Consider the following 56,175-nt stretch of genomic DNA (forward strand, 5'->3'; position numbering starts at 1 on the left):
CCGCACCTTCCCGCAACGCCGGACGGGCTGAATTCAGCCCGTCCGGCGTTTGAGGACGCGGCCGCAGGCCGCCCCCGCCGCAGGCGGCGAACGGCGGGACAGCCGGACAACCGGGGCACGCCCCCACCCCGAACGCCCCGCAGGGCCACCGCATCCCACATACCGGACCCCCCGACCCACCCACTCCACCGCATAGCGGAATCAAACAACCCCCCTTCGGAGAACGCGAGATCAATTCCTTGTTGCGCCCCTGTCAATGACGCCTGATCAATGGCACGCTCGACTCAACTAGCTCCTGCACCACTCCTGTACCACAGGGCGGTCGTACGGCGTTGCACAGCGCCGTGCACCCGACTGCCCCAACCCCCCTCATAGGAGACAGAGTTGAGCAGCATCACCTCCACCTCCCGTAAGAACACCCTGCGCGCCGCCGCCCTGGTCGCCTCCGCCGCGATGGTCGTCATCGGTGTGCAGAGCGGCTCGGCGAACGCGAAGGACGAGCGGGAGAACGGCGCGCGGGCGCTGGCGCTGTCCGCCCCGCAGCGGGCGGCCGCGCTGCAGAGCGCGCAGACGGAAGCGGGCAGCACGGCCGCCAAGATCGGGCTGGGCGGCAAGGAGAAGCTGGTCGTCCGTGATGTGATCAAGGACGCCGATGGCACGGTGCACACCCGCTACGAGCGCACCTTCGACGGCCTGCCGGTGCTCGGCGGCGACCTCGTCGTGCACGAGACGAAGAGCGGCTCGCGCAGCGTCGACAAGGCGACGGACGCGAACATAGCCGTGCCGACCACGACGCCGTCGGTCGCGCCGTCCACCGCGAAGAAGAGCGCGCTGAGCGCCGCCGCGGAGCAGAAGAACGCCAAGACGGACAGCCAGGCCCCGCGCAAGGTCGTCTGGGCGGCGAGCGGCAAGCCGGTCCTGGCGTACGAGACCGTGGTCACCGGCGTGCAGAAGGACGGTACGCCGAGCAAGCTGCACGTCGTCACGGACGCGGCCACGGGCAAGACACTGTTCCAGCGCGAGGCCATCGAGACCGGCACGGGCACCAGCACCTACGGCGGCACCGTCCCGCTGACCACGACGCAGAGCGGCTCGAACTACCAGCTCGTCGACGGCGCGCGCGGCGGCCACAAGACGTACGACCTCAACCAGGGCACCACGGGCACCGGTTCGCTCTACACCAACGCCACCGACACCTGGGGCGGCGGCCGCCAGACCGCGGGCGTCGACGCGCACTACGGCGCGGCCGTCACCTGGGACTTCTACAAGAACGTCCTCGGCCGCACCGGCATCAAGAACGACGGCAAGGCCGCCTACTCCCGCGTCCACTACGGCGACAACTACGTCAACGCCTTCTGGGACGACGAGTGCTTCTGCATGACGTACGGCGACGGCGAGGGCAACAACCACCCGCTGACCTCGCTCGACGTGGCCGCCCACGAGATGAGCCACGGCGTCACCTCGGCGACGGCCGGGCTGAACTACAGCGGTGAGTCCGGCGGCCTCAACGAGGCGACCTCGGACATCTTCGGCACGGCCGCCGAGTTCTACGCCAACAACAGCAAGGACAAGGGCGACTACCTCATCGGCGCGTCGATCAACATCAACGGCGACGGGACGCCGCTGCGCTACATGGACAAGCCGAGCAAGGACGGCGCATCGAAGGACTACTGGTCGTCCGGCCTCGGCAGGCTCGACGTCCACTACTCGTCCGGCCCCGCCAACCACTTCTTCTACCTGCTGTCCGAGGGCAGCGGCACGAAGACGGTCAACGGCGTGACGTACAACAGCCCGACCTACGACAGCTCCAAGCTCGCCGGTATCGGCCGGGACAAGGCCACCAAGATCTGGTACAAGGCCCTGACCACGTACTTCACCTCCACCACCAACTACAAGGCCGCCCGCACGGGCACCCTCAAGGCCACCGCGGACCTCTACGGCTCCACCAGCGCGGAGTACAAGGCGGTCGCGGCCACCTGGACCGCGATCAACGTGAAGTGATCACCACCGGCTAGCTCCTCCTCCCGCGGCTCGTACCAGGACCGCGTCCCCGTTCACCAGGACGGCGGGGGCGCGGTCCGCCGCGCGCGGGCAGCGGACCCGGACCGGGCCGGACCGGACCGGGCCCCGTTTCGTACGCGTTTACGCACCCGCCCCGCCGCCGTGACACCATCGAGGCGTGATCGACCTCGGCTACTCGCTTTCGCGCCGCTTCCCCGACCCGCCGCAGACGGACTACCGCACCGCCGATGTGCGGACCCTGCGGCACGACCTCTTCTGCGGTGACGTCTACCTCGCCGACGTGAAGACGGACCGCGAGCTGTCCACAGCCTGGGGATGGGTGCCGGTCCTGGACTTCGCCTGGGCGCTGTGCGACGTCCTGGAGCAGGTCGACCGCGATCCCCGGGGCAACCGCGCGTCCGTCCCGCAGTACGCGGAGCTGGACTTCACGGAGTCGACCGACCGGATGCTCTTCGAGCGGCGCTTCGGCTGGGTGGAGGTCGAGGCCGACTGGATGCCGGCCGACGAGCCCCCACTCAACTTCAACTTCCGGGCGCTGCGGCGCGAGGCCCGGGACTTCCTGCACGACCTGATCGCGGACCTGTCGGACATGCACGAGGGCCTCGCCGACAACCCGGCGGTCTGGGACCTCCAGGCCCGCTTCCCGCGCGTCTGACCCGAAGGCCCGCCCCGGCGGGACCCCGCGGGCTCAATCCGTCGGCGGCTCGACCCGCACACCTATCTGCGCGGCGAACGCGGGCGCGAGATCGAGCAGTTGGGACGGGCTGATGACCGCGCCCGACAGCTGGTCGACCCCCCGGGCGATGTCCAGCTCGCCGGCCGCCCGCAGGTCGACGTCCGTCATCCGCACCGCCGAGAAGTCGACGCGCCGCAGCACGCAGTCGCGGAAGACGACCCGCTCCAGGACGGCACCGCCGAAGTCCGCCTCGGAGAGGACGCAGCCCTCGAAGGTGACGTCCTTCAGCCGTGCTTTCCGCAGATTCAAATAGTCGATCTTGCCGCCGCGCACCAGGACCCGCTCCAGCACCGCGCCGTGCATCTGCACACCGCCGAGCCGGGCGTCCCGCAGCTCCACGTCGCGCAGCCGGGCCTCGGCGAGGTCCGTACCGACCCCGCGGACGCAGTCCAGGACGCAGTCCACGAACCGCGCCCTGGCGAGCCGGGTCTCGTCCAGCGCGCACCGGTACAGCCCGCAGTCCATGAAGCGGGCGCCCCGGCCGCTCTCCCCCGCGAAGTCGATCCCGGTGAAGTCCAGCCCGTCGTAATCGCCCTCGGGCTCCAGCCCGGATCCCTCGTACGGCCGCAGCGGAGGGAGCCGCACCTCTGGAAGCCTGACCACCGGGGCGGCCTTCCGCCGCCCCGACCTGCCTTGCGCACCGCCGTTCGTCGCCATGGGCCCACCGTGGCACAGGGCACTGACAACGCGCCTTGACCTCAACCGCGGTCGAGGTCGAACACTCGAGATCGTCAGCGTCAGCTCCATGGAGGAAACACCATGCACGCCATCCGGTTGTACGCCTTCGGCCCCGCCGAGAACCTCACCTACGAGAGGACCGAGGACCCGGAGCCGGGCCCCGGCCAGGTGCGGATCGTGGTCTCCGCCGCCGGGGTGCACCTCGTGGACACGACCCTGCGGCAGGGCGACTCCAAGGGCCCCTACAAGCCCCCGCCGCTGCCCACCATCCCCGGCCGCGAGGTCGCGGGCACCGTCGACATGGTCGGCGAGGGCGTCGACGACGCCTGGCTGGGCCGCCGGGTGGTGGCCCACCTGGGCGCGGTGCCGGGCGGGTACGCGCAGCTCGCCGTCACCGAGGTGGAGAAGCTGCACCCGATCCCGGAGGGGCTGGCCGACGACCACGCCATCGCCATGGTCGGCACCGGCCGCATGGCGCTCGGCATCCTCTCCTTCACCGAGCTGACCGGCGACGACGTCGTCGTGATCCCGGCCGCCGCGGGCGGCGTCGGCGCGCTGCTCGTGCAGCACGCGAAGAACGCGGGCGCCACCGTCGTCGCGCTCGCCGGCGGCTCCGCCAAGGTGGAGCGCGTCCGCGAACTGGGCGCCGACATCGCGGTCGACTACACCGACGAGACATGGCCGACGGCGGCCCGCGCCGCCCTCGGGGCGCGTACGGCCACCGTCGTCTTCGACGGGGTGGGCGGGGACGCGGCGCGCGAGGCGGTCGGGCTGCTCGGGCCCGGCGGCGCGCACCTGGTCTTCGGCTGGTCCTCGGGGTCCCAGGGCCCGCTGGTCGTGGACGCCGACGAACTCGCCGACCGGTCGATCACCTCGCGCAGCGTGCTGGGACAGCCGATGCTGGAGCGGCTCGGGGGGCCGGAGGGGATGCACCGGGCCCAGGCGGAGTCGCTGGCGCAGGCGGCGGCCGGGCGGGTCACCCCGCTGGTCACCCGCTTCCCGCTGGAGCAGGCGGCGGCCGCGCACCGGGCCCTGGAGACGCGGCAGACCGTCGGCAAGGTCGTGCTGATCCCCTAGTCGCGTTGATCCTCTAGTCGTGCTGATCCTCTAGGGCCCGCCCCGGGCCCCGGCCCTGACCGCAACCAAACGGCGGTCAGGGCTTTCCCAATCCGTCCCGCACACCGCTTGAAGACCGAACAAAATCTCCCGCCCCCGACAAGCGCCCGTCGCCCGCCCGGCCTAGTGTGGAACGCGCCCTCGTACCGAAAATTCTTGCCGAAATTCTTGCCGAAATCGGAAAAGAGCCGTTCCGATGAGCTCCACGCACACGGGCCCCGTTCCTCCGATGTCCGCCGACCGGCCCCGGGCCGATCCCCGCCGCTGGTGGGGGCTGGTCGTCATCGCGATCGCGCAGCTCATGGTCGTTCTCGACGCGACCATCGTGAACATCGCCCTGCCGTCCGCCCAGCGGGCCCTCCACATGTCCGACGGCAACCGGCAATGGGTGATCACCGCCTACACGCTGGCCTTCGGCGGGCTGCTGCTGCTCGGCGGCAGAGTCGCCGACCTGGCCGGCCGGAAGCGCGCCTTCATGACCGGGCTCATCGGCTTCGCGGGCGCGTCCGCGCTCGGCGGCGCCGCGCAGACGTCCGGGCTGCTGTTCTCCGCCCGCGCCCTCCAGGGCGCGTTCGGGGCGCTCCTCGCGCCGTCCGCGCTGTCGCTGCTCACCACCACGTTCACGGACCTCAAGGAGCGCAGCAAGGCGTTCGGGATCTACGGCGCCATCGCGGGCGGCGGCGCCGCGATCGGGCTGATCGCGGGCGGCCTGCTGACCGAGTACCTGAACTGGCGCTGGTGCCTGTACGTGAACGTCCCGGTCGCGATCGTCGCCTTCCTCGGCGCGGGGGTCTTCCTCCGTGACGACCGCCGCCGCCGTGGCGACGGCGCGCAGCGCCTCGACATCCCCGGCGTCGTCCTGGGCTGCGGGGGCCTGGTGGCGATCGTCTACGGGTGCAGCGAGGCCGAACCGCGCGGCTGGACGGACCCGCGCGTGCTCGGGCTGCTGTGCGGCGGTGTGGCACTGCTGGCGCTGTTCACCTGGTGGCAGACGCGGGCCAGGAGCCCGCTGCTGCCGCTGCACATCATCCGCGACCGCACCCGCGCGGGCTGCCTCCTGGTGATGGGCCTCGCCGTCGTCGCCATGTTCGGCATGTTCCTGTTCATGACCTACTACCTGCAGGTCGTGCTCGGCTACTCCCCGGTCAAGACCGGTCTCGCGTTCCTGCCGATGACCGCCGCCATCGTCGTCAGCGCGACCCAGATCTCCGCCCGCCTGCTGACGCGCGTGCCGCCGCGGGCGCTGATGGTGCCGGGTGCCGTCGTCGGCGCCGCCGGGCTCTTCCTGCTCGTCTTCCTGCCGGTCGAGCCCGCCTTCGTCTCGCACGTCCTGCCCGCCGAGCTCCTCGTGGGCCTCGGCATGGGTCTGATCATGATGCCCGTCATGGCCACCGCCACCGCGGGTGTGCCGCCACGGGACTCGGGCGTGACCTCATCCACTGTCAACACGGCGCAGCAGGTGGGCGGTTCCATCGGCACCGCGCTCCTCAACACCATCGCCACGTCGGCCAGTACCGCGTACATCGGCTCGCGCGTGCGGGCGGCAGGCGGTGCGCTCACCCCCGCCGCGCGGGACTCCGTCGTCAAGTCGGGCGTCGTCCACGGCTTCAACGTCGCCATCGGCTGGGGCTCGGGCATCATGCTCCTCGCCGCCGTCGTCGGCTGGCTGATGGTCACCACCGGCGCGCCCCGGGCACTTCCCCCGGGGGTGACGGCCGAAGCGGAGGAACGTCACCACATGCGCGCCCGCGAACCGGACGAGAGCCCCAACTAACCGTTTCAGGCCATCCGGTTCAGGCCACGACCAGCAGTTCCCGCGCCGTGTTGTTCAGCCGGCGGGCACACGATTCCGTGCAGACGACGATGTCCTCGATGCGGACCCCGAAGCGGCCCGGGAGGTAGATGCCCGGTTCGATGGAGAAGCACATCCCCGGGCGCAGCGGGAGGTGTTCGCCCTCGACCATGTACGGCGGCTCGTGGGTGGTGACGCCGATGCCGTGGCCCGTGCGGTGGATGAAGTACTCGCCGAAGCCCGCGTTCCGGATGACCTGGCGGGCCACGCGGTCGATCTCCTGGCAGGGCACTCCGGGGCGCACCGCCTCGAAGGCCGCCTGCTGGGCCTCCCGGACCACGTCGTGGACCTTGCGCTCCTCGGCGGTCGGTCCGCCCACGTGGACCGTGCGCGTGGTGTCCGAGCCGTAGCCGTCCTTGAGGCCGCCGAAGTCCATGACGACCATGTCGCCGGTCCCGATGACCCGCTCCCCCGCGTCGTGGTGCGGGCTGGCGCTGTTGGGGCCGGAGCAGACCAGGGTGAAGTCCACCTGGGAGTGGCCGTGTTCGCGCAGCAGCCGGGCCAGGTCCGCCGCCACGTCGCTCTCCCGGCGGCCCGCGAACCGCAGCCGCACGATGTCCTCGTACGCCGCGTCCGCGGCCGCCCCGGCCGCCGCCAGCCGCTCCACCTCGTACGCGTCCTTGACCGCCCGCAGCATCGGCAGCAGCTCGGTGAAGGCCCCGAACGACGCGGCGGGGCAGGCCCGCTGGAACGCCAGCAGGTGCAGCGCCCAGGCGTTGTCCGAGACGCCGTAGCGGCCGCGCGGGTCCAGCAGGGGGACGAGCGCGGCGTACGGGTCCTGGCCGTCCGGCCAGCCGGTGACCGTCAACGCGCGGGCGGCCGGTGCCTGTTCGGCGTCGGGGCGCTCCAGCGCGGGGACGATCAGCTGCGGCCGCCGGCCCGGTGCGAGCAGCAGCGCGGTGAGCCGCTCCGTGACGGGCGGGTGGTAGCCCGTGAGCCAGGCCAGATCGGGGCCCGGGGTGACCAGCAGACCGGCCAGCCCGGCCTCGGCGGCCGCCACGGCGGCGCGTTCCATCCGGGATGCGTGGACCATGGGCCCCTCGGGCACGGCTGCTTCGCTCATGGGGGCAGCGTAATCCGGACGGAGGCGGTCGGCAGCGCGTTCCTCTACCTCACGGGTGAGAGCCCCTCATCCGCCGGGAGGAGAGGTACCCCGACCCAGGACCGATTTCCCCGGAAACGCGTTGTGGAGGGGAATCGGGCGCGCCTAGCGTGTTGACGCCCGAATCGAACTCTTGGCTGTCGTTCTTCCGAACCCATGGGCTTTTGTTCTTCCGCCGGGCAGCGCTGGACCAGACGTTGAAGGAGCACCATGTTCCGACGGATCGGACGGTTCGCCGTCCACCGCCCCTGGCTGACCATAGCGGGCTGGATCATCGCCGCCGTGGCCCTCGCCATGCTCGCCCCGGGTCTGAAGTCGACGACCGATGAGACAGAATTCCTCCCTTCGCACTACGAGTCCGTACAGGCCGGGAAGCTCCAGGAGAAGGCGTTCCCGCAGACCGAACAGCCCTCCGCGATCGCCGTGTTCCAGCGGAGCGACGGGGGCAAGCTGACGCGGACGGACCGGAACGACGTCGTCAGGATCACCAGGAGCCTGAACGACAAGCACCACAAGGGCATCGCCAAGGTGGTGACCGGCCCGCAGGCCGTCTCCCCCAACGGCGAGGTGGCCCTCGCCAATATCGTCGCCGTCGACCGCAACTCCCAGAGCGACACGGTCCCCAACGCGGTCAAGGACCTCCGCTCGGACGCGAAACCCCTGCTCGACGGCACCCAGTTGAAGATGGGCGTCACCGGTCAGGCGGCCACCACCCTGGACGCCAAGGAGTCCTCGGGCAACACCGACGCCATGATCATGTCGGCGACGCTGCTCCTGATCGTCGTCCTGCTGCTGGTGATCTTCCGCAGCCCGCTGATCGCCCTGCTGCCCGTGCTGATCATCGGCGTCGTGTTCAGCGTCGCGATGGGCCTCATCGGCACCGTGGCCCACGCGGGCGGGCTCAAGGCCGACAACAACATCACCCCCATCCTCATCGTCGTCCTCTTCGGCGTCGGCACCGACTACATCCTCTTCCTGCTCTTCCGCTACCGCGAGGAGCTGCGGAACGGCGAACAGCCGAAGAACGCGCTCGTCAACGCGGTCGCCCGGGTCGGTGAGACCATCGCCTCCGCCGCCGGTGCCGTCATCGTGGCCTTCGTCGCCCTGCTGCTCTCCACCATGGGCATGATGCGCGCGATGGGCCCCTCCCTGGCGATCTCCGTCGCGGTGACCCTGGTGGCCGCGCTCACGCTCGTGCCCGCCGTCTTCTCCCTCCTCGGCACCAAGGCCTTCTGGCCGTCGAAGGCGTGGAAGAAGAAGCCGCGCAACCGGATCTCCGGCGGTCTCGGCTCGGCGGTCGCCCGCCGCCCCGGCATCATCGCGGCCGGCTCCGCCGTCGTCCTCGCCGTGCTCGCCGTCGGCGTCCTCAGCTTCAAGCCGGAGTTCGACACGGACAGCCAGCTGCCGCAGAAGCTGGAGTCCGTGCAGGCGATGAAGGACCTCCAGCGCGGCTTCTCCGCCGGGCAGTCCGACCCGGCGATGATCTACGTCCAGTCCAGGAACGGCGCCCCGCTCGACAAGGGCGCCCTGGACACCTACCGGTCCCGGCTGGAGAAGATCGACGGCGTCGGCACCGCCGCCCTCACCGCGACCAGCACCGACCGGACCGTCGCCCAGTACAGCGTCGTCCTCAAGTACCGCCCCACCGAGGACAAGGCCATCGAGATCGCGGGCGGCGCCCTCCGCGACGGCGCGCACGCCGCGGCGCCCGCGGGCACCCGGGCCGTCGTCGGCGGCACCTCCGCCGTCCTCTCCGACGTGGAGAAGGCCGTCAACCACGACTACAAGGTCGTCTTCCCCGTGGCCGGGCTCGCCATCATGGTCATCCTGGGGCTGCTGCTCCGCAGCCTGGTCGCGCCGCTGTACCTGATGGCCTCCGTCGCCCTGGGCTTCGGCGCGACGCTCGGCGCCACGGTCTGGCTCTTCCAGGGCGCGCAGCACAAGGACGGCCTGCTGTTCATGCTGCCGGTCATCGTCTATCTCTTCGTCGTCGCGATCGGCACCGACTACAACATCCTCATGGTGGCCCGGCTCCGCGAGGAGGTCCGCCGGGGCGTCCCGCCGCGCGAGGCCATCCGCACGGCGGTCTCCCGCTCGGCGCCCACGATCTCCTCGGCGGCGATCATCCTCGCGGGCACGTTCGGCGTGCTGATGCTGGCCGACAACTCGATGCTCCAGCAGATGGGCTTCGCGGTGGCCTTCGGCATCCTGCTGACGGCCTTCATCATGGCGATGCTGCTCGTCCCCACGGTGACCTCGCTGCTGGGCCACAAGGCGTGGTGGCCGGGACACCAGGACGCGCCCCGGGCCGACGCCGCGCCGCTGCCGTCCGACAGCGCGCCGCGGTGGGCCGCGGGCGAGGAGGTACGGCGGTGACACCGCCGTAAGCGCGCGGACGACACCGGCCCCCGTGAATGATCACGGGGGCCGGTGTACCGTCCGAGCCGCCTGTCGGATTCGAACCGACGACCCTCGCTTTACAAGAGCGACGCTCTGGCCAACTGAGCTAAGGCGGCAGGATGCGCGCGGGACTGCCCGCGAACGCTGCCCCACTCTACACAGCGCCCCCTTCCGGCATCCACAGAGTTGCCACACGACAGGCCCGTCCCCCGCCACCTGCTGACAAGCGCCCCCACCACGGGTAGCGTCACCCGCAGCCCCGTCCAATTGGACTGGACCACTCCCTCTACTCGGATCGTCCGGCACGTTCCTGCCGGTGAAGGGATCTCTCACCATGGCCACGGTCACGTACGACAAGGCGACCCGGATCTACCCCGGCGCCGACAAGCCCGCAGTCGACCAGCTCGACATCGCGATCGAGGACGGCGAGTTCCTCGTCCTCGTCGGGCCCTCCGGGTGCGGCAAGTCCACCTCGCTGCGCATGCTCGCCGGGCTGGAGGACGTCAACGGCGGCGCGATCCGCATCGGCGACCGCGACGTCACCCATCTGCCGCCGAAGGACCGGGACATCGCCATGGTGTTCCAGAACTACGCGCTCTACCCGCACATGACCGTCGCGCAGAACATGGGCTTCGCCCTGAAGATCGCCGGCGTGAACAAGACCGAGATCCGGCAGAAGGTCGAGGACGCGGCCCGCATCCTCGACCTCACCGAGTACCTGGAACGCAAGCCCAAGGCGCTCTCCGGCGGCCAGCGGCAGCGCGTGGCCATGGGCCGCGCGATCGTCCGCGAGCCGCAGGTCTTCCTCATGGACGAGCCGCTGTCCAACCTCGACGCCAAGCTGCGCGTCCAGACCCGCACCCAGATCGCCGGGCTCCAGCGGCGCCTCGGCATCACCACGGTCTACGTGACCCACGACCAGGTCGAGGCCATGACCATGGGCGACCGGGTGGCCGTGCTCAAGGACGGCCTGCTCCAGCAGATCGACTCGCCGCGCAACATGTACGACCGGCCCGCCAACCTCTTCGTCGCGGGCTTCATCGGCTCGCCCGCCATGAACCTCGTCGAGGTGCCGATCGCCGACGGCGGCGTGAAGTTCGGCGACAGCGTGGTGCCCGTGTCCCGCGAGGCGCTGACCGCCGCCGCGGACCGCGGCGACAGCACGGTGACGGTCGGCGTGCGCCCCGAGCACTTCGACGTGGTCGAGGAGGGCGGCGACGCCCTCGCCAAGCCGGCCGGCGCGGACAGCCGGGCGGGCCTGGCCGTCACGGTGAACGTGGTCGAGGAACTGGGCGCCGACGGCTACGTGTACGGCACGGCGGAGGTCGGCGGCGACCGCAAGGACCTCGTGGTCCGCGTCAACGGCCGCCGGGTCCCCGAAAAGGGCTCCCTCATCCGCGTCGTCCCCCGCTCCGGCGAACTCCACGTCTTCTCGACATCCTCGGGCGAGCGGCTCAGCGACTGACGTCGCACCTCACCCGAAGCGGCTCCGCCGCTTGTCCTCAATCGCCGGACGGGCTGGATTTCCAGCCCGTCCGGCATTTGAGGATGCTCCCGCCACAGGCGGCACTTGTCATCAAATACCCCGACACACCTCGGCTTTTCGATCCCGTACGTCAACCCGAGTCCCGTCACGACCCCCATTCCCTTCGCTCGACCGAGTGACTAAATGTCGTCCTTTCATTACCCCTCGCTACCATCTGCGACATGAACCAGGCCGCCCGCCGCATCGGCAGAACACTCGCCTTCGTCCTCCCCGTCGTGCTCGTCCTCTCCGGGACCCTCGCGGTCACCCGCGTCCCGTGGGCGGCGCCCAGTGCGGACTCGCAGGTGCTCACCGCCTCGTCCGACACCGCCTCCACCCAGGCCAAGGCCGCCCGCGCCCCTCACGAGGTGCTGCGCGAGGCGCTGTTGAACGAGCTCCAGGTGAAGGGTCCGGGCGCCGCGCTCACCCACCTCCAGACCGCGACCAACGGCCGCCCGTCGCTCGCCCGGCACTGCGCCGACCTGGCCCGCGCGCTCGGCCGGGCCGCCGCCGCCATGTACGGCCCCAAGCAGGCGCAGAGCTACTCCCGGCCCGTCTGCGACACGTCGTTCGCCTCCGGCGTCGCCCAGGGCCGCTGACCGCCGCCCCCGGGCCCAGCCGCACACCCGGTCGTACGGCCTCCCCGTACGGCCCCCGCACGACCGCCCGTACCGCCGCCGCCCGCACCCCCGCCCGGGCCACGGCATATCGTGCGGAGCATGACCGGCACGCACCCGTATCCGTACCCCACCCAAGCCGTGGTCCTGGCCGGAGGCCAAGGGTCGCGGCTTCGCCCGTACACCGACGACCGCCCCAAGCCGATGGTCGAGATCCCCGGCACCGGGACCCCGATCATCGGCCACCAACTGGCCTGGCTCGCCGCTGAGGGAGTCACCGACGCCGTCGTCTCGTGCGGCCATCTGGCGGAAGTTCTCCAGGACTGGCTCGTGTCGGCCGATCTGCCCCTCCAGGTGACCACCGTGGTGGAGAAGGAACCCCTCGGCCGCGGCGGCGGTCTGAAGTTCGCGGCCGCGTCGCTCCCGCACCCCGACCGCCCCTGGTACGCCACGAACGGCGACATCTGGACCCGGTTCTCGCTCCGGGAGATGGCCGCCTTCCACCACGAACGCGACGCGACGGCCACCCTCGCGCTGGCCCGCCCCCGCATCCCGTGGGGAGCCGTGGAGACCGACGAGTTCGGGCACGTCCTCGACTTCATCGAGTCACCGCCGTCGCCGTACCTGATCAACGCGGGTGTCTATGTCTTCTCCGCGGCCTTCACCGCCCTGCTGCCCGAGCGCGGCGATCACGAGCGCACCACCTTCCCGCGCCTCGCGCGCGAGCGGCGGCTGGCCGGGTATCCGCTGCCGCACGGCGCCTACTGGCGGGCCATCGACACCGCCAAGGACCTGACCGAGGCCGCCAAGGAACTCGCCGGCTGACGGGCACGATCGAGCCCCCGCACCCTGACCGGGTACGGGGGCGAGGGGCGGGGGCCGCTCCCGGCGCTCAGCCGAGGAGGCCGCCCAGGGCACCGCCGGTCGAACCGCCGGTGGACGAGCCGCCCGAGGTGCCCGTGCCGCCGCTCCCGGAACCGCTCGACGCGGACGAACCGGAGGGGCTGCGCGGGGCCGCGGGGGCCTCGTGGTGCTGCGGGGTCTGGGGCGCGTTGTGGACGCCGTGGCTGGCGCCGGGGTGCCCGGCGGTGCCCGCCGTGCTCTCCGTGGCCTTCGCGGTGCCGGGGGCGGCGGGCCCGGTGGCGGACGGGGTCGGGGTCTTCTTGCCCGGAAGGGTGGGCTTGGGAGTGCCCGGGGCCGTCGCCCCCTGGCCCAGGCGGGACGGCGATCCCGTACCGGGGGCCTGCGGAAGCGGCGAGCCGGGCAGGTTGTTGACGGGCGGGTCGCTCGGGCCGGGCGTCCGTACGGTCTCCGAGGAGCGCACCGCGCCGCCCAGCGTCGAGCCGACGATCAGGGACAGCCCGACGAGGACGGTGGCCATCACACAGCCCCGGCGCAGCACGCGCCTCCGCAGCTCCCACAGCTCGGCGCGCGGACCGAGCCGCCGCCACGCCTCCCCGGCGAGGCGCCCGTCGACGGAGTAGAAGGGCGCCCCGGCGATGACCAGGGGGCTCCAGGCGGCGAGGTAGATGATGTCGGGGGCGTCGTAGACCGGCACGGTGCGCCAGGTGACCGTCACGAGGAGGACGACGGAGAGCAGCACCCCGATGCCGGCGGCGAGCCGCTGCCACAGCCCGAAGAGGGTGAGGACGCCGACGACGACCTGGAGGAAGGCGACGGTGAGCCCGGAGCCGACGGGGTGGGCGAGGGCGAAGTCGCGCAGCGGCGAGGCGGCGGCCCACGGGTGCAGCGAACTCAGCCAGGTGACCATGGAGCCCCGGCGGCCGCCGTCGAAGTAGACGGGGTCGCAGAGCTTGCCCATGCCCGCGTAGACGGAGCTGAGCCCGAGGAAGATCCGGAGCGGGAGCAGCACGACGCCGAGGTTCATCCGGCGGCCCGGATAGTAGGCGTGCCGGAGGTCGTCGCCCGCGCGCCTCGACCCGGATTCGTCGTCGCCGTCGAACTGCTCGTACCCGTACTGGTCTTCGTCGTACGCACTGTCCGTCGGGCGTACGCCGTGCAGCAGTTGGGTCCCGGGGCCCACGGGGTCGACGAGCTCGCCGGGGGCGCTCCCCTCGACGGGGCCGCGGGGGCCGACGACGGTGGGGGGAGGCGCTCCGGCCCCGTCGACCCGGATACGGGGCAGCACTTGGGTGGCGCCCGCGTCGCCGCCGACGGCGGTGTCCGCGGGGTGGGCCGCGGAGTCCCGTACGGCTTGCAGGAGTTCGGTGGGCGCCGCGTCGCCGGGGCGGGTCCGGCCGCTCCACACCACGGGGGCCCTGCGGCGGGCCCCGCTCTTGACCGTGGGCAGCTGTGCCGTGTCGACGACCCCGGCGAACTGGCGGGCAAGGCGCGGCGGCCGGGCGAGCTGCACGCGGAAACTCACATGGCTGACGACGATCTGCGCCGGGTCGGACGGAACTTTCACCGTACTCAGCGCGGGCTGGTCGTCGTACCCGGAAGAGCTTCCCCCCGTGGGTTTGCGGGGTGTTCTGGTGTCCACGCTCATCTAACCGAGTGACTTCTGGTTAGGACACTGCCTTGACCGGTCCGAACTGTCCGAGACCCGTCAAGGTTATGGAACGCGGAACGCCGGACGGGCTGAATTCGGCCCGTCCGGCGTTTGAATCACGATCCGGATGGGATCAGGCGCGGCGCCGGGCCGCCTCGTAGAGGACGACGCCGGCGGCGACGCCCGCGTTCAGCGACTCGGCGCCGCCGGGCATCGGGATGCGGACGCGGAAGTCGCAGGTCTCGCCGACGAGGCGGGAGAGACCCTTGCCCTCGCTGCCGACGACGATCACGACGGGACCCTCCAGGGCCTCCAGCTCGTGCAGCTCGACGTCGCCGTCGGCGGCCAGGCCGACGACCATCAGGCCTTCCTTCTGGTACGCCTCCAGCATCCGCGTCATGTTGGTGGCGCGGGCCACCGGGGTGCGGGCGGCGGTGCCCGCGGAGGTCTTCCAGGCGCTGGCGGTCATGCCGGCCGCGCGGCGCTCGGGGACGACCACGCCGTGACCGCCGAAGGCGGAGACGGAGCGGACGACGGCGCCGAGGTTGCGCGGGTCGGTGATGCCGTCGAGGGCGACGATCAGCGGGTCCTCGCCGTCGTCGTACGCGGCGGCGGTGAGGTCCTCGGGGTGGGCGTACTCGTAGGGCGGCACGGAGAGGACGAGGCCCTGGTGGTTCAGGCCGTTGGTCATCCGGTCCAGCTCGGGGCGGGGGGCCTCCATGAGGTTGAGGCCCTTGTCCGCGGCGAGCTGGAGCGCCTCGCGGACGCGCTCGTCGTTGTCGAGGTACTGCTGGACGTACAGGGTGTTCGCGGGCACGCCCTCGCGCAGCGCCTCGACGACCGAGTTACGGCCGACGACGAGCTCGTTGGCGCCCTTCGGGCCGCCGCGGCGCGGGGCCGGGCGCTTGGAGGACTCGTGCCGGACCTTGGCGTTGGCGAGACGGTTCTTCTTGTGACCCTTGCGCGCGGACGCGGGCGGGGTCGGGCCCTTGCCCTCCAGGCCTCGGCGCCGCTGGCCGCCGCTGCCGACCTGCGCGCCCTTCTTGTTGGACGTGCGGCGGTTCCTGCGCTGGCTGTTGCCGGCCATGGGTGCACCTGTTTCTTCTACTGCTCAAGAGCGGGAGCTCTTGTAAACGTACGTACGAAAAGTGTCTCTCAGGACGGGCCGTGTCGCTCGGGGGTCACTCGGGGGGTCGCTCCGGGCAGGCCGTCAGGACAGGGACCAGCGGGGGCCCGCCGGGGTGTCCTCGATGGCGAGGCCGGCCTGCTGGAGCTGGTCGCGGATGGCGTCGGCGGTGGCGTAGTCCTTGCGGGCACGGGCGGCCTGGCGCTGTTCGAGCACCAGCCTGACCAGGGAGTCGACCACACCGTGCAGGTCGTCGCCGCGCCCGCCGGCCGCGCCCGCCCACTGCTCGTCGAGCGGGTCGAGACCGAGGACGCCGAGCATGGCGCGGACCTCCGCGAGCCGTGCGACGGCGGTCTCCTTGTCGTCGGCGGTGAGCGCGGAGTTGCCCTGACGGACGGTGGTGTGGACGATCGCGAGGGCCTGGGGGACGCCCAGGTCGTCGTCCATGGCCTCGGCGAAGGCGGGCGGCACCTCGGCGGCGGGGGCGACCGGTCCGGCCTTCTCCACCACGCGCTGGATGAAGCCCTCGATGCGCGCGAACGCGGACTCCGCCTCGCGCAGCGCCTCCTCGCTGTACTCGATCATCGACCGGTAGTGCGGGGTGCCGAGGTAGTAGCGCAGGACGATGGGACGCCAGTGCTTGACCATCTCGGAGACGAGCACGGAGTTGCCCAGCGACTTGGACATCTTCTCGCCGCTCATGGTGACCCAGGCGTTGTGCACCCAGTAGGCGGCGAAGTCGTCGCCGAAGGCCTTGGCCTGGGCGATCTCGTTCTCGTGGTGCGGGAAGATCAGGTCCAGGCCGCCGCCGTGGATGTCGAAGGCCTCGCCCAGGTACTTGTGCGCCATGGCCGAGCACTCCAGGTGCCAGCCGGGGCGGCCGCGGCCCCACGGGGTCTCCCAGGAGGGCTCGCCGGGCTTGGCGGCCTTCCACATGGCGAAGTCGCGGGGGTCGCGCTTGCCGGTCTCGCCCTCGCCGGACGGCTGGAGGAGGTTGTCCAGCTCCTGGTTGGAGAGCTGGAGGTAGCCGGGGAACGAGCGGACGTCGAAGTAGACGTTGCCGTCGGCCTCGTAGGCGTGGCCGCGCTCGATCAGGCCGCGCATCATCTCGACCATCTCGGTGACGTGACCGGTGGCGCGCGGCTCGACGGTGGGCGGCAGGCAGCCGAGGACGTCATAGCCGCTGTTGAAGGCGCGCTCGTTCTCGTAGCCGATCGACCACCAGGGGCGGCCCTGCTCGGCGGACTTGTTGATGATCTTGTCGTCGATGTCCGTGACGTTGCGCACGAGGGTCACGTCGTAGCCCCGGTGGGTGAACCAACGGCGCATGATGTCGAAGTTCAGACCGGAGCGGATGTGCCCGATATGCGGTGCGGCCTGCACGGTCGCGCCACAGAGGTAGATCGAGACACAGCCCGGCCTGAGCGGGGAGAAGTCACGGATCTGCCGGGCGCTGGTGTCGTACAGGCGAATGGTCACGCAACCAGGGTAGTGGGCTTCGGGCAGTGCGCTGAGCACATGGACCATTGGTTCGTAAGACGGAACGGTTTGCCCGTTATTTGCTTATTGCGGCAAAAATATAAGTTTGCATGGTAACTTCCGCGGCACGGACGCGACTTCCGACGAGTCACCGCGGATCCCTGGAGGGGTGTTGCACTCCACTCTGCCGGTACAGCACGAGCACCCGGAACGGCCGGGCCCGCCGCACGGGCCGGCGGTGCCGGACCGCCGGGCGGGGAGCGGGGAGCGGCGCGGACGGCTGGCCGCACTGGACGGGCTGCGGCTGTTCGCCGCGCTGATGGTGGTGGCGTACCACTACGTGGCCTTCGGCAGCGGCGTCTGGGAACGGCCGTCGCCGGTGGTCTTCCCGACGGCCTTCCTGCCCGCGTCCTACGGCTGGCTGGGCGTGCAGCTGTTCTTCCTGATCAGTGGCTTCGTGATCTGCATGAGCTGCTGGGGCAAGAGCGTCGGACAGTTCGCCGTGTCACGCGTCACCCGCCTCTTCCCCGCGTACTGGTTCGGCGTACTCGCCGTGGCACTCGCCGTCCTTCTGTGGCCGGCAGCGGATGAAACCCTCCGCCCGAGGGACATCGCCGTCAATCTGACGATGCTCCAGTCCCCTTTGGGGGTGGATTCCGTCGACGGCGTCTACTGGACGCTCTGGGTGGAGATGCGCTTCTACCTGCTCTTCGCCCTGGTCGCCTGGCGCGGGCTGACCTACCGGCGGGCCGTGGGCTTCTGCGTGGTCTGGGGCCTCGCCGGGTCCGTCGCGACGGCGGTGCGGAACCCGGTGCTCGACGAGGTCCTGATGCCGGACGACTGCTGGTTCTTCATCGCGGGCGTCGCCTTCTATCTGATGTACCGCTTCCGCCCGAACCTGGCACTCTGGCTCATCGTGGGCTGCTGCTTCCTCGTCGCCCAGCACGCCCTGCTGGACGCCCAGGCGCGAGCGGAGGGCCACATGGGGCAGCACGTTCCGCACTGGCCGACGACGGCACTGCTGTCCGTGTTCTTCCTCGCACTGACGGCGGTGGCACTCGGCCGGACCCGGTGGCTGGACCGGCGGTGGCTGACCACGGCCGGGGCGCTGACCTATCCGCTCTATCTGATCCACGAGCGCGCGGGCTGGCTGATCATCCGGCATACCGCGGGCCAGGTCCCCCGCTATATCCTCCTGCCCGCGCTGGTCCTGGGGATGCTCCAGGCCGCCTGGCTGGTACACCGGTACGTGGAGCGTCCGCTGGCGGACGCCCTGGGCCGCGGCCTGCGCCGGGCCGCGACGGAAATCCGGGCGGGGTGACCTGCCTTGTACGGATATCCACGGGCCCCGACAAGATCGCCTGCGGGCGGGGCTTGGAAATACGCCAGAGACAGGAGATAACTGTCACGGCAACGCCAGGGCTTCCTATGTCAGCATGCGTGCGAATGGGCCTGCGTAGGATGAGCCGACTAAGCCAATGGGAGAGGACGACATGCGTTTCGCCAGACGAGGTGAACTCGATGGCGGCCGGGCAGCCGTCCAGCAGACCGCACCACGGCTCTACGTCCTGGACGGGCTCCGCATCATCGCGGCCCTGATGGTCGTGACGTTCCACTACGTCGCCCTGCGCGGCGGCTGGGGCCGTGACACCCGGGAGATCTTCCCCTACTTGCACGCGGTCGCCCAGTACGGGTGGACCGGCGTCGAGATCTTCTTCTTGATCAGCGGCTTCGTGATCTGCATGAGCACCTGGGGCCGGACCCTGGGCGACTTCGTCGTCTCCCGGGCCTCGCGGATCTACCCGGCCTACTGGGTGGCGATCTTCCTCACCGCGGGCGTGGTCACCCTGTGGCCACAGGTGCGCCAGGTGCAGAACTGGGACGTGGTCCTCACCAACCTGACCATGCTCCAGTCCGGCGTGGGGGTCTGGGACGTCGACGGCGTCTACTGGACGCTCTTCATCGAGCTGAAGTTCTACGTCCTCTTCGCGGTCGTCGTCGCCACAGGCGTCACCTATCGCAAGTGCGTGCTGTTCTGCGGCCTCTGGACGGTCGCCGCGGTCACCGCGTCCAGCGTGGACAACAAGATCCTCGACATGTGGGCGATGCCGCTGTACGCGCCGTACTTCATCGCGGGCATCGCGTTCTACCTGATGTACCGCTACCGGCCCACGGCGCTGCTCTGGGGCATCGTGGCGGTCTCGCTGCTGCTCGCCCTGCACCACGTCCCGAAGCGGGTGGCGGACAACGCCAGCCGGACGGTCGAGACCTGGCCGGCCTCCCTGATCATCGTCATCGCGTTCGTGCTGATGGCCCTGATCGCGCTGGGCGCCTTCAACCGCGTCCAGTGGCGCTGGCTGGCGACCGCGGGCGCGCTCACCTACCCCGTGTACCTGATCCACCAGTACATCGGCATGACGGTGATCTACGCCCTGCGCGACCGCATCCCGCCGCATGTGCTCGTACCGGCGCTGGTGGTGGCGATGCTCTGCGCGGCATGGCTGATGCACAAGTACGTGGAGCGGCCGCTGGGCAAGCGGTTGCGCAAGGGCCTGCTGAACGGCATGGACGAGATGCGGCGCAATTCCGCACCGCCCACGCCCGCGGCCGCGCCGTCCCGCGAGGGGCTCGCCGTCCCGAAGCGGGTCCGGCTCTACGAGCCGGCCGAACCGGACCGCGACCGCGTGGGCGCGGGCAAGTCCGAGAAGTGACGCACGTGGGGCGGGCCGGTTCTCCGGCCCGCCCCACGTCTTCGCGGCCCGCCCGGGGTCAGATCGAACCGACGACCTTGCTGGGCGTGACGCGGACGACCACACGCTCCGCGTCGTCCTTGGCGGCCGGGTTGAAGTCCGCGTAATCCTTCCCGGTGTACTTCCGGGACAGCATGTCGATCAGCTCCGCTCCCCCCTCGGTGGTCAGCGTCGCGATCCCCCGCACCTCCGCGTACGTGTACGGCGCGTTGTGCGGGTTGATCATCACGCCCACCCGCGGGTCCCGCCGCAGGTTCCGCTCCTTGCGGCGGCCGACGGTCGTGGAGATCAGCAGGTCGTCGCCGTCGCGCGTGACCCAGGTGACGGTCAGCTGGGGGCTGCCGTCGGGCTGGACCGTGGCCACGGTGGCGAAGACGGGGCTGTCGTCGATGAGCTTCTTCAGGTCGTCGGAGAGTTCGGCTGACACGGCGCGGTCCTTCCCTCGGGTGACGGCTGGCGCGTACGCCCACGCGCGTTTCACCGTATGCCCCCGAGGGCCGGAGAACCGGTCAGATCCGGGGAAAGACGAGTGCCGTGGCGATGGCCGCCAGGCCCTCCGCACGCCCCGTGAGGCCCAGACCGTCGGTCGTGGTGCCGGAGACCGACACCGGGGCGCCGATCGCCGCGGAGAGGGCCTTCTGCGCCTCCTCGCGCCGCTTGCCGATCTTCGGGCGGACGCCGATCACCTGGACCGAGACGTTGCCGATCTCGAAACCGGCCGCCCGGACGATCCGCGCCGCTTCGGCCAGCAGGGTGACGCCCGAGGCACCGGACCACTCGGGGCGGTCCGTGCCGAAGTGCGCGCCGAGGTCACCGACACCCGCGGCGGAGAACAGCGCGTCGCACGCGGCGTGCGCGGCGACGTCGCCGTCGGAGTGGCCCGCGAGGCCGTGCGTGGCGTCCTCCCAGAGCAGGCCCGCGCACCAGAGCTCGCGGCCCTCCTCGAAGGCGTGCACGTCCGTGCCGATGCCCACGAGCGGGATGATCCGGGCGTAGGGGCTAGTACCGGACATTGGCCCTCCTGCGGGCGAGTACGGCCTCGGCCAGGACGAGGTCCAGCGGCCGGGTCACCTTGAATGCCTCCTCATGGCCGGGCACCACGACGACGGGCCTGCCGAGCCGCTCCACGAGCCCGGCGTCGTCCGTCGCGCCCTCGCCGTCCGTGGCGACCTGCCGGTGCGCCTCGTCGAGGGTGCGGCGGTCGAAGCCCTGCGGGGTCTGCACGGCCCGCAGCAGGGCGCGCTCGGGCGTCCCGACGACGGGCTCGGGCTCGCCCGCGGCGTCGCCCGTGCGCGGTTCGACCTGCTTGACGGTGTCGGCGAGGGGCAGCGCCGGGACGACGGCGGGCGCGCCGTCCCGCACGGCGGCGACGACGGCGTCGACGGTGTCGACGGGCACCAGCGGCCGCGCGGCGTCGTGCACCAGGACGACGTCGATGCCGGCGGGGAGGGCCGCGAGGCCCAGGCGCACGGACTCCTGGCGGGTACCGCCGCCGGGGACGACGAGGACCTCGGCGGGGTCGTGGCCGGTCAGCGGATGGGCGTCGAGAAGGTTGCGCACCTCGGCCGCGCCCTCCGGCGGGGCGACCACGACGACGAGGGAGACCGCGCGGGAGGCGGCCATCGCCCGGACGGCGTGGACCAGCATCGGAGTGCCGTTCAGCGTGCGCAGGGCCTTGGGGGCACCCGGGCCGAGGCGAACGCCGCGGCCCGCCGCGGGGATCACCGCGGCGGTGCGCGAAGGAGTGACGGCGGGGGCTCGATCAGACATTGCGTTGGCGTTCAGGTTTGCTTCCTCGGCCGAATTGGGTATGGCCTCAGCGTGCCGGGCACGACGCCCCGACCAGCCCCTTCCGTGACACTGGTCGGGTCGACTGCCCGGGCCCGGCACGCCAAGCACGACGTGAACAATCGGCGCCTCGGCGCCGCCCCGGAGCGCAAGATGCCGCAGCGCCCGGCGGATGACGGTCGTCATCGCGCGGGCACCGCGGCACTTCTTTACGTCCGGCACCTGCCGCATCGCATGGGCACCGCTGCACGTTCTGCACGTTCAGCGGCGCGTCCAGCGCTGCGTCAGGAGGCGAGAACCTCGTCGAGCAGGGCCTCCGCCTTGTCCTCGTTGGTGTTCTCCGCGAGGGCGAGCTCGCTGACCAGGATCTGGCGCGCCTTCGCGAGCATGCGCTTCTCACCGGCGGAGAGACCGCGCTCGCGCTCGCGACGCCACAGGTCACGGACGACCTCGGCGACCTTGATCACGTCACCCGACGCGAGCTTCTCGAGATTTGCCTTGTAGCGGCGGGACCAGTTCGTCGGCTCTTCCGCATACGGTGCGCGGAGCACCTCGAAGACCCGGTCCAGCCCATCCTGGCCGACCACATCGCGCACGCCGACGAACTCCGCATTGTCCGCCGGCACCCGAACCGTCAGGTCACCCTGGGCGACCTTCAGCACCAAGTAGGTCTTGTCCACGCCTTTGATCTGGCGAGTTTCGATGGCCTCGATCAGCGCGGCCCCGTGATGGGGATAGACCACGGTGTCGCCAACCTTGAACGTCATGTGACAGGTACCCCTTCCGTGGCTATCCAGTCTAACACGGGAACTGCCCGTTCTGAATGGCGTTTCCGCAGGTCAGGGCATATCTCGGGGCTTGACAACAGCAACCGGAACGTGCTGCGGGAGGGTTCCGGAAGCGGGTATTCGCAGGTCGGAGCGGTTCTTCGGGCAAGGGGAAACGGGCACGTTACAGGCGTACGGAGTGCCTCGCGAGCGGTCGAACGTCCCGTTTTGCCGGGGTCCGGTCGGCGGACTTCCGCTACTCCGTTCGGGGCCGGGCCGTCTTCATCGCCCGGATTCGGGAATTGATCACCTCCGTCTTGATCAATTCCCGAACATCTTCCCGGAAGCCCCCGCATTCCCGGCCGATAAACCCCCGCACCACGCGTCACCGGATCACCCGGGACGTTGATGGCGGATATTCGGCCATGCCGCCGAGCGGGGCCGAGTTGACCATGGGGGCGGGTCGGGTGCGAGGGGCCCGAGGGGCCTCGGTAACCTAAGCGCGCTGACACACCTCTTACTTCGTCCAAGGAGATGCCGCCGCCGTGAGCAGCAGCCTTCGACGCGGCGTTCTCGCCGCTTCCGCCCTCGTGCTCTCGATCGCCTCGCTCTCCGCCTGCGCGGCGGGCAACAGCGCGCAGACGCTGGAGGTCAAGCCGGACAACGCCGCCACCCAGGTCGGCGACATCAAGCTCCAGAACCTGAACGTGATCACCCAGCCGGACCTGGAGTCCAAGGGCCCGGCCGTGATCACCGGCAAGCTGTTCAACAACGGCAGCAAGGACCAGACGCTCAAGACGGTCTCCCTGGCCGGCAAGAACACGAGCGTGAAGATCACCCCGGCGGGTGGTTCGGGCCAGCTGGTCGTGCCCGCGCACGGCTCGGTCGTCCTCGGCGGCAAGGGCAACGCCGCCGTGGTCCTGCCGAACGGCCGCGAGGCCCTCAAGGACGGCGAGCAGCAGAAGCTGACCTTCACCTTCAGCGACACCGGCGACGTGAGCATCGGCGCGTTCGTGGTCCCCGCGAAGAGCTACTTCAAGGAGTGGGGCCCCGAGTCCGAGGCTCCCGCCTCGGCGCCGTCCACGAAGCCGAGCGGCCAGGCGGGCAAGCCCGGCAGCGAGGCGTCCACGGGCCCGTCGGGCGCCCCGGGCGCGCAGCAGGGCGGCGAGCACCGGTCGGGCGCGCCGGGCACCGGTGAGCAGTCCCCCCAGGGCGGACAGCACGCCGGTCACTGACCGCACGCGGAGGGGCCCGGAAGCAGTCGCTTCCGGGCCCCTCCGCTCATGCTCGTGGCGCGCCGCGCGGTCTACGGCTCGAACTTGTAGCCCAGGCCGCGGACCGTCACCAGGTAGCGGGGCGCGCCCGGGTCGGGCTCGATCTTGGCGCGCAGCCGCTTGACGTGCACGTCGAGGGTCTTGGTGTCGCCGACGTAGTCAGCGCCCCAGACCCGGTCGATGAGCTGCATCCGCGTGAGCACGCGGCCCGCGTTGCGGAGCAGCATCTCCAGCAGGTCGAACTCCTTGAGCGGCAGGTCGACCTTGCCGCCGGACACCGTGACGACGTGCCGGTCGACGTCCATCCGTACGGGGCCGGCCTCCAGGGCCGCGGGGGTGACCTCCTCCGGTTCGCCGCGGCGGCGCAGGACGGCCCTGATGCGGGCCACCAGCTCGCGGGAGGAGAAGGGCTTGGTCACGTAGTCGTCGGCTCCTATCTCCAGGCCGACGACCTTGTCGATCTCGCTGTCCTTGGCGGTCACCATGATGACCGGCACATTGGAGCGGCCGCGGAGCTGGCGGCAGACCTCCGTGCCGGGCAGGCCGGGGAGCATCAGGTCGAGCAGGACCAGGTCGGCGCCGTTGCGCTCGAACTCGTCCAGCCCGTCGGGCCCGGTGGCCGCGACGGCGACCTCGAAGCCTTCCTTGCGGAGCATGTAGGACAACGCGTCGCTGAAGGATTCCTCGTCCTCGACGACGAGCACACGGGTCACGGGTGGACCTCCGGTCGGGTCTCTGTGGGGGCAACGGGGGTCGTTCCCCGAACGCGGGTCACGGAAGCACCTCCGGGGTGGGGAGGTGCTCGCTGATGAGAGTGTCGTCGATGCGGCGGGGGTGACGGCGGTCCCGGTCGCGGACCGAGCCGGCCTCCGGGAGCCGCAGGGTGAAGGTGGAGCCCTGGCCTTCGGCGCTCCAGACCGTGACCTCCCCGCCGTGCGAGGCGGCCACGTGCTTGACGATGGCGAGTCCGAGGCCGGTCCCGCCGGTGGCGCGCGAGCGCGCCGGGTCGACACGGTAGAACCGCTCGAAGATGCGCTCGCGGTCCTTCTCCGAGATGCCGATGCCCTGGTCGGTGACCGCGATCTCGATGAGGTCGCCGCCGGGGGCGGTGATGTGCCGGGCCGCGATGCCGACGCGCGTGCGGGCCGGGCTGTAGTTGACCGCGTTCTCCACGAGGTTGCCGAGGGCCGCGGCGAGCTGGCCGCGGCTGCCCCACACGTGCAGGTCGGCGGTGCCTCCCGCGGCCATCGTGATCTGCTTGGCGCCCGCCTGGTGGCGGCAGCGGTCGATGGCCTCGGCGACCAGCTCGTCCACCCTGACGGGCTCGGAGTCCTCCAGGGGGTCGTCGTTCTGCACCCGGGAGAGGTCGATGAGCTCCTGGACGAGGTTGGTCAGCCGGGTCGCCTCTATCTGCATCCGGCCCGCGAAGCGGTTGACCGCCTCGGGGTCCTCGGCGGCGTCCATGACGGCCTCGGAGAGCAGGGAGAGCGCCCCGACGGGCGTCTTGAGCTCGTGGCTGACGTTGGCGACGAAGTCGCGGCGGACGGCCTCGATGCGGCGGGCCTCGGTGAGGTCCTCCACGAGCAGCAGCACCAGCCGGGAGCCGAGCGGGGCGACCCGGGCCGACACGGCGAGGGCCTCGCCGCGCCCGGTGCCGCGCCGCGGGAGGTCGAGCTCGACCTGGCGTATCTCGCCGTCGCGGCGGGTGTCGCGGGCCATCTGGAGCATCGGCTCGACGGCGAGCTTGCCGCCGCGGACCAGCCCCAGGGCGTACGCCGCGGAGCTGGCCTTGACCACGGCGTCGGCCTCGTCGAGGACGACGGCGGAGGAGCGCAGCACGGAGAGCACGGTGTCCACGCCGGGGGGCAGCACGGCATCCGTGTGGAGTGAGCTGCGGGTCGGCCGGGCCTGGTCGCGCTCGCTCCAGCGGAACGCCAGCATGGCGATCACTCCGGTGCAGAGACCGGCGATCGCCGCCGCTGCGGCGACGGCCGCGTTCACGTTCATGAGTCAAGGTTATGCGGCAGGTACGACACCCCCACAGCCAAAAGAGTGCCCTCTCGAACACACGTTGCCGAGAGTTCACCTCGAGGACCGCGCCGGTTAACCCGGGGGGATGCGGGCCGTCGCGTTCCGGCCGGAACGTGGGGGCGTGGGCAGGCACGGCTTCCGCCCGCCCGCCGTTCACTCAGGAGAGAAGGTCAGGATGCGGGACGCGTACCACGAGGAGCTGGATTCGATCGGCGAGGGCCTCGTCGAGATGGCCCGGCTGGTGGGCTCCGCGATCGGGCGCGCCACCACGGCGATCCTGGACGCGGATCTCAAGCTGGCGGAGTCGGTGATCGCCGCCGACGCCAAGGTGGACGACCTCCAGCGCGACCTGGAGGCGCGGGCCATCGCCCTGCTGGCCCGCCAGCAGCCCGTCGCCACCGATCTGCGGATCGTCGTGACGTCCCTGCGGATGAGCGCCGACCTGGAGCGGTCGGGCGACCTCGCGCAGCACGTCGCGAAGCTGGGCAGACTGCGGTTCCCGGAGTCCGCGGTGCCGCGCGACCTGCACGCCACCATCCTGGAGATGGGCCAGCTGGCCCAGCGGCTGATGGCCAAGGCCGCCGAGGTGATCATCACCAAGGATGTCGACCTGGCGCTCCAGCTGGAGCAGGACGACGACGCGATGGACCTGCTGCACCGCGCGCTCTTCCAGCACCTGATGGACGACCGCTGGCAGCACGGCATCGAGACGGCCGTCGACGTGACGCTGCTCGGGCGCTACTACGAGCGGTTCGCCGACCACGCCGTCTCGGTCGCCAAGCGGGTGGTCTACCTGGTGACCGGCGAGCACGCCGACGAGCTCTCCCAGGGCGAGGGGCGTACGGGCGCAGTCGACGGCGCGTGACACCTGAGTGTGCTTCCGCACGCCCCCCACACGCCCGTACGTACGTACGCGGGGGGCATTGACGGCCGAAGCGGTCGGTCCTTGACTGAGGTCCTGTAAGACCACCTTCGAGGAGGTACCGCATATGACCCACACTCACGCGCCGGCGGCAGGGTGCCAATGTGGCCCCGGCTGCAACTGCGGCTGCCAGTCCGGCGGCTCCTGCCAGTGCGGCGGCGGCTGCGGCTAGCCCCCACTCGCACGCATCACTCATGACAGGGTCCCGGTCGGTCACCGACCGGGGCCCTTCCGTGCCGCCGGGCGCTACGCCAGCGGGGCGCGCTGCCGTTCCACGTTGCCCGTCAGGTAGGCGTAGACGACCACGTTCGCCTTGTAGCTCTTCGCGGCCTTGTCGTAGTCGCCGCCGCAGGTGATCAGGCGGAGCTCGGCGCGGTCCGGGTCGTCGGGGTTCCGGGGGCCGTAGACCTTGTCGTCGTCCCAGTGGTCGTTGGGGACGACCGAGACGTCCTCGACGGTGAACTCCGCGGTGGAGCCGTCCGCGCGGGCGACATTGATCTTGGTGCCGGGCTTGATGTTGCTGAGTTCGAAGAAGACGGCCGGGGCCTGGGTGGTGTCCACATGGCCCACGATGACGGCGACGCCCGGACTGCCGGGCTCGGGTCCGTCCTGGTACCAGGAGACGGCGTTGGCCCGCTCGTACGGGGGCGCCTCGACCCCGCCCTGGGCGTCGAGGCCGTGGCCTTCGACGGGGGCCTTGAGCCCCATGGTCTTGATGATCAGACCTTGTGGGCCCGCCCCCGGCAACGGTTCGTGTGCCGGGGGCAGGCCGTGCGCGGGAGGGTGGCTCTTGGCCGCGGTTCCACCGGTCCTACGGGCCTTGGCTGCGGGCTCGTCGGTGTCACCACTGCCGAACAGGCACAGGGCGAGCAGCATGGCCGCCCAGGCCACCCCTGTCAGCAGGCGCGTTGCGAAGCCACCTGTGCGCGGTTCTGACATGTCACCTGTTCTCTTCCCATTCCCATCACTGCTTCGCGGCAGCAGCCCGACGGCGGTACCAGAACATGCCGCCCGCTATGCCGGCCGTGGCTCCCGCGGCCAGGATGAGGACGGGGGTGTCGGTCGAGGACTCCGTCGAGGAGGCCATGAGCGCGGTGGCGCCACCACCCGCGTGGGCGTGCCCGTGCGGCCGGTGCTCGTCGTGCCGGCCCTCGTGGTCGTGCCGGCCCTCGTGGTCGTGCCGGCCCTCGTGGCGACCGTCGTGGTCGTGACGCCCGTCGTGGTCGTGGCGGCCTTCGTGGTCGTCACGGCCGTCGTGGCGACCCTCGTGGTCGTCACGCCCGTCGTGGTCGTGGCGGCCTTCGTGGTCGTGACGCCCGTCGTGCCGGCCGTCGTGGTCCTCACGGCCGCCGTCGTGGCGGCCGTCGTGGCCGTCGTCGTCGCAGTCGTCGTCCCGGTCGCCCCGGTCGTGGCGTCCGTCGTGCCGGCCGTCGTGGTCGTGACGCCCGTCGTGGCGGCCGTCGTGGTCGTGACGACCGCCGTCATGGTCGTCGTCGCAGTCCTCCCAGTCGTGGGTGGCCGGGAGCCCTGCCTGCGCGGCCGGCGTGGCGAGGTTGCCGAGGTTGCCGGCGGCGTAGGCGGGAGCTGCGGGAACCGCGCAGGCCGCGACGACCGCGGCGCCGCACAGAGCGGTACGGATTGAATCCATGGTGTTACCTCCTTGACAAGAGGCTCACCCCTGTGCTCCGCAACCGCATCCGCACCGTGGTCATCTTGCTCCAATCGGTGACCAACTCGCTCTGCGTCACCGGGCAGGAACCACGAAAAGGCCCTCCGGCCGCGGAATTCCACGGCCGGAGGGCCTTTTTCGTACGGGGTGTCGTACGGGGGTGTCGTACGGGGTGAGGCGGGTTACTTCTTCTTGCCCTGGTTCTTCACTGCCTCGATGGCGGCCTTGGCGGCCTCCGGGTCGAGGTAGGTGCCGCCCGGCTTGACCGGGCGGAAGTCGGCGTCGAGCTCGTAGGCGAGCGGGATGCCGGTGGGGATGTTCAGGCCCGCGATGTCGGCGTCGGAGATGCCGTCGAGGTGCTTGACCAGGGCGCGCAGCGAGTTGCCGTGCGCGGCGACCAGGACCGTGCGGCCGGCCAGCAGGTCCGGGACGATGCCGTCGTACCAGTACGGCAGCATGCGGACGACGACGTCCTTCAGGCACTCGGTGCGCGGGCGGAGCTCCGGCGGGATCGAGGCGTAGCGCGGGTCGTCGCTCTGCGAGAACTCGGTGCCGTCCTCGAGCGCGGGCGGCGGGGTGTCGTAGGAGCGGCGCCAGAGCATGAACTGCTCCTCGCCGAACTCGGCCAGGGTCTGCGCCTTGTCCTTGCCCTGGAGAGCGCCGTAGTGGCGCTCGTTCAGCCGCCAGGAGCGGTGCACGGGGATCCAGTGGCGGTCCGCGGACTCCAGCGCGAGCTGCGCGGTGCGGATGGCGCGCTTCTGGAGGGAGGTGTGGACCACATCGGGGAGCAGGCCGGCGTCCTTGAGCAGTTCACCGCCCCGGACAGCCTCCTTCTCGCCCTTCTCGTTCAGGTTGACGTCCACCCAGCCGGTGAACAGGTTCTTCGCGTTCCACTCGCTCTCGCCGTGGCGGAGGAGGATCAGCTTGTACGGTGCGTCGGCCATGCCCATGAGCGTAATCGAAGGCGGGGGTGGTGCCGCCCGCCCTGCCCGTGGTACGGACGATTGGCGGTGTCCGTCAATTGGCTGGCGCTCCGGACGTCTCCGTATGTAACTTGCGCTGACCGCAGGCGGAACTTACACATCGGGGGTCGGGGAATGTCCGTAGCGAGCGTCAGGCGCGCCGCGAAGGAGAGCGTCTCGGGGTTGCCCCGGGAATTCTGGTGGCTGTGGACCACCACCCTGATCAACCGGCTGGGGATCTTCGTCTCCATTTTCCTGGCCCTGTACCTGACGGTCGACCAGGGCTACTCGGCGTCGTACGCGGGTCTGGTGGCCGCCCTGCACGGGCTCGGCAGCGTCGTCTCCTCGATCGGCGCGGGCGTACTGACCGACCGCCTGGGGCGCAGACCCACCCTGTTGCTGGCCCAGACGTCCAACGCCCTGTCGGTGGCACTGCTGGGCTTCGTGCAGGGGCCGGTGGCCATCGCCGCCGTCGCCTTCCTGGTGGGCGCCGCGAGCAACGCCTCGCGGCCCGCCGTGCAGGCGATGATGGCGGACATCGTGGCCCCGGAGGACCGGGTCCGGGCGTTCTCCCTGAACTACTGGGCCATCAACCTCGGCTACGCGATCTCCTCGGTGGCCGCCGGGCTCATCGCCCAGTACAGCTACCGGGCCGGGTTCCTCATCGAGGCGGGCATGACGCTGGCGTGCGCGCTCGTCGTCTTCGCGAAGCTGCCCGAGTCCCGGCCGGAGGTGCCGGCGGCCACCGCCGCGGAGGAGCCGTCCGTCAGTCTGGGCACGGTGCTGCGCGACCGGCGCTACATGGGCGTCGTCGGGCTGTCCTTCCTGCTCGCCGTGATCTTCCTGCAGTCCTCGGTGGCGCTGCCCGTGACCATGGCCAGGGGCGGCTTCTCGACCAGTGACTACGGCCTGACCATGGCCGTCAACGGCGTGCTGATCGTGGCCCTGCAGATACCGGTGACCCGCTTCATCGAACACCGCGACCCGCAGCGGCTGCTGATCGTGTCCGCCCTGCTGGCGGGGTACGGGATGGGGCTCACCGCCTTCGCCGGTTCGCTCGGGGTGTTCATGCTGACCGTGGCCGTCTGGACGCTGGCGGAGATCGTCAACTCCCCCACCCAGATGGGCCTCGTCGTCCGGCTCTCCCCGGTGCACGGGCGGGGCCGCTACCAGGGGGTGTTCACGCTGTCGTGGTCGACGGCGGCGCTGGTCGCCCCGCTGGCGAGCGGTGCGGTGATCGACCGGTTCGGGGCGGGGACGCTGTGGGCGGGGTGCGCGGTTCTCGGGAGCGTGGCGGGGGTGGGGTATTGGGTGCTGATGCGGGGGCTCCGTGCGGAGGGCTCGGCGGCTACGGTGCCCGGCGTTCGGGAGGGTGCTGAGCCGGCGTCGGCTTGACGGTGGCCGGGGCTGCGCCCCGGAACCCCCCGTCCGGGTGCGGGCCGGTGGCCGGTTGTGCCCACCCTCCCCCAGCTACCGCTGGGAGGTGCCCCCAGCCCCGCGGAACGCCTGCCCACAACCAGGTTAGGAAGAACTCCAGTCCGTCAGTCGTCCGCTTCCGACGTCAGGCGGGTGAAGGCGTCCAGGTTGTGGGTGGATTCGCCCCTTGATGTGCGCCACGCGTATTCCTTGCGGATGGCGCTGGCGAAGCCCATTTCCAGGAGGGTGTTGAAGCTGCCGTCGGCGTTCTCCAGGACGGTGCCGAGGATGCGGTCGATCTCGTCGGGGGTCACGGCGGCGAGCGGGAGGCGGCCGACCAGGTAGATGTCGCCGAGGCGGTCCATCGCGTAGGCGACGCCGTACAGGCGTGTGTTGCGCTCCAGCAGCCAGCGGTGGACGGCCTCGTGGTTCTCGTCGGGGCGGCGCACGACGAAGGCGTTGACCGACAGGGAGTGCTTGCCGACGATCAGGGAGACGGTCGTCGACAGCTTGCGGGTGCCCGGGAGTTTCACCACATACGTGCCGTCGGCGGGGCTCTCCCATTCGAGCCCCGCCTCGTGGAACGTCTGCTCGATGACGGATTTCGCGTCAGACATGCGACGAGCGTAGGCGACGCCGCCGCTCGTGGATCGCCGCGGTGTACACGTCGGCCGTGGCGGCCGCGGCGGTGTCCCAGCCGAAGGAGCCCGCGTGCCGGGCGGCCGCCGCCCCCATCGCCCCGGCGAGCGACGGGTCGTCGGCGAAGCGGCCCAGCATGCGCGCGTAGTCGGCGGGGTCGTGGCCCGCGACGAGGAAGCCGCTGACGCCGTCCCGCACGGCCACGGGCAGCCCGCCCACGGCCGCCGCGACGACGGGGGTGCCGCACGCCTGCGCCTCCGCGGCCACCAGGCCGAAGGACTCGCTGTAGGACGGCATGACCAGCACGGACGCGGCCCGGTACCAGTCGGCGAGCTGCTCCTGGCCGACCGGCGGGCGGAAGCGTACGACATCGGCGATGCCCAGCCGGGCGGCCAGCTTGTGCAGTTCCTCGGGCCTGGCGAGGCCGCTGCCGCTGGGGCCGCCGACGACCGGGACGACCAGGCGCGAGCGCAGCCCCGGCCGCTCGTCGAGGAGGAGGGCGACCGCGCGCAGCAGGATGTCGGGGGCCTTCAGCGGCTGGATGCGCCCCGCGAAGAGCGGGACGAGCGCGTCGGCCGGCAGCCCGAGCCGCTCCCGGGCGGCGGCGCGCCCGTCGCCCGGCGTGAAGCGGTCGAGGTTCACGCCGGGGTGGACGACGGCGACCTTGCCGGGCGCGGCGTCGTAGTGCCGCACGAGCTCCTCCGCCTCGCCGTCGGTGTTGGCTATGAGCCGGTCGGCGGCCCGCACGATCTGCGTCTCGCCGATCACCCGGGCGGCGGGCTCGGGGGTGTCACCGGCGGCGAGCGCGGCGTTCTTGACCTTGGCCATGGTGTGCATGGCGTGGACGAGGGGCACGCCCCAGCGCTCGGCCGCGAGCCAGCCGACGTGACCGGAGAGCCAGTAGTGGGAGTGGACGAGGTCGTAGTGGCCGGGCCGGTGGCCCGCCCACGCCTGCATCACCCCATGGGTGAACGCGCAGAGCTGCGCGGGCAGCTCCTCCTTGGCCAGGCCCTCGTACGGCCCGGCGTCGATGTGCCGCACCAGCACCCCCGGGGCCAGTTCCACGGCGGGCGGCAGGGCGCCCGTGGTGGCCCGGGTGAAGATCTCGACCTCGATGTTGATCGCGGCGAGGCGCTTGGCGAGCTCGACGATGTAGACGTTCATGCCGCCCGCGTCGCCCGTGCCGGGCTGGTGCAGCGGAGACGTGTGCACGCTGAGCATCGCGATGCGGCGGGGTCGGCGGGGGCCGCCGATGCGGAGGAGGGGCGTATGGGCGAGGGTGCCGAGCGCGCGGCCACGGCGCGCGCCGAGCCGGGATGCGTACTGGCTCACCGTACGAGTCCTCCGTCCGCTCTTGATCGGGCATGCAGCGCGTTACAAGGGTGCAACGCTCCGGAGGCTCTCCCCCATTTCCGCTTTACCAAAGTGTGACCAGATCAGAGCGGGTGCGGCGGCGGCCTAGAGTTGAGGGGTGGCCAGCCGAACCGTTTCCCGCAGCCGTCCGATAGGGACGGCGACCCGCGGGACGACCAATCCGAACCGGCTGCGCCGCATGGACCGCTGGATCGCCCACGCCCACGGGCCCGCGCTGCGCCGCAGCGACGACCCCATAGCGGTCGACCTCGGCTACGGGGCCGCGCCCTGGACCGCGGTCGAGCTCCTCGCCCGGCTGCGCACCGTGTGCGCGGCGGCGGAGGTCGTCGGGGTGGAGATAGACCCCGCGCGGGTCGCGGCGGCGAAGCCGTACGAGCGGGACGGGCTGTCCTTCGCACACGGCGGGTTCGAGGTGCCGCTGGGCGCCGGGCTGCGGCCCGCGCTGATACGGGCGGCGAACGTGCTGCGGCAGTACGACGAGGACGAGGTCGCCGCCGTGTGGGAGCGGCTGTGCGCGCGGCTCGCGCCCGGCGGGCTGCTCGTCGAGGGCACCTGCGACGAGATAGGGCGGCGGCACGTCTGGGTGGCGCTCGGTCCCGAGGGGCCCCGGACGGTCACCTTCGCGGCGCGGCTCGCCTCGCTGGAGACGCCGTCGGACCTGGCGGAGCGGCTGCCGAAGGCGCTGATCCACCGGAACGTCCCGGGCGAGCCGGTGCACGCGTTCCTGCGCGACTTCGACCGGGCGTGGGCCGCGGCGGCCCCGTACTCCTCGCTCAGCGCGCGCCAGCGGTGGATCCGCACGGCAGCCTCCCTGAAGGCGGACTGGCCCCTGACGGACGGCCCCACCCGATGGCGTCAGGGCGAGCTGACACTCGCCTGGTCCGCGCTGGCCCCCCGCGGCTGAGCGCTCCGCTGGAAGTCCGGTACGTCGTCTGCGGGTGCGTCGTGGCTGGTCGCGCAGTTCCCCGCGCCCCTTCGGGACGCTACGAACCGCACCGGACTTCGCCATGCCCGCTCAGGTCCTGCCGCCGGACCCCCGCCGCCCTACCGGAGGGCGGGACGCGCCGGGCGGGCGCCGAGCCGTCACGCCACCCGCAGGGCGTCCAGGAGCGCGTCCACCAGCTCGCGGTCGCGGTCCTGCGTCAGGCGCGCCCGCGCGGCGAGCGGCGGCAGCCACGCGAGCCGGTCCACTTCCCGGTTGGGTACGAACGCGCCGCCGGTCGCCCGCGCCGCCCAGTAGCGCACCTCTTTCGGCCGCCCGGCGACCGCGTAGCGGGCCGTCGGCAGGGCCGGTCCCGGCGCACACGTCATGCCGGTCTCCTCCAGCACCTCCCGGACGGCCCCGTCCCGCGCGTCCTCGCCGCGCTTGAGCTTGCCTTTCGGGTGCGACCAGTCGTCGTAGCGCGGCCTGTGCACCAAGGCGATCTCCAGGCCGTCGTCGAGCGGGGAGCGGCGCCACAGCACGCACCCCGCCGCCCGGATGACGTCGTTCTTCACAGACCCGCCCCCAGCCGCTGCCAGTTCCGGCCGAACGCGAAGCGGGCCGCCTCCACCTCGTGCCGCTGGTCGGCGTGGAGGATGCCGAGCGCGTACGCGGTGGCGGGCGCGATCCTGGGCGTGCGTGCCGCCGAGGCGGCGGCGGCCGCGGCCTCGGCCGCGTCCCGGTGCCGGTCCAGGGCCTGGCCCGCGCTCAACAGGCCGACGGACAGGGCGGGTTCGACCTCGGCCTGCCGGTGCTCGTCGAGCACTTCCTGCGCGTACCGCCGCAGCCGTACGAGCCGCCGCACCTGGTGCCAGGGGGCGTCCTGGCGCCCCTCCGCGGGCGGCGCGTCGGAGGCCCCGGTCGCGGCCAGGCCGTGGGTGAGCGCCTCGGCGTTGTACGGGTGCCCGGCGACGGCCAGCGGCAGCGCCTCGACGGCCTCCACCAGCCGCCGGTGGGCCTGTTCCGCGAGGCGGGGCAGCGCCTCGCCCGCGAGGAGGTCGTGCGCGGCCGGGTCCAGCGGCACCTCGGAGGCGAGGACCGCGGCGGCGTCGGCGACGGCGTGGAACCGCGAGGAGCCCAGGGCCTGCAGCGCGGCGGAGTGCGCCCGGGTCCGGGCCAGCGTCAGCTGCCGCTCCAGCAGGGCGCCCGCGCGCGCGGCGCCGACCGTGAGCCCGCTCCAGGAGCGTTCCTCGCAGGGCGCGGCCCCGGACAGCCGGTGCAGGGCCCCCCGCAGCCGCGCCAGCCGCGCCGCGTAGGCATGCTCGCGCCCCAGCGTGCCCGACAACCACATGAGCTCGGACCGGAGTTGGTCCGTCCACTCCGTGTCGGTGAGCGGCCGGTAGACGTAGAGCACCCCGGAGAGCCGGCGGGCCGACCGGCGCAGCAGCCGGGCGGCCTCGGTCGCGTCCTCGGCACCGGAGCCGCCGGTGCCGCTGTCGGCGTGCAGCCGCAGGCTCCGCAGGAACTCCGTCGCCTGGCCGTGCAGATAGGCCGCGAGCACCTCGCCGGAGGTCGCCGCGCCCAGGGCGTCGGGGGCCGCGGCCGGTTCCGGCGGCGCGGGCTGCTGTTCCGTCATCACTTCCTGTCCCCCGGCCACGGTGACCGCGATCGGCGGGTCATGGGGTCGCTGAGCCACGCCGGCGCCTCCGGGCGTCTATGAGCATCTCCTGTACGTTGCGCAGCGGCTGCCCGTCGGCGTCCGTCGCGTGCCGCCGCCAGTCGCCGTCCGGGCCGAGGTGCCAGGAGGCGGTGGAGTCGGACATCCCGCTCTCCAGCAGCCTGCCGAGCGAGGCCCGGTGCGCGGGGTCGGTGACCCGCACCAGCGCCTCGATGCGCCGGTCGAGGTTGCGGTGCATCATGTCGGCGCTGCCGAGCCATACTTCGGGCTCGCCGCCGTTCCCGAACGCGAAGATCCGGGAGTGTTCGAGGAACCGTCCCAGGACGCTGCGCACCCGGATGTTCTCCGAGAGCCCGGCCACCCCGGGGCGCAGCGCGCAGATGCCGCGCACCCAGATGTCCACCGGCACCCCGGCCCGCGCCGCCCGGTAGAGGGCGTCGACGACGGCCTCGTCGACCATCGAGTTGACCTTGATACTGATGTAGGCGGGCCGCCCGGCGCGGTGGTGCGCGACCTCCTTGGCGATGCGGGCGACGAGCCCGTCGCGCAGCGACCGGGGGGCGACCAGCAGCCGCCGGTAGGTCTCGCGGCGGGAGTAGCCGGACAGCCGGTTGAAGAGGTCGGAGAGGTCGGCGCCGACCTGGGGGTCGGCGGTGAGCAGCCCGAGATCCTCGTAGAGGCGCGCGGTCTTGGGGTGGTAGTTGCCGGTGCCCACATGGGAGTAGCGGCGCAGGACGTCGCCCTCCTGCCGGACCACGAGCGACAGCTTGCAGTGCGTCTTCAGGCCCACGAGCCCGTAGACGACGTGGCAGCCCGCCTCCTCCAGCTTCCGCGCCCACTTGATGTTGGCCTGCTCGTCGAAGCGGGCCTTGATCTCGACGAGGACGAGGACCTGTTTGCCGGATTCCGCGGCGTCTATCAGGGCGTCGACGATCGGCGAGTCACCGGAGGTGCGGTAGAGCGTCTGCTTGATCGCGAGGACGTCCGGGTCGGCCGCGGCCTGTTCCAGGAACGCCTGCACGGAGGTGGAGAAGGAGTCGTACGGGTGGTGCAGCAGCACGTCCCGCTCGCGCAGGGCGGCGAAGATGTCGGGCGCGGAGGCGGACTCGACCTCGGCGAGGTCCCGGTGGGTGCCCGCGACGAACTTGGGGTACTTGAGCTCGGGCCGGTCGAGGGCCGCTATGCGGAAGAGGGCGGTGAGGTCGAGGGGGCCGGGCAGCGGGTAGACCTCGGCGTCGCCGATCTTCAGCTCGCGGACGAGCAGGTCGAGCACGTACGGGTCGATGGTCTCCTCGACCTCCAGCCGCACGGGCGGGCCGAAGCGGCGCCGCATGAGCTCCTTCTCCAGCGCCTGGAGCAGGTTCTCCGCGTCGTCCTCCTCGACCTCCAGGTCCTCGTTGCGGGTCACCCGGAACATGTGGTGCGCGAGCACCTCCATGCCGGGGAACAGCTCCTCCAGGTGGGCCGCGATCACGTCCTCCAGCGGCACGTACCGCTGCGGGGAGGCCTCCAGGAAGCGGGACAGCAGCGGCGGGACCTTCACGCGTGCGAAGTGGTCATGGCCGCTCACGGGGTTGCGCACCACGACGGCGAGGTTGAGGGAGAGCCCCGAGATGTACGGGAAGGGGTGCGCGGGGTCGACGGCCAGCGGTGTCAGCACGGGGAAGATCTGCTGGCGGAAGAGGGTGAAGAGGCGGCCCTGCTCCTTCTCGGTCAGCTCGGGCCAGCGGATCAGGTGGATGCCGCGCTCGGCGAGCTCGGGTGCGACGTCCTGCTGGTAGCAGGCGGCGTGCCGGGCCATGAGCTCGCGGGAGCGGGTCCAGATCTGCTCCAGCACCTCGCGGGGCTGGAGCCCCGCGGCGGAGCGGGTGGCGACGCCGGTGGCGATGCGCCGCTTGAGCCCGGCGACGCGCACCATGAAGAACTCGTCCAGGTTGCTCGCGAAGATCGCGAGGAAGTTCGCCCGCTCCAGCAGGGGCGTCGCCGGGTCCTCGGCGAGCTCCAGGACCCGCTCGTTGAACGCCAGCCAGCTGCGCTCCCGGTCCAGGAACCGCCCCTGCGGCAGCGGCTCCTCGCCGTACGCCCCCTCCTGGCCGTCCTCGTCGTCGTACGCGGGGTCCCCGTAGGTCCCGAGGTCCGAGGCGTCCAGGTCGGGCTCCAGGCCGGGCGACGCCGGTGCGGCGACCGCGTAGGGCCGGTGCGCGGCGATGGAACCGACCGAGGGCTGCGGATTCCCGAAGCGGTGGTCGTGCGAGGGGCCGTGTGCCTGAGCGCTCGACGAGGTCATGTCTTCATTGTTCCGCGCAGCGGGCGGCGTGGTCGCGTCGGAGACGCACGCCTCGGCGGCGCGTAGCCTTCGTTCGGGTGCGTGGGGCACGGCGGGCTGCATTCGGCAAGACTCGCAACCGCGGTTGAATCACAGGTGAAGCCCACATGACGCGCAGGAAAGCGGAACCCCACTCCAAGGGGGTGCCTGACCTGCGGAGAGGGGTTACCGCGCGTCCAGGGGACCCAGGGGACCAGCGTACGCCGGAGGCTCAGCCCCGGGTGCGCCGCAGCCATCCGACGGCGACGGCGGCGACGGCCAGGGCGCAGCCGAGCACGATGCCGCTCTCCGCCCACTGGAGGGGCCACAGGTGCGAGACCGGGTGGCCTTCGACGTAGGGGGCGAGGCCGCGGGCCGCCAGGCACCGCTCGTAGCCGGTGTCGGCGATCCGGCAGGCCGTGCTCGCCAGGTGGACGCCGTGGCTGTCGACGAAGCCCGAGCGGACGGGCCAGGTGTCGGTGCCGAAGAGCGAGGTGCGGCTCGTGAACAGCGTCTCCGTGGCCGTCAGGCGGGGCCGCAGCGCGCGCAGGCCCCACCAGGCGGCGACGTACGCGGCGGCGGTGGTGAACATCGCCGGTACGGTCCGCCCGACCAGCAGGCCGACGAGCGCGCCGAGGGCGATGCCGAGCAGGCCGTACGCGACGGGCACGGGCCCGACCCGCTCGAATTCCAGGAACCAGAACTGTTCGGGCAGCCACTTCTCCACCGGCCGCCAGGCCCAGGTGCGGGCGGCGGACAGCAGGGAGAGCCCGGCGAGGCCGGCCGCCGTGACCACGGTGAGCTTCGCCGCGAACCAGCGGCCCGGCGAGCCGGACTGCGTCCACGCGAGCCGGTGCGTGCCGCTCTCCAGCTCCCGCGCGATCATCGGCCCGGCCGTGAAGGCGCCGAGGAGGACGGGCAGCCACTGGAGCAGCAGGCCGGTCCAGTACAGCGCCCGGACCGGGCCGGAGGCGCGGAACCGGCCCAGGGCCGGGTCGTCGGCGAGGCACTCCGGGTCCGGGCAGCCGCCGAAGTGGGCGTCGACGTGGCCGAGCAGCGCGGAGCGCAGCCACACCAGCCCGGCGAGGCAGGTGACGAGCAGGGCGAGGGCGGTCCAGGCCGTGGTGCGGTGTCGGCGCCAGACGACCCAGGCGAATCCGCGGAGGCGCGGGACCGCGGCGGTGCGGGAGGAGCGCGGGGAACGGGAGGAAGCAGCCGTCGGCGCGCTCACGCGGCGGCCTTCCGGGAGCGGGGTTCGGCGCTGGGGGTGAGGAGGGCGGGGGCGCCGGGGGCGCGGAGGTGGGCGAGGAGGAGTTCCTCCAGGGTCGGTTCGGTGGTCCGCCACTGCCCGCGGACGGGGCCGTCGGGCCGGATGAGCGCGGTGAGCTGACGGCCCGTCCTGCGGGCCTCCACGACGGTGTGGGAGGCGAATTCGCGGGGTGTGCCGGGCAGTTCGTGCTTGCCGACGAGGAGGGCGTGGGCGGCGAGGAGGTCCTCGACCTCGCCCGCGAGGCGCAGCCTGCCGTCGGCCATCAGCAGCAGGTAGTCGCAGACGCCGTCGAGTTCGGCGAGGACGTGCGAGGCCAGGACGACGGTGGTGGCGTGCTCGGCGGCCTCGGTCATGAGGGCGGCCGTCATCTCGTGGCGCGCGAGCGGGTCGAGGTCGGACATCGGCTCGTCCAGCAGCAGGAGTTCGGGCCGCTTGCCGAGGGCGAGGGCGAGCGCGACGCGGGTGCGCTGGCCGCCGGAGAGGTCGCCGACGCGGGCCGCGGGCGACAGCCCGCCGCCGTCCACGAGCCGTTCGGCGGTGGCCTGGTCCCAGCTCGCGGGGTTGAGCTCGCGGCCCATGCGCAGGGTGTCGGCGACGGTGAACCGGGGGTAGAGCGGCTTGTCCTGGGAGAGGTACGCGACGCGGGGCCGTACGTCCGGGTCGCCGGGGCGGCCGCCGAGGACGGTGAGCGAGCCCTCGGCGGGGCGGCGCAGCGCGGCGGCGAGGGACAGCAGGGTGGACTTGCCCGCGCCGTTCGGGCCGACGAGCGCGCAGACGCGTCCCGCGGGCAGCCGGAAGGAGCAGTCGCGCAGCGCCCAGCCGCGCCGGTGCCGTACGCCCAGGCCGACCGCCTCCAGAGCGGTGTGCCCGCTCCTGAAGGTCAGTTCGGTCATCCGGTCCCCTCGAAGCTCTCCTCCAGTACGGAGGCGGCCAGCGCGGCCACGTCCTCCCGGGCGAGCCCGGCCGCGCGGGCGCGGTCCATCCAGTCGGCCAGTTCGGCCCGGAGGGGCGAGTCGGCGCCGGCCTGCGGCCGCGCCAGTGAGCGCCGTACGAAGGTGCCGAGGCCGGGGCGGGCCTCGACCAGGCCGTCGCGGGTGAGTTCGCGGTAGGCCTTGAGAACGGTGTTGGGGTTGATGGCCGTGGCCGCGACGACCTCTTTGGCCGTGGGCAGCTTGTCGCCGGGCGCGAGCAGCCCGAGCCGCAGGGCCTGTTCCACCTGGTGGACGATCTGCAGATAGGTGGCGACCCCACTGCGCCGGTCGATACGGAACTCGACCACGCGCTCCCCTTTCACTACTTGACTAGTGAAAGGGTGGGGTATGGGTCACTCGCTGTCAAACGCCGGGCCGCCCGCGGCCCTCCGCGCGGGCGGGCGGCGGGCGGTGGCTCAGCTCTCGGTGCGGTACATCAGGTCCGTCTCGTGCACCTCGAACCCCAGCCCCTCGTAGACGGCGACGGCGGCCGGGTTGTCCGCGTCGACGTAGAGCATCGCGGTGGGCAGCCCCAGCCCCTCCAGGTGCCGCAGCCCGATCGTGGTGAGGGCCTTCCCGAGGCCGCCGCCCTGCGCACCCGGCTTGACGCCCAGGACGTACACCTCCCCCAGGCCCTCCGCGGCGTGGACCTTCGTCCAGTGGAACCCGATGATCCCGCCGTCCCGCTCCGCGAGGAAGAAGCCCTCCGGGTCGAACCAGGGGGCGGCCTTGCGGTCGTCCAGGTCCCGCTGCGTCAGCGACCCCTGCTCGGGGTGGTGGGCGAAGGCGGCGGCGTTCACGGCCAGCCACTCCGCGTCGTCGGCACCGGGCCGGAACGTCCGTACGGTCACCCCGGCGGGCAGCACCGGCTCGGCGAGCGAGAGGCCGCTCAGCGGCCGCCGCATCTGCCGCAGTTCGCGGAAGAGGCTCATCCCGAGCACCTGCGCGAGGTGCCGCGCGGCCGGGTGTCCGCCGTGCGCCCAGATCCGCAGCCGCTTGCCGGACTCCGCCAGCAGCGCGCTGCCCAGCGCCCGGCCGTGCCCCCGGCCGCGCCGGTCCGGGTGCACGACGAGCTCGCCCGCCGGGGCCTCCACCGGGTCGCTGTCCTCGAGTTGTCCGTAACCGACGAGCTCGCCCCGGCCGTCGCGCAGCAGCACGTGCCGCACACCCGGGCGCCGCCCGGTGAGCTGGAGCCGGCCCTGTTCCGAGACGGCGGGCTGGCCGTCCTCGGCGGCGGCCTCCTCGATCAGCCGCGACACGTCCCGCGCCTGCTCGGGTGTCAGCTCCTCCACTACCTCGGTCGACCGCTGCCCGCTGGTGTTGTTCGCGACGTCGCTCATGGGTCGAGCCTACGTTCCCGGTGCGGCCGGACGACCGGGCGCCACCCGATCGTCACCTCAACGCTCCTGTTGCACTACGCGCGTTGACCGTAAGCTTCCGCCGACCCGCGCCACCTGCGTACGCGCACCATAGATGCATAAAGGGGAACAAATGCCAGCGACGCCGCCACGGAAGCGTCTCTCCAGACGGCTGACCACGACGGTCGCCGTCCTCGCCGCCGCCTCCGGTGTCCTCGCCACGGCGGGCCCGGCGAGCGCCCGTCACAGCCGTACGGTCGATGTGCAGATGCTGTCGTTCAACGACTTCCACGGCAACCTGGAGCCCCCGCAGGGGTCTTCCGGCACGGTGACCGAGATACAGCCGGACGGTTCGAAGAAGGCCGTCCCGGCGGGCGGGGTCGAGTACCTCGCGAGCTCGCTGCGCTCGGCCCGCAAGGGCCACCCCTACTCGGTGACCGCGGGCGCCGGCGACATGGTGGGGGCCAGCCCGCTGATGTCCGGGATGTTCCACGACGAGCCGTCCATCGAGGCGATGAACAAGCTCGGTCTCGACGTCACCTCCGTCGGCAACCACGAGTTCGACAAGGGCCGCGCCGAGCTCGTCCGCAAGCAGAAGGGCGGCTGTCACCCGACGGACGGCTGCTACGAGAAGGGCAAGAAGTTCAAGGGCGCGGACTTCCCGTACCTCGCCGCGAACGTCACCGACGAGAAGACCGGCAAGCCCATCCTCAAGCCGTACACCGTGTGGAAGCGCGGCGGCGTGAAGATCGGCTTCATCGGCGTCACCCTGAGGGGCACGCCGGACGTCGTCACCGCCGAGGGCGTCAAGGGCCTCAAGTTCGGCGACGAGGTCGAGACGATCGACAAGTACGCCAAGGAGCTCGACCGCCAGGGCGTGAAGGCGATCGTGGCGCTCATCCACGAGGGCGGGCTGCCCGCCTCCGGCGCGTACAACTACGACTGCGACAGCCCGGGTCCGGGCGCGGGCATCTCCGGCGCCATCGTGGACATCGCCAAGAAGGTCACCCCCAAGGTGGACGCCCTGGTCACGGGCCACACGCACGCCGCGTACACCTGCAACATCCCGGACCCGTCGGGCGCGCCGCGCACGGTCACCTCGGCGGCCTCCTTCGGGCGGCTGTACACCGAGACGACGCTGACGTACGACCGGCGGACGAACGACATCGTGCGCACCGCCGCGAAGCACCCCCGCGCGGCCAACCACGTCGTGAACCGCGACCAGCCGAAGGCGCCCGACATGACGGCGCTCGTCGACCGCTGGCGGAAGCTGGCCGCGCCGGTGGCCAACAAGCCCGTGGGCTACATCACCGCCGACATCAACGGGCGCGGCTCGGAGACGTACGAGAAGCCGCTCGGCGACGTCATCGCGGACGCCCAGCTGGAGGCCACCGCCCCGGCCGACAAGGGCGGCGCCCAGATCGCCCTCATGAACCCCGGCGGCATCCGCTCCGACCTCGCCTACAAGGCGTCGGGCTCGGAGGGGGACGGCGTGGTGACGTACGGCGAGGCGTTCACCGTGCAGCCCTTCGCCAACCTGATGGCCACGGTCGACCTCACCGGCGCCCAGCTGATCGCCCTGCTCCAGCAGCAGGTCAGCGGCCCCAACGAGGCGGAGCCGAAGATCCTCCAGGTCAGCAAGGGCCTCACGTACACGCTCGACCTGACGAAGAAGGGCGCGGCCCGGATCGACCTCGCCACGCTGAAGCTGAACGGCGCCGCGATCGACCCGGCCAAGACCTACCGCGTCGCCGCGAACGAGTTCCTCGCGGGCGGCGGCGACGGCTTCCCGGCGTTCAAGAACGGCGGGAACAAGCACCTCGGCGCGACGGACGTGGACGCCCTCATCGGCTACCTCACGGCGCACTCGTCCAAGGCCGGCCCCCTGGCCCCGCCGAAGGCGGACCGCATCACGGTGGTGAAGTAGCGCGGAGAACCCCCGGGCGGGCCGGCGCACCGGCCCGCCCGGGGGGCCTCACAGCTGGTGGACCTCGGCCCCGGCCTTCGCCAGCAGCTGGTTCCCGATGTCCAGGACGGCCCGCCCGCCGGCGAGCTCCTCGCCGATCCGCTTCTCGTCGGGGTCCCGGGCGTCCCGCGTCGCCTGTCCCCGCCCCCGCAGCTCCGTCCCGTCCCTCAGCCGGAGCAGCGCCGCCGCCCGCGTATGCGTCTCGTCCTCGGCGAACTCGACTTCCACGTGCCAGCCCGCAACCTGCTGCATGATCACCCTCTCCACGCCGGACCCCGAGATCTGGCACAAATTAGCCCGAACCGCAGCGGCTCAAACCCCCTGCCGCCGAACAGCCGAACCGCCGCCCGCCCCCGGGTCCTTACACCGGGCATACCCGCTTCTGTCGGGCTTCTCAGGGGTCACTCAGACGGTTTTCATATAGCCGGAGCAGAGTCGTCCCCATGACGGACTACGACCGCCGCTTCGGCTTCCAGGACCCCGACCACCCGCAGCAGACCCCCGCGTACCCGGCGCAGCCGCCGTACGCCCCTCAGCAGCCGGTCACCACGGCGAGCGGCGTCACCGTCTGGCCCGGCGGCGGCGACGTCCAGGAAGGCGGCGCGGGCGGCCCCGGCGGCCCCGGTGGTTACGCCGGGTTCGGCGCCGCGGCCCCGGGCCCCGGCGGCTCCGCCCCGGGCGCCCACGCCGCCCCCCGCCGCGCCCGCCGCCCGGTGGCACTGCTCGCCGCCTGCGCGATCGTCGCGGCCGTCGTCGGCGGCGGCTCCGCCGCCCTGGTCGGCGAGCTCACCGGCCGCTCCGGCGGCAGCGGCCACTCCACCCCGGTGCAGAACGCGTCCTCCCGCAGCACCGGCGTCTCCGCCGTCGCGAAGGCCGTCGGCCCGAGCATCGTGGAGATCAAGGCGAACACCACCTCCGGCGAGTCCACCGGCTCCGGCGTGGTCATCACCCCCGACGGCGAGATCATCACCAACAACCACGTGGTCTCGGGCGCCGACACCGTGAAGGTCTCCTTCAGCGACGGCAGCTCCAAAACGGCCAAGGTCGTCGGCACCGACCCCGACAAGGACCTCGCGCTCATCAAGGTGAACGGCGCGAGCGGCCTCAAGGCCGCGGCCCTCGGCGACTCCGGCAAGATCCGGGTCGGCGACGACGTGGTCGCCATCGGCTCCCCCGAGGGCCTCACCGGCACCGTGACCAGCGGCATCGTCTCCGCCCTCAACCGCGACGTGACGGTCTCCAAGGAACAGGGACAGCAGGACCGGCAGCAGCGGCAGGGCCGCGGCCTCCCGCAGTGGCCGTTCGAGTTCGGCGGCAACCAGTACAACGGCGACACCGGCTCGTCCAAGACCACCTACAAGGCCATCCAGACGGACGCCTCCCTCAACCCCGGCAACTCCGGCGGCGCCCTCATCAACATGAACGGCGAGATCATCGGCATCAACTCCGCGATGTACGCCTCCGGTTCCTCGGGCGGCTCCGGCGACTCGGCGGGCAGCGTCGGCCTCGGCTTCGCCATTCCGATCAACACCGTCAAGGCCGACCTCGCGAAGCTCCGGGCGGGCGGCAACTGATCCGGTACGCACGGACGCCCGGCGGCGTGCGACGCTGAGAGACCACCGAGCCCACCGCCGCCGACGTGAACCGTGAGGTGACCCGATGAGCCCCGCCGAGCACGGCGACCAGCCCGCCCGCATCCTGATCGTGGACGACGAACCCGCCGTCCGCGAGGCACTCCGCCGCAGCCTCGCCTTCGAGGGCTACGACACGGAGCTGGCCGTCGACGGGCTGGACGCGGTCGGGAAGGTCGACGCGTACCACCCGGAGCTGATCGTCCTCGACGTCCTCATGCCCCGCATGGACGGTCTGACCGCCGCCCGCAGGCTGCGCGCCTCCGGCGTCACCGTGCCCATCCTGATGCTCACCGCGCGCGACACCGTCGGCGACCGCGTCACCGGCCTCGACGCCGGAGCCGACGACTATCTGGTCAAGCCCTTCGAGCTGGACGAGCTGCTGGCCCGCATTCGCGCCCTGCTGCGCCGCAGTGCCTACGCGTCCGCCGGCCCCGAGGCCGCCGCGTCCCACGTGCTCGCCTTCGCCGACCTGCGGATGGACCTCACCACCCGCGAGGTCGCCCGCGGCGGCCGGTCCGTGGAGCTGACGCGCACGGAGTTCACGCTGCTGGAGCTGTTCCTCGCGCACCCCCGGCAGGTGCTCACCCGCGAGCAGATCCTCAAGTCGGTGTGGGGCTTCGAGTTCGAGCCCTCCTCCAACTCCCTCGACGTGTACGTGATGTACCTGCGGCGCAAGACGGAGGCGGGCGGCGAACCGCGGCTCGTGCACACCGTCCGCGGCGTCGGCTACGTCCTGCGGGCGGACGGCGGCGGCTCCGAATGATCAGACGCTTCCGACGACTGCCCCTGCGGTCGCGCCTCGCCCTGCTGTCGGCGGCCGCGGTCGCCGTCGCCGTCGCGGCGGTCGCGGGAGTGTCCTGGTTCGTCCTCAAGCAACAGCTCGAACAGCAGCGGGACACCACGCTGACCAATGTGCGCCCGACGGACGAGACCGTCGTCGACCTGCTGCGCTCCTGCGGCGCGGGGCTGCGGACCGGCCCCAGCCAGTACACCTTCCAGATCATCACGACGACGGGCGCGATCTGCACCACCCCGGGGAAGTCGCCCGTGGAGGTGGACTCCGAGGACCTCGCCGTCTCGCGGGAGCGGGGGCCGGTGCTGCACGACGGCCGGGCGAGGAACGGCCAGGAGATGCGGGTCGCCACCTCGGCGAGCACGGTGCCGGGCGTCTACGCGGTCTCCATCGCGCAGCCGCTCAGCGACATCGACCGTCCGCTCAACAAGCTCGCCATCGCCCTCGCCGTCACCGCCGGGATCGGCGTCCTGGGCGCCGCCACCGCGGGCCTGGGCATCGCGCGCGCGGGGCTGCGGCCGGTGGACCGGCTGACGGAGACGGTCGAGCACATCGCCCGCACGGAGGACCTCGCCGTGCGCATCCCCGTCGACGGCGAGGACGAGATCGCCCGCCTGTCCCTCTCCTTCAACTCGATGACGGCCGCCCTGGCGTCCTCCCGCGACCGCCAGCAGCAGCTCATCGCCGACGCCGGACACGAGCTGCGGACACCGCTGACGTCCCTGCGCACCAACATCGACCTGCTCGTACGGAGCGAGGAGACCGGCCGCGCGATCCCCCCGGAGGACCGCAAGGCCCTGCTCGCCAGCGTCAAGGCGCAGATGACGGAACTGGCCGCCCTGATCGGCGACCTGCAGGAGCTCTCCCGCCCCGACGCCGCGCCCGGCAGCGGCCCGGTCCAGGTGATCGCCCTCCACGAGGCGGCCGCACGGGCGGTGGAACGGGCCCGCCTGCGCGGCTCGGGCCTGGCCTTCGACGTACGGCTGGACCCCTGGTACGTGCGCGCCGAGCCGCCCGCCATGGAGCGCGCCCTGGTCAACCTCCTGGACAACGCGGTGAAGTTCAGCCCGCCGGGCGGCACCGTCGAGGTCACCCTGGCCGACGGCGAGCTGACCGTGCGCGACCACGGCCCCGGCATCCCCGCCGACGAACTCCCGCACGTCTTCGACCGTTTCTGGCGCTCGCCGTCGGCCCGCAGCCTGCCGGGCAGCGGCCTGGGCCTGTCGATCGTCGCCCGCACGGTGCGCGCGGCGGGCGGCGAGGTCGCCCTGCGCGCCGCCGCGGGCGGCGGAACGGTGGCGTCCGTACACCTGCCGGGGGCGACGACCGCCCCGCCGGCGCTCTGACCCCCTGACCCGGCGGCTGACCGAAAGCGGCCCTCGCGCGGGCAATTTGTCCGCATATGGACAGGGATAAGCCCCCTGCGCATACGCGCAACTCCGGATCGTGCAGCGGAAAAGCGCCATCCACGGCTGAAATCGGCCGCGCCGCCGGGACAAGATGCGGGAGCAGGAGCGGACGGCACCGACGCCGCGCTCCCACAGGCCCGGCAGCCCCCACGCCATTTCCGGGCCGATGTCCACGGAGTGCCCCCGAAGGCGTCTGGTCATGCCGTGGTGGGCCCATCCCCGCATTCATCAGGAGACTCGACCCGTGTCAACGGACACCCTGGCGAACCACCTCGCCGACACCCACACCGGGCTGCCGATCCCCGCCGACCGCGAGTTCGCCTCGCCCGACGAGGAGCGCCGCCACCGCAAGCAGCGACTCGCCGCCGCCATGCGGCTCTTCGGCAAGGCGGGCTACGCGGAGGGCATCTCCGGCCACATCTCCGTGCGCGACCCGGAGGACCTCGACACCTTCTGGGTCAACCCCTTCGGCCTGTCCTTCAACCAGGTGCGGGTGCGCGACCTGATCCGCGTCGACGCCACGGGCCGGGTCGTCGACGGCACGGGCAAGGTCAACCCCAGCGCCTTCACCATCCACTCCAAGATCCACGAGCGCCCCGAGGCCAACGCCATCGCGCACGGCCACACCGTGCACGCCCGCGCCCTCGGCGCCCTGGAGCGACTGCTGGAGCCCTACGACCAGGAGTCGGCGGCCTTCTACCAGGACCAGGTCCTCTACGGCGACTACGACGGCCCGGCGATCTCGGTCGAGCACGGCCAGGACATCGCCGACCGGCTCGGCGACCGCCGCGCGATGCTGCTCCGCCACCACGGCCTGATCACCGTCGGCGGCTCGCTGGAGGAGGCCGTGCACTGGTTCTTCACCTACGAGAGCTGCGCCCAGGTGCAGTTGCTCGCCCTCGCCGCGGGCAAGCCCGTGCCGATGAGTCACGAGCAGGCCCTGCTGGCCCGCGACGGCTTCGGCGACGAGCAGCTCGGCCGGTTCAGCTTCCAGATCATGTGGGACGAGATCACCGCGGAACAGCCCGACCTTCTCGACGAATAATCCGCCCACGCAAGGAAGTTGGAGGAACCGGTGAGTTCACCCGCCGCCCCGCGCGTGGAAGCGCGCAAGATTCTGATCATCGTCGCGATCGTGCAGTTCGTGATCGCCGGCTGGTTCTCGTGGACGTCGTCGCACGCCAAACCGCGCGACCTGCCCGTGCTCGTGGTGTCGTCGAGCGAGGAACTCGCCGACTCCCTGCGGAAGTCCGCGCCCGGCGCGTACGAGATCGCCACGGCCGACGACGCCGACGCGGCCGACCGCAAACTCAAGGACCGCGCCGCGTACGGGGCCTTCGTCGCCACGCCCAAGGGCCTCGAACTCCATGTGGCGTCGGCCGCCTCGCCCTCCGTGGCGCAGGCCCTGACCCAGCAGGCGCAGGAGCTGCAGGGCGGCAGGCCGGTCGCCGTCACCGACGTGGTCCCGGCCGACGCCGACGACAAGCACGGCTCCGGCATGGCCATGGGCTTCCTGCCGCTGCTGATCACCGCCGTCATCGCGGGCCTGCTGTTCGTCCTGAAGGTGCGCGACGCCCGCGCCAAGCTCCTCGGCCTGGTCGGCTTCGCCGTGCTGTCCGGTCTGCTCAGCTCGCTGATGCTGACCCACCTCAGCGGTGTGCTGCCCGGCAACTACTTCGTCAACGCGGGTGTCATCGCGCTGCTGGAGCTGGCCATGGTCGGTGTCATCAGCGGCTTCGGCTCACTGGTGGGCCCGCCCGGCATCGCGGTCGGCGCGGTGCTGATGTTCGTCGTGGGCAACCCGCTGTCCGGCATGGCGTCGGCCCCCGAGATGCTGCCCCAACCGCTGGGCACCATCGGCCAGTTCCTGCCCGCCGGAGCGGCCGCCACCCTCTTCCGCTCGGCCGGTTCCTTCCACGGCGCGGGTGCCACCGCACCGCTGCTGGTGCTGATCGTCTGGTCGCTGATCGGCCTGGGCCTGCTGTTCCTCAGCGCCCGTCGCGCCGGTGGCCCGGCGGCGGCTCCCGAGGCGGTCCCGGCCGCCGACGTCCCGGTCTCGGCCTCCGCGGGCTGACGGCCCTCCTCCCCCACCTCGTTCTCCCGTTCTCGAAAGATGACCATGACCATGAACGCAAGTGACCGCCCGCGGGTGCGCATCGGCATCGTGGGCGGCGGCGCGGCGGCGGTCTGCCTGCTGCACCGGATAGCCCGCACCCCGGGGCGCGGCCCCGGGTCGATCACCGTCTTCGAGCCCTCGGACAACCTGTGGCGGGGCCGCGCCTACCAGCGCGACGTCGACTCGGTGCTGGCCAACATCGTCCCCTCGGAGATGTCGGCCGGCTCCGACGACCCGGAGAGCTTCCTCCGCTGGCTCGGCGAGTCCGGACTCCCCTACGGCGTCGGCGACTACGCCGCCGACGGCCACTTCCCGCCCCGCCACGTCTTCGGCAGCTACCTGGAGCGGACCGCCGAGTGGGCCCGCACCGAACTCGACGCCGACGGCTGGCCGGTGACCGTCGTCCGCGACGCCGTCGTCGGGGCCCGGCAGCGCGCCGACGACGTCGTGCTGACCACGGCCGACGGCCGCACCGAGACCTTCGACTACGTGATCTGCTCGGTCGGCGCGGGCCGCCCGGCCGACCACTACGGGCTCGCCGGCGCCCCCGGGTTCCACGGCGACCCGTACCCGCTGACGGGGACGCTGCCCACGATCCCGGAGACCGCCGACGTCACCGTGCTCGGCACCGGCCTCGCCGCCGTCGACGTCGTGGTCTCCCTGGCCGCGCGCGGCCACCGGGGACGGATCACCATGGCGTCCCGCAACGGCGCCCTCCCGGCGGTCCGGCAGCGCCCGATCCACCCGGAGCTGCGGCACTTCACCCCCGGCTCGCTGCGCGCGCTGGCGGCCGCGGAGACCGACGGCCGGATCGGGCTGAACGAGCTGCTCGGGCTGCTGAACCGGGAGCTGGCGGAGCACGGCGCGGGCCCGTCCGGGGTGCTGACCGAGCTGTTCGCCATCGACCAGGAGGAGCCCGTCACCCGGCTGCGCCGCCAGTACGGGAACATCGACTCCACCGACCTGGGCATGCGCATCATGCAGCACGCGATCCCGGAGAGCGGCCCGGACGCCTGGACCCTGCTGCGCGCGGAGGACCAGGAGTTCATCCGCGCCAACCACTACCGGGCGATCATGAGCCTGTGCTGCCCGATGCCGCCGGCCAACGCCCGGACGCTGCTCCGGCTGCACGACGAGGGCCTGCTGCGGGTGACGGGCGGGCTGTGGAACGTCAAGCCGCTCGCCACGGACGGCTTCCACGTGTCCGTCAATGACGACAGCTACGAGACCGACGTGGTGGTCAACGCGGTCAGCGCGCCCTCCCACCGGGTGCCGGTCGAGGCCCACCCGTTCGTCGAGTCTCTCGTCGAGGGCGAGGCGGCGGAGTACCACCCCTCCGGCGGTCTGCTCATCGAGCCGTCCACCAGCCGGATCGCCGGTCACGGCCGGGTGCACCGGCGCATGCACGCGATCGGCGACCTGGGCGCCGGAACCCTGTTCTTCACCTCCGGCATGCCCTCGGTGGCCGAGCGCGCCGACGACATCGTCCGCGCGATCGCCGAGGACATCGAGGCCGAGTACACCTGCCCGGCCTGAACCACCGCAGCACCGAGATCACCATCAATCACGGGGGAAACACCAGGATGACCACGGTCACCCGCAGAAATGTGCTCATGACGGCGTTCACCGCCGCCGTCGTCACCGGTACCGGCGCGGCCCTCGCGCCCGTCGTGATGGCCGGCCAGGCCGACGCCACGGCCGCCGCGGACACGGGCCCGGACCAGGTCACGGACGCCTTCGACGAGACGTACCGAGGCCGCCGCATCCAGGGCAGGACGCTGTCCACCTGCGGTGCGCGGCCCGCCGCCTACCGCGCCGGCGCCGCCGCCGCACCCTCCGGACCCGGCATCGAGATCAGCATCGACGGGCGCCCGCTGCATGTGATGCGGCGCGCGGACGGCAGCTATCTGAGCCTGGTGAACCACTACGAGTCGTTCCCCACGCCGCTCGCCGTCGCACGCGCGGCCGTCGACCGGCTCGGCACCGCTCAGCTGTCGCTCGCCACCCTGCACCACCACTGATCCCCGGAGCACCGGTGTACACACGTAAAAACCAGAAGCACCTCACCAGCGCGGAGAAGAAGAAGTTCGTCGCCGCCCTGCTGGAGCTCAAGCGCCGCGGCCGCTACGACGAATACGTCAAGCTGCACGGCAAGTACTTCGTCTCCGACGGCGAGGCGGGCCTGCGCGTCGGCCACATGTGCCCGTCGTTCTTCCCCTGGCACCGCCGGTACCTGCTGGAGTTCGAGCGCGACCTGCAGGCCATCGACCCGGACGTGACCCTGCCCTACTGGGACTGGACCGTCGACCAGTCGCCCACCTCCCCGCTGTGGGCCGACGACTTCATGGGCGGCACCGGCCGGAAGTCCGACGGGCAGGTCATGAGCGGACCGTTCGCCTACGCGGCCGGCAACTGGACGGTCAACGTGGGGGTGACGGAGGAGAAGTTCCTGATGCGGGACCTCGGCCGCCCCGGGGACCCGGTCGTCCTGCCCACCCGGCGGGAGCTGGCCAACGCCGTCGACGACCCCGTCTACGACACCGCCCCCTGGGACTCCACCGTCACCACGGGCGGCTTCCGCAACAAGATGGAGGGCTGGACGGTCGGCGCCGACCGGGGCTGGACCAACCACAACCGCGTGCACCTGTGGGTCGGCGGCCAGATGACCGGCGGCACCTCGCCCAACGACCCGGTGTTCTGGCTCCACCACACCTTCATCGACCTGGTCTGGGCACGCTGGCAGCGCACGCACCCCGGCGCGAGCTACGAGCCGCGCAGGAAGGTGCCCGCCGGAGACCCCCAGTTCGGCCGGGTCATCAGCCTCGACGAACCCATGGAGCCGTGGGGCGCCCGCCCCGCCGACCTCCTGGACCACGAGCGCTACTACCGCTACGAGGAGTGACGCGCCGCCGTCACCCGCATCAACCAGCAGCACTTTCCCATGAGTCGAGAAGAGGAATCCCCATGCGCATCCGTCACACGGTCCCGGCCGTCGCCGCAGCAGCCCTGATCGCCCTCGGCGCGGCCGGCACCGCCCAGGCCGCCACTCCGGCCGCCCCGGCCGCCGCCTCCGCCGAGTCCGTCCGCAGCACCGCGCCCGCCTTCGCCGGTCACACCTACGTGCTGACCCTCGACAACGGCGCCGTCCTGCGCAACTCCTACTCCGCCGACGGCAAGACCCTCGACTGGACCGCCCTGGCGGGCCCCATGGCCGGCAAGAGCGGCCAGGAGAACCTCACCGTCCGCGAGGTCGGCACCGGCCTGTACTTCGTCAACTGGGTCGAGGCGTCCGGCATGACCGTCAGCCACGTCATGGACCTGCGCAACAAGACCGTGAGCATCTACTGGACGTACGGCACCGCCGACGGCGGCCGCGCCGGCGAGCTGCACACCGCGACGCTGGAGCGCGTCTCCGCCCAGTGATTCCATGGGCGGGGCCCCGCCGGGCCCCGCCCATGCCTCTCTCCCCAGGAGCGATATCCCCTATGGCCGCTCAAGCGACCAAGGCACCGGCCGCGGCCGGACACCAGCCGACCGCCCCCGAGGCGGCCGGCCCGAAGGAAGGCGGGGCGCTCGGCAACGGCCTGCGCCCCCGGCACCTGACCATGCTCGCCCTCGGCGGCGTCATCGGCGCCGGACTGTTCGTGGGCTCCGGCACCGGACTGCGCGTCGCCGGGCCCGCCATCATCGTCTCGTACGCGCTCGCCGCGGGCCTCGCCCTGCTGGTGATGCGGATGCTCGGCGAGCTCGCGGCGAACATGCCCGCCAGCGGCTCGTTCTCCGTCTACGCCGACCGCGCCCTCGGCAAGTGGGCGGGATTCACTGCCGGTTGGCTGTACTGGTGGGTGACCGCCATCGCCATCGCCATCGAGCTGATCGCCGCCGCGGGCATCCTCCACCAGTGGCTGCCCGCCGTCCCGCAGTGGGCCATCGCCCTGGTCGCCCTGACCGTCTTCACCGTCACCAACATGCTCTCCGTCGCGTCGTTCGGCGAGGCCGAGTTCTGGTTCGCGGGCATCAAGGTCGCCGCGATCATCGCGTTCCTGGCGCTCGGCGTCACCGCGCTGTGCGGCGCCCTGCCCGGGGTCGACTCGCCCGGCATGGCCAACATCACCGGCCACGGCGGCTTCGTCCCGCAGGGCTGGCACAGCATCATCGCCGGGCTGCTCGCCGTCGTCTTCGCCTTCGGCGGCATGGAGGTCATCACCATGGCGGCGGCCGAGTCCGGCGACCCCGCCCGCTCGGTCACCAAGGCCGTCAACAGCGCCATCTGGCGCATCAGCCTCTTCTACCTCGGCTCGATGGCCGTGATCGTCGCCCTGCTGCCCTGGGACTCCGCCCAGCCCGGCCGCAGCCCGTACGTCGCCGTCCTCGACCGGCTCGGCGTCCCCGGCGCGGGACGGCTCATCGAGGTCGTCGTCCTGATCGCCCTGCTGTCGGCGATGAACGCCAACCTCTACGGCGCCTCCCGCATGGCCCACTCGCTCGCCGCCCGCGGCGACGCCCCCCGGGCACTGCTGCGCACCTCGCGACGGGGCGCGCCCCGCCTCGCGGTGGCGGCCTCGGCGGCGTTCGGGTTCTGCGCCATCGCGCTCGACCGCGCGTGGCCGGAGCAGATCCTGCCGTTCCTGGCCAAGGCCATGGGCGGGGCGATGCTCTTCATGTGGCTGACCGTGGCAGTGGCCCACCTGGTGCTGCGCCGCCGTCTCGAACGCGAGTCGCCCGAGGCGCTGGTGGTGCGGATGCGCGGCTATCCGTATCTGTCCTGGGTCGCCGTCGTGGGCATCGTGGCGGTGCTGGTCCTGATGGCCGTCGACGACAAGGCCCGCGGCCAGCTCGGCTGGTCGGCGCTGCTGGTGCTGGTGCTGCTGGGCATCGCGGCGGTACGCCGGCGCAGGGCCTGAGCCCGCCCGAAGAACCCCGCCGCCCGAAGAACCAGCCCGAAGAACTCCGTCCCGGTCCCCTGTCGTCCCCCGGTCAGGGGGCCGGGGCGGGCATGACGCACACGCCCGCCCCGGCCCGTCGGCTCAGGCCGTCAGGCCGTCAGGCCGTCACCGAGAGCTCCTGCTCCGGCAGTCCGTCGTCCATCGGCAGCATTCCGGTCGTCGCGATGAGATACCCGAGCTGCGCCCGGCTGCGGCTGCCCAGGGACGCGGAGATCCTGCTCACCCGTCCGGCCACGGTGCGCCGGCTGGTGCCCAGCCGGCGGGCGATCGCCTCGTCGGTGTAACCGGCCACCAGCATCCGCATGATGGCGCGCTGTACCTCGTCCGTGACGACCGGCTCCAGGGTGCGCGAGGCCGCGGCGACCACGGGGGTGGCCCGTTCCCACGCCTCCTCGAAGACCTGCACGAGGAACGAGACGATGGCGGGATGCCTGATCTCCAGGGCCGTGGTCCGCCGGGTGTCGTCGCCCGGTACGTACGCCACCGCCCGGTCGACGATGACGAGCCGGTCGAAGACGTGGTCCAGTGTGCGGACCTCGCCGCCCTCCGCCACGATCTCCTCGATGTGCCGCAGCGTCGCCGAGTGGGTGCGCACCGCGTGCTGGTACAGGCTCCGGTGCCGGGTCCGGCGCCGTACGTGCTCCAGGTCCTCCAGGTCGTGGACGAGCCGTTCGCCTCCCGGCTGGACGGTCATCAGCTCGTCCTGGCACGAGCGGACGGCGTGCACCAGTGTGGAGTTGATGACCCGTTCCCCGTGGATCGGCATCCCCCAGCCCTGCCCCTGGTGCTCCCGCTTGGCCGCGGTGTAGATCGCCTGCACCGGGACGAAGGCGCCGGCGAGGCTCTGCGCGTTCAGCCGCTCCCGCTCCAGCGATTCCTCGATGGGGCGTACGAGCTCAGCCAGCGCCACCTCGGGTGCGACCGGCACCAGAATCTCCGGGTCGTCCGGTGGTGTCACCAGCAACCCCTTCCGCAACAAACACTGCGGAGCCCCCTCCCTCGGTGTGCATCCCTTGACCACGGCCTGCCGATAGCGCGTCAGACCCTCGCCGCATGGGGCATCGGCCCCACCGGCAGGGTGCGACCCGCTGCAGCATTCCCCCAGGTACTGCCTTGCGTGATCCTGCATGGCGCAATTATGCATCTTTAAATCAAAGACCTGGGGGTGTCTTGCGGCACATACTGACGCTTGCGCGGATCTTTAACCTTCGAAACGAAGGAACCTTTCACAATATGAGCAAGAGGAGCAGGAATGGTCAGTTCCGGTGCATTGGCGGGCCTTCTGGAGAACTGGCGCACCGCCTTCGATGAACACCGGGTGAAGGACATCGTCGACCTCTTCGCCGAGGACGCCCTGTTCCAAGGACTCTCCCCACGGCTCCTGGTGGGCCGCGCCGAGATCACCACCTATTACGAGAACGTCCCGGCGGGCATGAAGGCCACCGTGGAGCTGCTGCATTCCCGCACGGTCGACGCCGAGGCCCTGAGCGGCTTCGCGACGGTCACCTTCACGGACGCGGCGGGCGTGCGGCTGCCCGTACGGCTCTCCGTGGTCGCCCAGCACCTCGACGACGCCTGGCGCATCCGCCAGTACCACGTCTCCAAAGTCGGCTGACAGGCAAGACCGGTCGAACATCCGCGCAACCGGCCCCCAATACGCGTACTATCACCGCTATTCCCCGGCACCTCGGGCGTTTTCGCCCAGCACGCGCTCTACCGTGTGCGCGTGACACAGGAATCGGATTGCCCGGACGACCATGCGACCAACTCCCCGCCGAGCGGGGCGAGTAACGGCAAGAACGGCAGGAACGGCAAGAAAGGGCACGCGGTGGCGTGTTCCGGCGCGAAAGGCACGTCATGACCGAGTTCCGGATACGCCGGCTGGAGATGGCCGATGAACGCATCGCCGGGGCTGCCCACCGCATCGGGCGCGGCGCCTATGCCGTCGAAGCCGAACTGATCGGATTCGACGGCATCCCCGCCCTGCGGGAAACCCTGGAGGAGATGCGCGGCCGGCCGCTCATCTGGCTGGGTGCCGTGACGGACACGG

At 71.8% G+C, this 56,175-nt stretch carries 52 protein-coding genes and 1 tRNA gene (1 of these 53 only partly in view); 27 read left to right on the forward strand and 26 right to left on the reverse strand.

Going from position 1 to position 56,175, the window contains the following annotated elements:
• Nucleotides 1–384: 384 nt before the first annotated feature.
• On the forward strand, nucleotides 385–2,001 hold the full coding sequence (locus tag ACWD4A_RS16300) for a M4 family metallopeptidase (protein ID WP_451194313.1): 1,617 nt from the start codon (nucleotides 385–387) through the stop codon (nucleotides 1,999–2,001).
• Nucleotides 2,002–2,179: 178 nt separating this feature from the next.
• Nucleotides 2,180–2,677 (forward strand): hypothetical protein, encoded by a 498-nt coding sequence (locus ACWD4A_RS16305; RefSeq protein WP_451194314.1) that lies wholly within the window; start codon nucleotides 2,180–2,182, stop codon nucleotides 2,675–2,677.
• Between the two features lie 33 nt (nucleotides 2,678–2,710).
• On the opposite strand, the gene ACWD4A_RS16310 is transcribed toward ACWD4A_RS16305, so the two are convergent.
• Nucleotides 2,711–3,415: a pentapeptide repeat-containing protein gene (locus ACWD4A_RS16310; protein WP_451194315.1), complete on the reverse strand. Its 705-nt coding sequence runs from the start codon at nucleotides 3,413–3,415 to the stop codon at nucleotides 2,711–2,713.
• Nucleotides 3,416–3,517: 102 nt separating this feature from the next.
• Here ACWD4A_RS16310 and ACWD4A_RS16315 point away from each other — a divergent pair, with 102 nt between their 5' ends.
• A complete protein-coding gene (locus ACWD4A_RS16315; protein ID WP_451194317.1) occupies nucleotides 3,518–4,513 on the forward strand; it encodes a zinc-binding dehydrogenase in 996 nt (331 codons plus the stop codon).
• A 235-nt stretch (nucleotides 4,514–4,748) separates the two neighbouring features.
• On the forward strand, nucleotides 4,749–6,326 hold the full coding sequence (locus tag ACWD4A_RS16320) for an MFS transporter (RefSeq protein WP_451194319.1): 1,578 nt from the start codon (nucleotides 4,749–4,751) through the stop codon (nucleotides 6,324–6,326).
• Nucleotides 6,327–6,345: 19 nt separating this feature from the next.
• On the opposite strand, the gene ACWD4A_RS16325 is transcribed toward ACWD4A_RS16320, so the two are convergent.
• A complete protein-coding gene (locus ACWD4A_RS16325) occupies nucleotides 6,346–7,467 on the reverse strand; it encodes a M24 family metallopeptidase (RefSeq protein WP_451194321.1) in 1,122 nt (373 codons plus the stop codon).
• Between the two features lie 249 nt (nucleotides 7,468–7,716).
• Here ACWD4A_RS16325 and ACWD4A_RS16330 point away from each other — a divergent pair, with 249 nt between their 5' ends.
• Nucleotides 7,717–9,882, forward strand: coding sequence for an MMPL family transporter (locus ACWD4A_RS16330; protein WP_451194323.1), 2,166 nt, complete (start codon nucleotides 7,717–7,719; stop codon nucleotides 9,880–9,882).
• A gap of 66 nt (nucleotides 9,883–9,948) precedes the next feature.
• Here ACWD4A_RS16330 and ACWD4A_RS16335 read toward each other — a convergent pair.
• Nucleotides 9,949–10,022, reverse strand: a tRNA-Thr gene (locus tag ACWD4A_RS16335).
• A 218-nt stretch (nucleotides 10,023–10,240) separates the two neighbouring features.
• Between ACWD4A_RS16335 and ACWD4A_RS16340 the strand changes: the two genes are divergently transcribed.
• The 3 genes from ACWD4A_RS16340 to ACWD4A_RS16350 all read left to right on the forward strand — a co-directional run bounded on the left by ACWD4A_RS16340 (nucleotide 10,241) and on the right by ACWD4A_RS16350 (nucleotide 12,873).
• Nucleotides 10,241–11,371: an ABC transporter ATP-binding protein gene (locus tag ACWD4A_RS16340; RefSeq protein WP_451194325.1), complete on the forward strand. Its 1,131-nt coding sequence runs from the start codon at nucleotides 10,241–10,243 to the stop codon at nucleotides 11,369–11,371.
• A gap of 242 nt (nucleotides 11,372–11,613) precedes the next feature.
• Entirely contained in the window at nucleotides 11,614–12,030 is a 417-nt protein-coding gene (locus ACWD4A_RS16345) for a hypothetical protein (protein ID WP_451194327.1), read from the forward strand.
• Nucleotides 12,031–12,150: 120 nt separating this feature from the next.
• Nucleotides 12,151–12,873: a nucleotidyltransferase family protein gene (locus ACWD4A_RS16350; protein ID WP_451194329.1), complete on the forward strand. Its 723-nt coding sequence runs from the start codon at nucleotides 12,151–12,153 to the stop codon at nucleotides 12,871–12,873.
• A gap of 67 nt (nucleotides 12,874–12,940) precedes the next feature.
• Here the strand turns inward: ACWD4A_RS16350 and ACWD4A_RS16355 are convergent, their stop codons facing one another.
• The 3 genes from ACWD4A_RS16355 to cysS all read right to left on the reverse strand — a co-directional run bounded on the left by ACWD4A_RS16355 (nucleotide 12,941) and on the right by cysS (nucleotide 17,165).
• Nucleotides 12,941–14,557, reverse strand: a complete 1,617-nt coding sequence (locus ACWD4A_RS16355) for a DoxX family membrane protein (protein WP_451194331.1) — start codon at nucleotides 14,555–14,557, stop codon at nucleotides 12,941–12,943.
• A gap of 136 nt (nucleotides 14,558–14,693) precedes the next feature.
• Nucleotides 14,694–15,647: a 23S rRNA (guanosine(2251)-2'-O)-methyltransferase RlmB gene (gene rlmB, locus ACWD4A_RS16360; protein WP_451194333.1), complete on the reverse strand. Its 954-nt coding sequence runs from the start codon at nucleotides 15,645–15,647 to the stop codon at nucleotides 14,694–14,696.
• A 123-nt stretch (nucleotides 15,648–15,770) separates the two neighbouring features.
• Nucleotides 15,771–17,165: a cysteine--tRNA ligase gene (gene cysS / locus ACWD4A_RS16365; protein ID WP_451194335.1), complete on the reverse strand. Its 1,395-nt coding sequence runs from the start codon at nucleotides 17,163–17,165 to the stop codon at nucleotides 15,771–15,773.
• A 172-nt stretch (nucleotides 17,166–17,337) separates the two neighbouring features.
• On the opposite strand from cysS, the gene ACWD4A_RS16370 reads away from it, so the two are divergent.
• On the forward strand, nucleotides 17,338–18,486 hold the full coding sequence (locus ACWD4A_RS16370) for an acyltransferase family protein (RefSeq protein ID WP_451194337.1): 1,149 nt from the start codon (nucleotides 17,338–17,340) through the stop codon (nucleotides 18,484–18,486).
• Nucleotides 18,487–18,658: 172 nt separating this feature from the next.
• Nucleotides 18,659–19,876, forward strand: a complete 1,218-nt coding sequence (locus tag ACWD4A_RS16375) for an acyltransferase family protein (protein ID WP_451194339.1) — start codon at nucleotides 18,659–18,661, stop codon at nucleotides 19,874–19,876.
• Nucleotides 19,877–19,934: 58 nt separating this feature from the next.
• Here ACWD4A_RS16375 and ACWD4A_RS16380 read toward each other — a convergent pair whose 3' ends face one another.
• The 4 genes from ACWD4A_RS16380 to ACWD4A_RS16395 form a co-directional block, all read right to left on the reverse strand.
• Nucleotides 19,935–20,342, reverse strand: coding sequence for a PPOX class F420-dependent oxidoreductase (locus ACWD4A_RS16380; RefSeq protein WP_451194341.1), 408 nt, complete (start codon nucleotides 20,340–20,342; stop codon nucleotides 19,935–19,937).
• 82 nt (nucleotides 20,343–20,424) lie between these two features.
• Nucleotides 20,425–20,928, reverse strand: a complete 504-nt coding sequence (gene ispF / locus ACWD4A_RS16385; RefSeq protein WP_451194343.1) for a 2-C-methyl-D-erythritol 2,4-cyclodiphosphate synthase — start codon at nucleotides 20,926–20,928, stop codon at nucleotides 20,425–20,427.
• A complete protein-coding gene (gene ispD / locus ACWD4A_RS16390) occupies nucleotides 20,915–21,685 on the reverse strand; it encodes a 2-C-methyl-D-erythritol 4-phosphate cytidylyltransferase (protein WP_451194345.1) in 771 nt (256 codons plus the stop codon). Before ispD ends, ispF begins: the two co-directional genes overlap by 14 nt.
• Nucleotides 21,686–21,987: 302 nt before the next feature.
• Nucleotides 21,988–22,470, reverse strand: a complete 483-nt coding sequence (locus tag ACWD4A_RS16395) for a CarD family transcriptional regulator (protein WP_003953493.1) — start codon at nucleotides 22,468–22,470, stop codon at nucleotides 21,988–21,990.
• Nucleotides 22,471–23,015: 545 nt separating this feature from the next.
• Here ACWD4A_RS16395 and ACWD4A_RS16400 point away from each other — a divergent pair.
• The gene (locus ACWD4A_RS16400) at nucleotides 23,016–23,705 is read left to right on the forward strand and encodes a DUF461 domain-containing protein (protein ID WP_451194347.1); all 690 of its coding nucleotides are present in this window, start codon (nucleotides 23,016–23,018) and stop codon (nucleotides 23,703–23,705) included.
• A gap of 71 nt (nucleotides 23,706–23,776) precedes the next feature.
• Here the strand turns inward: ACWD4A_RS16400 and ACWD4A_RS16405 are convergent, their stop codons facing one another.
• Together ACWD4A_RS16405 and ACWD4A_RS16410 are read right to left on the reverse strand one after the other, a co-directional pair.
• Complete coding sequence (locus tag ACWD4A_RS16405) at nucleotides 23,777–24,457, reverse strand: response regulator transcription factor (protein ID WP_017242433.1); 681 nt, start codon at nucleotides 24,455–24,457, stop codon at nucleotides 23,777–23,779.
• A gap of 58 nt (nucleotides 24,458–24,515) precedes the next feature.
• The gene (locus ACWD4A_RS16410) at nucleotides 24,516–25,751 is read right to left on the reverse strand and encodes a sensor histidine kinase (RefSeq protein ID WP_451194349.1); all 1,236 of its coding nucleotides are present in this window, start codon (nucleotides 25,749–25,751) and stop codon (nucleotides 24,516–24,518) included.
• Nucleotides 25,752–25,950: 199 nt separating this feature from the next.
• Here ACWD4A_RS16410 and phoU point away from each other — a divergent pair, with 199 nt between their 5' ends.
• Nucleotides 25,951–26,640, forward strand: a complete 690-nt coding sequence (gene phoU / locus ACWD4A_RS16415) for a phosphate signaling complex protein PhoU (protein WP_451194351.1) — start codon at nucleotides 25,951–25,953, stop codon at nucleotides 26,638–26,640.
• Nucleotides 26,641–26,943: 303 nt separating this feature from the next.
• Here the strand turns inward: phoU and ACWD4A_RS16420 are convergent, their stop codons facing one another.
• The 3 genes from ACWD4A_RS16420 to ACWD4A_RS16430 all read right to left on the reverse strand — a co-directional run bounded on the left by ACWD4A_RS16420 (nucleotide 26,944) and on the right by ACWD4A_RS16430 (nucleotide 29,310).
• Nucleotides 26,944–27,636 carry a class F sortase gene (locus tag ACWD4A_RS16420; RefSeq protein WP_451194353.1) on the reverse strand — a complete coding sequence of 231 codons (693 nt, stop codon included), beginning with the start codon at nucleotides 27,634–27,636 and terminating at the stop codon, nucleotides 26,944–26,946.
• Nucleotides 27,637–27,661: 25 nt separating this feature from the next.
• Entirely contained in the window at nucleotides 27,662–28,345 is a 684-nt protein-coding gene (locus ACWD4A_RS16425; protein WP_451194355.1) for a hypothetical protein, read from the reverse strand.
• Between the two features lie 203 nt (nucleotides 28,346–28,548).
• On the reverse strand, nucleotides 28,549–29,310 hold the full coding sequence (locus tag ACWD4A_RS16430; RefSeq protein WP_451194357.1) for a phosphoglyceromutase: 762 nt from the start codon (nucleotides 29,308–29,310) through the stop codon (nucleotides 28,549–28,551).
• Nucleotides 29,311–29,463: 153 nt separating this feature from the next.
• Here ACWD4A_RS16430 and ACWD4A_RS16435 point away from each other — a divergent pair, with 153 nt between their 5' ends.
• Entirely contained in the window at nucleotides 29,464–30,723 is a 1,260-nt protein-coding gene (locus tag ACWD4A_RS16435) for an MDR family MFS transporter (RefSeq protein WP_451194359.1), read from the forward strand.
• Nucleotides 30,724–30,869: 146 nt separating this feature from the next.
• On the opposite strand, the gene ACWD4A_RS16440 is transcribed toward ACWD4A_RS16435, so the two are convergent.
• The gene (locus ACWD4A_RS16440; RefSeq protein ID WP_451194361.1) at nucleotides 30,870–31,361 is read right to left on the reverse strand and encodes a YbjN domain-containing protein; all 492 of its coding nucleotides are present in this window, start codon (nucleotides 31,359–31,361) and stop codon (nucleotides 30,870–30,872) included.
• On the reverse strand, nucleotides 31,354–32,715 hold the full coding sequence (gene mshA, locus ACWD4A_RS16445) for a D-inositol-3-phosphate glycosyltransferase (RefSeq protein WP_451194363.1): 1,362 nt from the start codon (nucleotides 32,713–32,715) through the stop codon (nucleotides 31,354–31,356). The genes ACWD4A_RS16440 and mshA overlap by 8 nt, the downstream gene beginning before the upstream one ends.
• A 139-nt stretch (nucleotides 32,716–32,854) precedes the next feature.
• Here mshA and ACWD4A_RS16450 point away from each other — a divergent pair, with 139 nt between their 5' ends.
• Nucleotides 32,855–33,661 carry a class I SAM-dependent methyltransferase gene (locus ACWD4A_RS16450; protein ID WP_451194365.1) on the forward strand — a complete coding sequence of 269 codons (807 nt, stop codon included), beginning with the start codon at nucleotides 32,855–32,857 and terminating at the stop codon, nucleotides 33,659–33,661.
• A gap of 179 nt (nucleotides 33,662–33,840) precedes the next feature.
• On the opposite strand, the gene ACWD4A_RS16455 is transcribed toward ACWD4A_RS16450, so the two are convergent.
• From ACWD4A_RS16455 to mshD, 7 genes are all read right to left on the reverse strand, one after another.
• Complete coding sequence (locus tag ACWD4A_RS16455; protein ID WP_451194367.1) at nucleotides 33,841–34,254, reverse strand: NUDIX hydrolase; 414 nt, start codon at nucleotides 34,252–34,254, stop codon at nucleotides 33,841–33,843.
• Nucleotides 34,251–35,315 (reverse strand): CHAD domain-containing protein, encoded by a 1,065-nt coding sequence (locus ACWD4A_RS16460; protein WP_451194443.1) that lies wholly within the window; start codon nucleotides 35,313–35,315, stop codon nucleotides 34,251–34,253. The genes ACWD4A_RS16455 and ACWD4A_RS16460 overlap by 4 nt, the downstream gene beginning before the upstream one ends.
• A gap of 40 nt (nucleotides 35,316–35,355) precedes the next feature.
• Nucleotides 35,356–37,644: an RNA degradosome polyphosphate kinase gene (locus ACWD4A_RS16465; protein ID WP_451194368.1), complete on the reverse strand. Its 2,289-nt coding sequence runs from the start codon at nucleotides 37,642–37,644 to the stop codon at nucleotides 35,356–35,358.
• A gap of 250 nt (nucleotides 37,645–37,894) precedes the next feature.
• Complete coding sequence (locus tag ACWD4A_RS16470) at nucleotides 37,895–38,893, reverse strand: hypothetical protein (protein ID WP_451194370.1); 999 nt, start codon at nucleotides 38,891–38,893, stop codon at nucleotides 37,895–37,897.
• Nucleotides 38,890–39,825 carry an ABC transporter ATP-binding protein gene (locus ACWD4A_RS16475; protein WP_451194371.1) on the reverse strand — a complete coding sequence of 312 codons (936 nt, stop codon included), beginning with the start codon at nucleotides 39,823–39,825 and terminating at the stop codon, nucleotides 38,890–38,892. Before ACWD4A_RS16475 ends, ACWD4A_RS16470 begins: the two co-directional genes overlap by 4 nt.
• A complete protein-coding gene (locus ACWD4A_RS16480) occupies nucleotides 39,822–40,211 on the reverse strand; it encodes a GntR family transcriptional regulator (RefSeq protein ID WP_451194373.1) in 390 nt (129 codons plus the stop codon). The genes ACWD4A_RS16475 and ACWD4A_RS16480 overlap by 4 nt, the downstream gene beginning before the upstream one ends.
• A gap of 108 nt (nucleotides 40,212–40,319) precedes the next feature.
• Entirely contained in the window at nucleotides 40,320–41,243 is a 924-nt protein-coding gene (gene mshD / locus ACWD4A_RS16485) for a mycothiol synthase (RefSeq protein ID WP_451194375.1), read from the reverse strand.
• Between the two features lie 151 nt (nucleotides 41,244–41,394).
• Between mshD and ACWD4A_RS16490 the strand changes: the two genes are divergently transcribed.
• On the forward strand, nucleotides 41,395–43,188 hold the full coding sequence (locus tag ACWD4A_RS16490; protein WP_451194377.1) for a bifunctional metallophosphatase/5'-nucleotidase: 1,794 nt from the start codon (nucleotides 41,395–41,397) through the stop codon (nucleotides 43,186–43,188).
• Between the two features lie 48 nt (nucleotides 43,189–43,236).
• Here the strand turns inward: ACWD4A_RS16490 and ACWD4A_RS16495 are convergent, their stop codons facing one another.
• Nucleotides 43,237–43,479, reverse strand: coding sequence for a dsRBD fold-containing protein (locus ACWD4A_RS16495; protein ID WP_451194379.1), 243 nt, complete (start codon nucleotides 43,477–43,479; stop codon nucleotides 43,237–43,239).
• Between the two features lie 191 nt (nucleotides 43,480–43,670).
• Between ACWD4A_RS16495 and ACWD4A_RS16500 the strand changes: the two genes are divergently transcribed.
• The 10 genes from ACWD4A_RS16500 to ACWD4A_RS16545 all read left to right on the forward strand — a co-directional run bounded on the left by ACWD4A_RS16500 (nucleotide 43,671) and on the right by ACWD4A_RS16545 (nucleotide 54,083).
• Nucleotides 43,671–44,801, forward strand: coding sequence for a S1C family serine protease (locus tag ACWD4A_RS16500; RefSeq protein WP_451194381.1), 1,131 nt, complete (start codon nucleotides 43,671–43,673; stop codon nucleotides 44,799–44,801).
• A gap of 85 nt (nucleotides 44,802–44,886) precedes the next feature.
• Nucleotides 44,887–45,624 (forward strand): response regulator transcription factor, encoded by a 738-nt coding sequence (locus ACWD4A_RS16505; RefSeq protein ID WP_451194383.1) that lies wholly within the window; start codon nucleotides 44,887–44,889, stop codon nucleotides 45,622–45,624.
• Nucleotides 45,621–47,000 (forward strand): sensor histidine kinase, encoded by a 1,380-nt coding sequence (locus tag ACWD4A_RS16510; RefSeq protein ID WP_451194384.1) that lies wholly within the window; start codon nucleotides 45,621–45,623, stop codon nucleotides 46,998–47,000. Before ACWD4A_RS16505 ends, ACWD4A_RS16510 begins: the two co-directional genes overlap by 4 nt.
• 307 nt (nucleotides 47,001–47,307) lie before the next feature.
• Nucleotides 47,308–48,108 (forward strand): class II aldolase/adducin family protein, encoded by an 801-nt coding sequence (locus ACWD4A_RS16515; protein ID WP_451194386.1) that lies wholly within the window; start codon nucleotides 47,308–47,310, stop codon nucleotides 48,106–48,108.
• Nucleotides 48,109–48,138: 30 nt separating this feature from the next.
• The gene (locus ACWD4A_RS16520; RefSeq protein WP_451194388.1) at nucleotides 48,139–49,137 is read left to right on the forward strand and encodes an ABC transporter permease; all 999 of its coding nucleotides are present in this window, start codon (nucleotides 48,139–48,141) and stop codon (nucleotides 49,135–49,137) included.
• 51 nt (nucleotides 49,138–49,188) lie between these two features.
• Entirely contained in the window at nucleotides 49,189–50,715 is a 1,527-nt protein-coding gene (locus ACWD4A_RS16525) for an FAD/NAD(P)-binding protein (protein ID WP_451194389.1), read from the forward strand.
• A 47-nt stretch (nucleotides 50,716–50,762) separates the two neighbouring features.
• On the forward strand, nucleotides 50,763–51,200 hold the full coding sequence (locus ACWD4A_RS16530; RefSeq protein ID WP_451194391.1) for a tyrosinase family oxidase copper chaperone: 438 nt from the start codon (nucleotides 50,763–50,765) through the stop codon (nucleotides 51,198–51,200).
• A gap of 14 nt (nucleotides 51,201–51,214) precedes the next feature.
• Nucleotides 51,215–52,081: a tyrosinase family protein gene (locus ACWD4A_RS16535; RefSeq protein WP_451194393.1), complete on the forward strand. Its 867-nt coding sequence runs from the start codon at nucleotides 51,215–51,217 to the stop codon at nucleotides 52,079–52,081.
• 62 nt (nucleotides 52,082–52,143) lie between these two features.
• The gene (locus tag ACWD4A_RS16540; RefSeq protein ID WP_451194395.1) at nucleotides 52,144–52,602 is read left to right on the forward strand and encodes a MoaF-related domain-containing protein; all 459 of its coding nucleotides are present in this window, start codon (nucleotides 52,144–52,146) and stop codon (nucleotides 52,600–52,602) included.
• Nucleotides 52,603–52,664: 62 nt separating this feature from the next.
• Nucleotides 52,665–54,083, forward strand: a complete 1,419-nt coding sequence (locus ACWD4A_RS16545; RefSeq protein ID WP_451194397.1) for an amino acid permease — start codon at nucleotides 52,665–52,667, stop codon at nucleotides 54,081–54,083.
• 139 nt (nucleotides 54,084–54,222) lie between these two features.
• Here ACWD4A_RS16545 and ACWD4A_RS16550 read toward each other — a convergent pair whose 3' ends face one another.
• Nucleotides 54,223–55,083: a LuxR C-terminal-related transcriptional regulator gene (locus ACWD4A_RS16550; protein ID WP_451194398.1), complete on the reverse strand. Its 861-nt coding sequence runs from the start codon at nucleotides 55,081–55,083 to the stop codon at nucleotides 54,223–54,225.
• A 294-nt stretch (nucleotides 55,084–55,377) separates the two neighbouring features.
• On the opposite strand from ACWD4A_RS16550, the gene ACWD4A_RS16555 reads away from it, so the two are divergent.
• Nucleotides 55,378–55,740, forward strand: coding sequence for a nuclear transport factor 2 family protein (locus tag ACWD4A_RS16555; protein ID WP_451194400.1), 363 nt, complete (start codon nucleotides 55,378–55,380; stop codon nucleotides 55,738–55,740).
• Between the two features lie 242 nt (nucleotides 55,741–55,982).
• Nucleotides 55,983–56,175 carry the 5' portion of a GNAT family N-acetyltransferase gene (locus ACWD4A_RS16560; RefSeq protein ID WP_451194401.1) on the forward strand. Its footprint extends 287 nt past the window's final position, so the window shows 193 of its 480 coding nt (coding positions 1–193); the start codon lies at nucleotides 55,983–55,985; its stop codon lies off the right edge, out of view.

The organism is Streptomyces sp. NPDC002537, from assembly GCF_053594975.1.

Coding starts and splice junctions, on each gene's coding strand:
- ACWD4A_RS16310 (WP_451194315.1), bottom strand. CDS start 3,415: ATGGCGACGAACGGCGGTGCGCAAGGCAGGTCGGGGCGGCGGAAGGCC.
- ACWD4A_RS16315 (WP_451194317.1), top strand. CDS start 3,518: ATGCACGCCATCCGGTTGTACGCCTTCGGCCCCGCCGAGAACCTCACC.
- ACWD4A_RS16320 (WP_451194319.1), top strand. CDS start 4,749: ATGAGCTCCACGCACACGGGCCCCGTTCCTCCGATGTCCGCCGACCGG.
- ACWD4A_RS16325 (WP_451194321.1), bottom strand. CDS start 7,467: ATGAGCGAAGCAGCCGTGCCCGAGGGGCCCATGGTCCACGCATCCCGG.
- ACWD4A_RS16330 (WP_451194323.1), top strand. CDS start 7,717: ATGTTCCGACGGATCGGACGGTTCGCCGTCCACCGCCCCTGGCTGACC.
- ACWD4A_RS16340 (WP_451194325.1), top strand. CDS start 10,241: ATGGCCACGGTCACGTACGACAAGGCGACCCGGATCTACCCCGGCGCC.
- ACWD4A_RS16345 (WP_451194327.1), top strand. CDS start 11,614: ATGAACCAGGCCGCCCGCCGCATCGGCAGAACACTCGCCTTCGTCCTC.
- ACWD4A_RS16350 (WP_451194329.1), top strand. CDS start 12,151: ATGACCGGCACGCACCCGTATCCGTACCCCACCCAAGCCGTGGTCCTG.
- ACWD4A_RS16355 (WP_451194331.1), bottom strand. CDS start 14,557: ATGAGCGTGGACACCAGAACACCCCGCAAACCCACGGGGGGAAGCTCT.
- rlmB (WP_451194333.1), bottom strand. CDS start 15,647: ATGGCCGGCAACAGCCAGCGCAGGAACCGCCGCACGTCCAACAAGAAG.
- ACWD4A_RS16375 (WP_451194339.1), top strand. CDS start 18,659: ATGCGTTTCGCCAGACGAGGTGAACTCGATGGCGGCCGGGCAGCCGTC.
- ispF (WP_451194343.1), bottom strand. CDS start 20,928: ATGTCCGGTACTAGCCCCTACGCCCGGATCATCCCGCTCGTGGGCATC.
- ispD (WP_451194345.1), bottom strand. CDS start 21,685: ATGTCTGATCGAGCCCCCGCCGTCACTCCTTCGCGCACCGCCGCGGTG.
- ACWD4A_RS16395 (WP_003953493.1), bottom strand. CDS start 22,470: ATGACGTTCAAGGTTGGCGACACCGTGGTCTATCCCCATCACGGGGCC.
- ACWD4A_RS16410 (WP_451194349.1), bottom strand. CDS start 25,751: ATGAACGTGAACGCGGCCGTCGCCGCAGCGGCGGCGATCGCCGGTCTC.
- phoU (WP_451194351.1), top strand. CDS start 25,951: ATGCGGGACGCGTACCACGAGGAGCTGGATTCGATCGGCGAGGGCCTC.
- ACWD4A_RS16420 (WP_451194353.1), bottom strand. CDS start 27,636: ATGTCAGAACCGCGCACAGGTGGCTTCGCAACGCGCCTGCTGACAGGG.
- ACWD4A_RS16425 (WP_451194355.1), bottom strand. CDS start 28,345: ATGGATTCAATCCGTACCGCTCTGTGCGGCGCCGCGGTCGTCGCGGCC.
- ACWD4A_RS16430 (WP_451194357.1), bottom strand. CDS start 29,310: ATGGCCGACGCACCGTACAAGCTGATCCTCCTCCGCCACGGCGAGAGC.
- ACWD4A_RS16435 (WP_451194359.1), top strand. CDS start 29,464: ATGTCCGTAGCGAGCGTCAGGCGCGCCGCGAAGGAGAGCGTCTCGGGG.
- ACWD4A_RS16440 (WP_451194361.1), bottom strand. CDS start 31,361: ATGTCTGACGCGAAATCCGTCATCGAGCAGACGTTCCACGAGGCGGGG.
- ACWD4A_RS16460 (WP_451194443.1), bottom strand. CDS start 35,315: ATGACGGAACAGCAGCCCGCGCCGCCGGAACCGGCCGCGGCCCCCGAC.
- ACWD4A_RS16465 (WP_451194368.1), bottom strand. CDS start 37,644: ATGACCTCGTCGAGCGCTCAGGCACACGGCCCCTCGCACGACCACCGC.
- ACWD4A_RS16475 (WP_451194371.1), bottom strand. CDS start 39,825: ATGACCGAACTGACCTTCAGGAGCGGGCACACCGCTCTGGAGGCGGTC.
- mshD (WP_451194375.1), bottom strand. CDS start 41,243: ATGAGCGACGTCGCGAACAACACCAGCGGGCAGCGGTCGACCGAGGTA.
- ACWD4A_RS16490 (WP_451194377.1), top strand. CDS start 41,395: ATGCCAGCGACGCCGCCACGGAAGCGTCTCTCCAGACGGCTGACCACG.
- ACWD4A_RS16495 (WP_451194379.1), bottom strand. CDS start 43,479: ATGCAGCAGGTTGCGGGCTGGCACGTGGAAGTCGAGTTCGCCGAGGAC.
- ACWD4A_RS16500 (WP_451194381.1), top strand. CDS start 43,671: ATGACGGACTACGACCGCCGCTTCGGCTTCCAGGACCCCGACCACCCG.
- ACWD4A_RS16505 (WP_451194383.1), top strand. CDS start 44,887: ATGAGCCCCGCCGAGCACGGCGACCAGCCCGCCCGCATCCTGATCGTG.
- ACWD4A_RS16510 (WP_451194384.1), top strand. CDS start 45,621: ATGATCAGACGCTTCCGACGACTGCCCCTGCGGTCGCGCCTCGCCCTG.
- ACWD4A_RS16525 (WP_451194389.1), top strand. CDS start 49,189: ATGAACGCAAGTGACCGCCCGCGGGTGCGCATCGGCATCGTGGGCGGC.
- ACWD4A_RS16530 (WP_451194391.1), top strand. CDS start 50,763: ATGACCACGGTCACCCGCAGAAATGTGCTCATGACGGCGTTCACCGCC.
- ACWD4A_RS16540 (WP_451194395.1), top strand. CDS start 52,144: ATGCGCATCCGTCACACGGTCCCGGCCGTCGCCGCAGCAGCCCTGATC.
- ACWD4A_RS16545 (WP_451194397.1), top strand. CDS start 52,665: ATGGCCGCTCAAGCGACCAAGGCACCGGCCGCGGCCGGACACCAGCCG.
- ACWD4A_RS16555 (WP_451194400.1), top strand. CDS start 55,378: ATGGTCAGTTCCGGTGCATTGGCGGGCCTTCTGGAGAACTGGCGCACC.